The 55,123-nt window shown below is 70.2% G+C and carries 57 protein-coding genes, 1 tRNA gene and 3 pseudogenes (1 of these 61 cut by a window edge); 36 read left to right on the plus strand and 25 right to left on the minus strand.

The features are described 5' to 3' along the window. The 3 genes from ACXKR8_RS02055 to ACXKR8_RS02065 all read right to left on the minus strand — a co-directional run. Positions 1-132 carry the 5' portion of a DNA polymerase Y family protein gene (locus ACXKR8_RS02055; RefSeq protein WP_458271173.1) on the minus strand. 1,323 nt of this gene lie to the left of the window's left edge, so 132 of the gene's 1,455 nt are visible here — the first part of the coding sequence; its start codon is at positions 130-132; its stop codon lies beyond the left edge, outside the window. Positions 133-212: 80 nt separating this feature from the next. Further along, complete coding sequence (locus ACXKR8_RS02060) at positions 213-872, minus strand: hypothetical protein (protein WP_458271174.1); 660 nt, start codon at positions 870-872, stop codon at positions 213-215. Positions 873-1,051: 179 nt separating this feature from the next. Next, positions 1,052-1,330, minus strand: a complete 279-nt coding sequence (locus ACXKR8_RS02065; protein ID WP_458271175.1) for a hypothetical protein — start codon at positions 1,328-1,330, stop codon at positions 1,052-1,054. A 397-nt stretch (positions 1,331-1,727) separates the two neighbouring features. Here ACXKR8_RS02065 and ACXKR8_RS02070 point away from each other — a divergent pair, with 397 nt between their 5' ends. The 3 genes from ACXKR8_RS02070 (at position 1,728) to ACXKR8_RS02080 (ending at position 2,896) form a co-directional block, all read left to right on the plus strand. Further along, positions 1,728-2,078: a hypothetical protein gene (locus tag ACXKR8_RS02070; RefSeq protein WP_462100246.1), complete on the plus strand. Its 351-nt coding sequence runs from the start codon at positions 1,728-1,730 to the stop codon at positions 2,076-2,078. A gap of 6 nt (positions 2,079-2,084) precedes the next feature. Further along, on the plus strand, positions 2,085-2,207 hold the full coding sequence (locus ACXKR8_RS02075) for a hypothetical protein (protein ID WP_462100247.1): 123 nt from the start codon (positions 2,085-2,087) through the stop codon (positions 2,205-2,207). Positions 2,208-2,275: 68 nt separating this feature from the next. Beyond that, positions 2,276-2,896, plus strand: a complete 621-nt coding sequence (locus ACXKR8_RS02080) for a PDDEXK family nuclease (protein WP_458271177.1) — start codon at positions 2,276-2,278, stop codon at positions 2,894-2,896. A 51-nt stretch (positions 2,897-2,947) separates the two neighbouring features. Here the strand turns inward: ACXKR8_RS02080 and ACXKR8_RS02085 are convergent, their stop codons facing one another. Further along, positions 2,948-4,441, minus strand: coding sequence for a hypothetical protein (locus ACXKR8_RS02085; protein WP_458271178.1), 1,494 nt, complete (start codon positions 4,439-4,441; stop codon positions 2,948-2,950). A gap of 134 nt (positions 4,442-4,575) precedes the next feature. Here ACXKR8_RS02085 and ACXKR8_RS02090 point away from each other — a divergent pair, with 134 nt between their 5' ends. The 5 genes from ACXKR8_RS02090 to ACXKR8_RS02110 all read left to right on the plus strand — a co-directional run bounded on the left by ACXKR8_RS02090 (position 4,576) and on the right by ACXKR8_RS02110 (position 12,688). Beyond that, on the plus strand, positions 4,576-5,121 hold the full coding sequence (locus ACXKR8_RS02090; RefSeq protein ID WP_458271179.1) for a hypothetical protein: 546 nt from the start codon (positions 4,576-4,578) through the stop codon (positions 5,119-5,121). Next, the gene (locus tag ACXKR8_RS02095; protein WP_458271180.1) at positions 5,084-9,655 is read left to right on the plus strand and encodes an SDR family NAD(P)-dependent oxidoreductase; all 4,572 of its coding nucleotides are present in this window, start codon (positions 5,084-5,086) and stop codon (positions 9,653-9,655) included. Before ACXKR8_RS02090 ends, ACXKR8_RS02095 begins: the two co-directional genes overlap by 38 nt. Further along, positions 9,639-11,552, plus strand: coding sequence for a non-ribosomal peptide synthetase (locus tag ACXKR8_RS02100; RefSeq protein WP_458271181.1), 1,914 nt, complete (start codon positions 9,639-9,641; stop codon positions 11,550-11,552). Before ACXKR8_RS02095 ends, ACXKR8_RS02100 begins: the two co-directional genes overlap by 17 nt. A 690-nt stretch (positions 11,553-12,242) precedes the next feature. After that, the gene (locus ACXKR8_RS02105; protein ID WP_458271182.1) at positions 12,243-12,443 is read left to right on the plus strand and encodes a chaplin; all 201 of its coding nucleotides are present in this window, start codon (positions 12,243-12,245) and stop codon (positions 12,441-12,443) included. 174 nt (positions 12,444-12,617) lie between these two features. Next, positions 12,618-12,688 (plus strand) — tRNA-Cys (locus ACXKR8_RS02110). Here ACXKR8_RS02110 and ACXKR8_RS02115 read toward each other — a convergent pair. Further along, the gene (locus tag ACXKR8_RS02115; protein ID WP_458271183.1) at positions 12,688-12,891 is read right to left on the minus strand and encodes a transposase; all 204 of its coding nucleotides are present in this window, start codon (positions 12,889-12,891) and stop codon (positions 12,688-12,690) included. The genes ACXKR8_RS02110 and ACXKR8_RS02115 overlap by 1 nt on opposite strands. 297 nt (positions 12,892-13,188) lie before the next feature. Between ACXKR8_RS02115 and ACXKR8_RS02120 the strand changes: the two genes are divergently transcribed. The 3 genes from ACXKR8_RS02120 to ACXKR8_RS02130 all read left to right on the plus strand — a co-directional run bounded on the left by ACXKR8_RS02120 (position 13,189) and on the right by ACXKR8_RS02130 (position 16,028). Then, positions 13,189-13,824 (plus strand): peptidoglycan-binding domain-containing protein, encoded by a 636-nt coding sequence (locus ACXKR8_RS02120; RefSeq protein WP_458271184.1) that lies wholly within the window; start codon positions 13,189-13,191, stop codon positions 13,822-13,824. A 519-nt stretch (positions 13,825-14,343) separates the two neighbouring features. After that, on the plus strand, positions 14,344-15,120 hold the full coding sequence (locus ACXKR8_RS02125) for a peptidoglycan-binding protein (RefSeq protein ID WP_458275280.1): 777 nt from the start codon (positions 14,344-14,346) through the stop codon (positions 15,118-15,120). Beyond that, entirely contained in the window at positions 15,117-16,028 is a 912-nt protein-coding gene (locus tag ACXKR8_RS02130; protein ID WP_458271185.1) for an XRE family transcriptional regulator, read from the plus strand. Before ACXKR8_RS02125 ends, ACXKR8_RS02130 begins: the two co-directional genes overlap by 4 nt. A gap of 59 nt (positions 16,029-16,087) precedes the next feature. On the opposite strand, the gene ACXKR8_RS02135 is transcribed toward ACXKR8_RS02130, so the two are convergent. Beyond that, positions 16,088-16,879: a ricin-type beta-trefoil lectin domain protein gene (locus tag ACXKR8_RS02135; RefSeq protein ID WP_458271186.1), complete on the minus strand. Its 792-nt coding sequence runs from the start codon at positions 16,877-16,879 to the stop codon at positions 16,088-16,090. Positions 16,880-17,473: 594 nt separating this feature from the next. On the opposite strand from ACXKR8_RS02135, the gene ACXKR8_RS02140 reads away from it, so the two are divergent. From ACXKR8_RS02140 to ACXKR8_RS02155, 4 genes and pseudogenes are all read left to right on the plus strand, one after another. Continuing rightward, positions 17,474-21,568 carry a golvesin C-terminal-like domain-containing protein gene (locus ACXKR8_RS02140; RefSeq protein ID WP_458271187.1) on the plus strand — a complete coding sequence of 1,365 codons (4,095 nt, stop codon included), beginning with the start codon at positions 17,474-17,476 and terminating at the stop codon, positions 21,566-21,568. 87 nt (positions 21,569-21,655) lie between these two features. After that, positions 21,656-21,815 (plus strand): annotated as a pseudogene (locus ACXKR8_RS02145) (transposase); the annotation flags it as partial. A gap of 300 nt (positions 21,816-22,115) precedes the next feature. Continuing rightward, positions 22,116-22,349, plus strand: a pseudogene (locus ACXKR8_RS02150) (transposase); the annotation flags it as partial. Between the two features lie 397 nt (positions 22,350-22,746). Further along, complete coding sequence (locus tag ACXKR8_RS02155) at positions 22,747-23,868, plus strand: IS630 family transposase (RefSeq protein ID WP_458271188.1); 1,122 nt, start codon at positions 22,747-22,749, stop codon at positions 23,866-23,868. Positions 23,869-23,939: 71 nt separating this feature from the next. On the opposite strand, the gene ACXKR8_RS02160 is transcribed toward ACXKR8_RS02155, so the two are convergent. The 9 genes from ACXKR8_RS02160 to ACXKR8_RS02200 form a co-directional block, all read right to left on the minus strand. After that, the gene (locus ACXKR8_RS02160) at positions 23,940-24,350 is read right to left on the minus strand and encodes a response regulator (protein ID WP_458271189.1); all 411 of its coding nucleotides are present in this window, start codon (positions 24,348-24,350) and stop codon (positions 23,940-23,942) included. A gap of 16 nt (positions 24,351-24,366) precedes the next feature. Beyond that, positions 24,367-24,885, minus strand: coding sequence for an STAS domain-containing protein (locus ACXKR8_RS02165; RefSeq protein WP_458271190.1), 519 nt, complete (start codon positions 24,883-24,885; stop codon positions 24,367-24,369). After that, the gene (locus ACXKR8_RS02170; RefSeq protein ID WP_458271191.1) at positions 24,882-25,073 is read right to left on the minus strand and encodes a hypothetical protein; all 192 of its coding nucleotides are present in this window, start codon (positions 25,071-25,073) and stop codon (positions 24,882-24,884) included. Before ACXKR8_RS02170 ends, ACXKR8_RS02165 begins: the two co-directional genes overlap by 4 nt. A gap of 40 nt (positions 25,074-25,113) precedes the next feature. Continuing rightward, positions 25,114-26,808 (minus strand): PP2C family protein-serine/threonine phosphatase, encoded by a 1,695-nt coding sequence (locus ACXKR8_RS02175; protein WP_458271192.1) that lies wholly within the window; start codon positions 26,806-26,808, stop codon positions 25,114-25,116. Positions 26,809-27,053: 245 nt separating this feature from the next. After that, positions 27,054-27,386 (minus strand): anti-sigma factor antagonist, encoded by a 333-nt coding sequence (locus ACXKR8_RS02180; RefSeq protein ID WP_458271193.1) that lies wholly within the window; start codon positions 27,384-27,386, stop codon positions 27,054-27,056. A gap of 186 nt (positions 27,387-27,572) precedes the next feature. Continuing rightward, positions 27,573-29,855 (minus strand): SpoIIE family protein phosphatase, encoded by a 2,283-nt coding sequence (locus ACXKR8_RS02185; RefSeq protein WP_458271194.1) that lies wholly within the window; start codon positions 29,853-29,855, stop codon positions 27,573-27,575. Next, positions 29,852-30,265, minus strand: coding sequence for an STAS domain-containing protein (locus ACXKR8_RS02190; protein WP_458271195.1), 414 nt, complete (start codon positions 30,263-30,265; stop codon positions 29,852-29,854). Before ACXKR8_RS02190 ends, ACXKR8_RS02185 begins: the two co-directional genes overlap by 4 nt. Before the next feature lie 298 nt (positions 30,266-30,563). Continuing rightward, positions 30,564-31,391, minus strand: a complete 828-nt coding sequence (locus ACXKR8_RS02195) for a transposase (protein ID WP_462099892.1) — start codon at positions 31,389-31,391, stop codon at positions 30,564-30,566. Positions 31,392-31,593: 202 nt separating this feature from the next. Beyond that, positions 31,594-31,992 carry a transposase gene (locus ACXKR8_RS02200; protein WP_458266979.1) on the minus strand — a complete coding sequence of 133 codons (399 nt, stop codon included), beginning with the start codon at positions 31,990-31,992 and terminating at the stop codon, positions 31,594-31,596. Positions 31,993-32,118: 126 nt separating this feature from the next. On the opposite strand from ACXKR8_RS02200, the gene ACXKR8_RS02205 reads away from it, so the two are divergent. Then, positions 32,119-32,241, plus strand: a complete 123-nt coding sequence (locus ACXKR8_RS02205; protein ID WP_458271196.1) for a hypothetical protein — start codon at positions 32,119-32,121, stop codon at positions 32,239-32,241. 3 nt (positions 32,242-32,244) lie between these two features. Continuing rightward, entirely contained in the window at positions 32,245-32,379 is a 135-nt protein-coding gene (locus tag ACXKR8_RS02210) for a DUF6199 family natural product biosynthesis protein (RefSeq protein ID WP_458271197.1), read from the plus strand. Between the two features lie 63 nt (positions 32,380-32,442). Here ACXKR8_RS02210 and ACXKR8_RS02215 read toward each other — a convergent pair whose 3' ends face one another. After that, a complete protein-coding gene (locus ACXKR8_RS02215; protein WP_458271198.1) occupies positions 32,443-32,856 on the minus strand; it encodes an ATP-binding protein in 414 nt (137 codons plus the stop codon). Positions 32,857-33,109: 253 nt separating this feature from the next. On the opposite strand from ACXKR8_RS02215, the gene ACXKR8_RS02220 reads away from it, so the two are divergent. Beyond that, entirely contained in the window at positions 33,110-33,619 is a 510-nt protein-coding gene (locus tag ACXKR8_RS02220; protein ID WP_462100248.1) for an STAS domain-containing protein, read from the plus strand. Between the two features lie 11 nt (positions 33,620-33,630). Here ACXKR8_RS02220 and ACXKR8_RS02225 read toward each other — a convergent pair. Further along, a pseudogene (locus ACXKR8_RS02225) lies at positions 33,631-33,897 on the minus strand (MerR family transcriptional regulator); the annotation flags it as partial. Positions 33,898-33,906: 9 nt separating this feature from the next. On the opposite strand from ACXKR8_RS02225, the gene ACXKR8_RS02230 reads away from it, so the two are divergent. The 3 genes from ACXKR8_RS02230 to ACXKR8_RS02240 all read left to right on the plus strand — a co-directional run bounded on the left by ACXKR8_RS02230 (position 33,907) and on the right by ACXKR8_RS02240 (position 35,606). Then, positions 33,907-34,236, plus strand: coding sequence for an STAS domain-containing protein (locus tag ACXKR8_RS02230; RefSeq protein WP_458271200.1), 330 nt, complete (start codon positions 33,907-33,909; stop codon positions 34,234-34,236). 221 nt (positions 34,237-34,457) lie between these two features. Next, complete coding sequence (locus ACXKR8_RS02235; protein WP_458271201.1) at positions 34,458-34,883, plus strand: ATP-binding protein; 426 nt, start codon at positions 34,458-34,460, stop codon at positions 34,881-34,883. Positions 34,884-35,099: 216 nt separating this feature from the next. Beyond that, positions 35,100-35,606: a hypothetical protein gene (locus ACXKR8_RS02240; RefSeq protein ID WP_458271202.1), complete on the plus strand. Its 507-nt coding sequence runs from the start codon at positions 35,100-35,102 to the stop codon at positions 35,604-35,606. Between the two features lie 31 nt (positions 35,607-35,637). On the opposite strand, the gene ACXKR8_RS02245 is transcribed toward ACXKR8_RS02240, so the two are convergent. Continuing rightward, entirely contained in the window at positions 35,638-36,804 is a 1,167-nt protein-coding gene (locus tag ACXKR8_RS02245; RefSeq protein WP_458271203.1) for an ATP-binding protein, read from the minus strand. 432 nt (positions 36,805-37,236) lie between these two features. Between ACXKR8_RS02245 and ACXKR8_RS02250 the strand changes: the two genes are divergently transcribed. The 7 genes from ACXKR8_RS02250 (at position 37,237) to ACXKR8_RS02280 (ending at position 42,188) form a co-directional block, all read left to right on the plus strand. Continuing rightward, positions 37,237-37,527: a DUF4190 domain-containing protein gene (locus ACXKR8_RS02250; RefSeq protein ID WP_458271204.1), complete on the plus strand. Its 291-nt coding sequence runs from the start codon at positions 37,237-37,239 to the stop codon at positions 37,525-37,527. Between the two features lie 491 nt (positions 37,528-38,018). Next, positions 38,019-38,924, plus strand: a complete 906-nt coding sequence (locus ACXKR8_RS02255) for an RNA polymerase sigma factor SigF (RefSeq protein ID WP_458271205.1) — start codon at positions 38,019-38,021, stop codon at positions 38,922-38,924. Between the two features lie 115 nt (positions 38,925-39,039). Next, positions 39,040-39,897 (plus strand): STAS domain-containing protein, encoded by an 858-nt coding sequence (locus tag ACXKR8_RS02260; protein WP_458271206.1) that lies wholly within the window; start codon positions 39,040-39,042, stop codon positions 39,895-39,897. After that, positions 39,894-40,274 (plus strand): STAS domain-containing protein, encoded by a 381-nt coding sequence (locus tag ACXKR8_RS02265; protein WP_458271207.1) that lies wholly within the window; start codon positions 39,894-39,896, stop codon positions 40,272-40,274. Before ACXKR8_RS02260 ends, ACXKR8_RS02265 begins: the two co-directional genes overlap by 4 nt. A 5-nt stretch (positions 40,275-40,279) precedes the next feature. Beyond that, the gene (locus ACXKR8_RS02270; protein ID WP_458271208.1) at positions 40,280-40,681 is read left to right on the plus strand and encodes an anti-sigma regulatory factor; all 402 of its coding nucleotides are present in this window, start codon (positions 40,280-40,282) and stop codon (positions 40,679-40,681) included. Further along, the gene (locus ACXKR8_RS02275) at positions 40,669-40,830 is read left to right on the plus strand and encodes a hypothetical protein (RefSeq protein ID WP_458271209.1); all 162 of its coding nucleotides are present in this window, start codon (positions 40,669-40,671) and stop codon (positions 40,828-40,830) included. The genes ACXKR8_RS02270 and ACXKR8_RS02275 overlap by 13 nt, the downstream gene beginning before the upstream one ends. After that, positions 40,827-42,188, plus strand: coding sequence for a PP2C family protein-serine/threonine phosphatase (locus ACXKR8_RS02280; protein WP_458271210.1), 1,362 nt, complete (start codon positions 40,827-40,829; stop codon positions 42,186-42,188). Before ACXKR8_RS02275 ends, ACXKR8_RS02280 begins: the two co-directional genes overlap by 4 nt. 247 nt (positions 42,189-42,435) lie before the next feature. Here the strand turns inward: ACXKR8_RS02280 and ACXKR8_RS02285 are convergent, their stop codons facing one another. Beyond that, complete coding sequence (locus tag ACXKR8_RS02285; protein WP_458271211.1) at positions 42,436-42,606, minus strand: hydrophobic protein; 171 nt, start codon at positions 42,604-42,606, stop codon at positions 42,436-42,438. A gap of 266 nt (positions 42,607-42,872) precedes the next feature. On the opposite strand from ACXKR8_RS02285, the gene ACXKR8_RS02290 reads away from it, so the two are divergent. The 3 genes from ACXKR8_RS02290 (at position 42,873) to ACXKR8_RS02300 (ending at position 47,622) form a co-directional block, all read left to right on the plus strand. After that, positions 42,873-44,507, plus strand: a complete 1,635-nt coding sequence (locus ACXKR8_RS02290) for a phytoene desaturase family protein (protein ID WP_458271212.1) — start codon at positions 42,873-42,875, stop codon at positions 44,505-44,507. Between the two features lie 60 nt (positions 44,508-44,567). Then, on the plus strand, positions 44,568-45,047 hold the full coding sequence (locus ACXKR8_RS02295) for an SRPBCC family protein (protein ID WP_458271213.1): 480 nt from the start codon (positions 44,568-44,570) through the stop codon (positions 45,045-45,047). A gap of 298 nt (positions 45,048-45,345) precedes the next feature. Next, positions 45,346-47,622 (plus strand): catalase, encoded by a 2,277-nt coding sequence (locus ACXKR8_RS02300; RefSeq protein ID WP_458271214.1) that lies wholly within the window; start codon positions 45,346-45,348, stop codon positions 47,620-47,622. 82 nt (positions 47,623-47,704) lie between these two features. On the opposite strand, the gene ACXKR8_RS02305 is transcribed toward ACXKR8_RS02300, so the two are convergent. From ACXKR8_RS02305 to ACXKR8_RS02320, 4 genes are all read right to left on the minus strand, one after another. Then, complete coding sequence (locus tag ACXKR8_RS02305; RefSeq protein WP_458271215.1) at positions 47,705-49,345, minus strand: ATP-binding protein; 1,641 nt, start codon at positions 49,343-49,345, stop codon at positions 47,705-47,707. A 118-nt stretch (positions 49,346-49,463) separates the two neighbouring features. Next, complete coding sequence (locus ACXKR8_RS02310; RefSeq protein ID WP_458271216.1) at positions 49,464-50,228, minus strand: glycosyltransferase family 2 protein; 765 nt, start codon at positions 50,226-50,228, stop codon at positions 49,464-49,466. 160 nt (positions 50,229-50,388) lie between these two features. Then, positions 50,389-50,517, minus strand: coding sequence for a hypothetical protein (locus ACXKR8_RS02315; protein ID WP_458271217.1), 129 nt, complete (start codon positions 50,515-50,517; stop codon positions 50,389-50,391). 438 nt (positions 50,518-50,955) lie between these two features. Next, complete coding sequence (locus ACXKR8_RS02320) at positions 50,956-51,129, minus strand: CsbD family protein (protein WP_458271218.1); 174 nt, start codon at positions 51,127-51,129, stop codon at positions 50,956-50,958. 316 nt (positions 51,130-51,445) lie between these two features. Here ACXKR8_RS02320 and ACXKR8_RS02325 point away from each other — a divergent pair, with 316 nt between their 5' ends. The 4 genes from ACXKR8_RS02325 to ACXKR8_RS02340 all read left to right on the plus strand — a co-directional run bounded on the left by ACXKR8_RS02325 (position 51,446) and on the right by ACXKR8_RS02340 (position 53,453). Continuing rightward, positions 51,446-51,874 (plus strand): Hsp20/alpha crystallin family protein, encoded by a 429-nt coding sequence (locus tag ACXKR8_RS02325; RefSeq protein WP_458271219.1) that lies wholly within the window; start codon positions 51,446-51,448, stop codon positions 51,872-51,874. Positions 51,875-52,048: 174 nt separating this feature from the next. After that, on the plus strand, positions 52,049-52,255 hold the full coding sequence (locus tag ACXKR8_RS02330; RefSeq protein WP_458271220.1) for a DUF5133 domain-containing protein: 207 nt from the start codon (positions 52,049-52,051) through the stop codon (positions 52,253-52,255). Positions 52,256-52,542: 287 nt separating this feature from the next. After that, on the plus strand, positions 52,543-52,899 hold the full coding sequence (locus ACXKR8_RS02335; protein ID WP_458271221.1) for a PRC-barrel domain-containing protein: 357 nt from the start codon (positions 52,543-52,545) through the stop codon (positions 52,897-52,899). A gap of 236 nt (positions 52,900-53,135) precedes the next feature. Then, the gene (locus tag ACXKR8_RS02340; RefSeq protein WP_458271222.1) at positions 53,136-53,453 is read left to right on the plus strand and encodes a YtxH domain-containing protein; all 318 of its coding nucleotides are present in this window, start codon (positions 53,136-53,138) and stop codon (positions 53,451-53,453) included. A 295-nt stretch (positions 53,454-53,748) separates the two neighbouring features. On the opposite strand, the gene ACXKR8_RS02345 is transcribed toward ACXKR8_RS02340, so the two are convergent. Both ACXKR8_RS02345 and ACXKR8_RS02350 read right to left on the minus strand, forming a co-directional pair. Further along, positions 53,749-54,009, minus strand: coding sequence for a Thoeris anti-defense Tad2 family protein (locus tag ACXKR8_RS02345; RefSeq protein ID WP_458271223.1), 261 nt, complete (start codon positions 54,007-54,009; stop codon positions 53,749-53,751). Between the two features lie 58 nt (positions 54,010-54,067). Further along, a complete protein-coding gene (locus tag ACXKR8_RS02350) occupies positions 54,068-54,418 on the minus strand; it encodes an STAS domain-containing protein (protein ID WP_458271224.1) in 351 nt (116 codons plus the stop codon). Positions 54,419-54,653: 235 nt separating this feature from the next. Here ACXKR8_RS02350 and ACXKR8_RS02355 point away from each other — a divergent pair, with 235 nt between their 5' ends. Beyond that, on the plus strand, positions 54,654-55,058 hold the full coding sequence (locus ACXKR8_RS02355) for an ATP-binding protein (protein WP_458271225.1): 405 nt from the start codon (positions 54,654-54,656) through the stop codon (positions 55,056-55,058). Positions 55,059-55,123: the final 65 nt, after the last annotated feature.

Consider the following 55,123-nt stretch of genomic DNA (forward strand, 5'->3'; position numbering starts at 1 on the left):
GATGTCGCGGTCGAGGACCATCAACTCAGTGCTGCGGGCCTGCGCGACGCGCAGCCTCATCCGGCGCCGCACCCCGGCCCGCCGTGCCGCCTGGGAGCAGGCCACGACCGTGTTGCCGGATACCACTGCCACGGCGGCGTCCTGCGGTACGCCGGTGGCGATGACCGGCCAGTCGGGTACCCAGCACACACTCCATCGGCCGCTCATCGAGGTCACCCGGCCACGGTCAGAGGGCTCGCGAGAGGTGAACGCCCCGCTTCGACCGGGGCCGGGGCCGGGGTGCCGTCCGGGCCCGGCAGCCAGGCCGTCGCGGAGCCGCCGTTTGCCGCTGCTCCCCGACCGGTGGCCACGATCTGGACCCGGCGGCGGCGCAGCAGGCCGTGGCCGGCCTGCACTCCCTCCCACGCTCGGGCGGCGACGCGCAGTCGGATCTGCGCGCCGTCCCACGGACCGGCGACCAGGACCACGGCGCCGGTGCGGCGCTGCAGAGCGGCCAGGCGCTGTCCGGTGCGCGGGGCGACGCGACCGGGGGAGGCCAGCAGCACCAGCGGCACGGCCTCCAGCAGGACGCCCAGGACCTGGGGCCAGTCGCGTCCGGGCCGGTCCACCCACAGGCCCCGGGCCAGGTCCAGGCCCGCGTCCACCGCCGCGGCGGCGCCAAGTCGAGGCAGGCCGACCGCGGCCCAGGTCCCCTCGGCGGCGGCGGGACCGGCGAGGGCGAGCAGGACCGGCAGGTCCGCGTCCTCGACGCTGACCGTGGTGCCGTAGCGCAGGGTGCCGCCGGGCAGCAGGGAGCGCAGCACGGGCGTGACCGGAAGACCTCCGGCAACACCCTGCTCCGCCATCCCGCGCTCCACCGAAACCGAACTCACCCCATGAGGATCGAACACATGTGCGGTTTAGTGCAAGCGGGACGTCGCAGGTCAGCGCGATGAGAATGTGACTGTTCACGCTGGTTGGCGGCTGTTCAGCGGAGTTGGCGAGTCCCCTCCCAGAGACCCTGGCCAGCCTCGGCAGGCTTGACTGGCCAGGGTTCGTCTCAGGGGGCGACTCAGACGAGCGCGAACGCGCCGTTCAACATGTCGACATCGTTGACGAGGCCGACAACGGATTGGTCGGCGATGTTGTTGGCGAGAGAGTTGCCGTTACTGCTGCCATGGTTGTTGACCGACCCTACGTTCCCGCTGTTGGCACCCAGGTTCTGGCTGCCAATCTGGATGGCTCCAATGGTGTCTCCGATGGAGTTGGCCGACGCGGGGACGGCGGCGGCGAGGACGGTGACGCCGACGACGGCCACCGCGCTGAGGACTTGATTGAAGATCTTGGTCATACACATCGAACGACTGCTACGCGCGAACGGACACGGGGCATACGGGAAACGGGTCACTGCCGAAGACAGCGCAACCAAGCACTCTCCGTGGCCAAGAAGCGGCATCCCCCGCCATCCATTGCGAACGGAGCCCGCCAACCCATGTGAACAAAACCCCACGTGAGCAGCGCAGCTGTATCGCCTCAGTCGCCATCAACCGTGAACGGTCACAGAGAACCGCGCCGAGCGGCCACGGCGCCGGCTCCCCAAGCTGCTGCGCACCGGGACCGCCACCCGGCCGCCCGAACTCCGTTGTACTGAGTGGAGAACCGTCAGAGTGCTGTGCTTGGCCTCAACACCCTTGGCCGCGCCGGGCGGTGGACGGAAGCCGATCGCCCCGTACCGAGGAGACCTGACCGTGGACCCCGAGACCATGTACGCCATCGACCTCGACAGCCCGGAGGTCGAGCTGGAGACGCAGGCATGGGCGGTGGACGTCGGCAGCCGCGCCCAGGTGGTCTTCACCGTGTCGCACCGGATCGAGACGTTCACCGCCGACGGCGGCCGCGGACCCGATCCCTATCTCCTCGGCCTGGCGGCCTCAGGGTGGGCGAGGTTCGACGACCTCCCCGGCTGGGCGGAGCCCGCAGACCGGTGGTCGGCAGTCCTGGACGTGCCGGCCGATGTGTTCACCGTGACCGGTCCGCACGGCGTCCTGTACGCCGGCACGCTGAACTCCTCCAAGGCATGGCGGCGCCTGGCCCGCTAGCACGGGGTGTTCCTCGCCCTGGCCGGTTCCATCTCGCAGCCCTCGGACGTCGCGGCCGCGGAGGAAGACGGCGAGATGTATGCCCTGCTCTGCCCGGTCACCCTGGATGCGACGACGGGCACAGGTTGATCAAGGAGGCCGGCGCGGGCTCGCCCTGCTGCGCGGGCCTTGTCAGTGCCCGGTCCGAGAATGGCCCGATGGATCTCGCCTACACGACATATCTGGGGCCGCCGTCGCCCTCCTTCCAGATCGTCGGCAAGCCGTGCGACTTATGGCCCCGGGAAGTGGACCTCGTCAGCTGGCTGATCACCCATCTCGACCAGCTCGGCGAATGCCTGGGCATGAAGCGTCTGGACTTCGTCGGCCGCGAGGTTCAGGTCGGTGAGCAATGGCAGGACGTCGACGTCACCGGCCGGGAAGTCTGGGTGGGCGCGCTGCGCATGGATATCGTCGCTCGTGACGAGCACGGCCGCACGGTGGTCATCGAAGCCCAACTCGGCAACAGCGACCACAAGCACCTGGGACAGCTGCTGACGTACGCCCGCGCAGCGGAGGCGGCGGTCGTGGTCTGGGTGGCGGCAGGGCGTGACTTCGACCCGCCGTTTCGGTACGACCACCTCGCGGCGCTGGCGGAACTCAACAACTGCTACGCCGGCCGTCGGGTGTTCCACGCAGTCGCGGCCAGCGTGGAGTCCGATATCCGGTCGCAGTTCATCGTGGAGGACACCCTGCGGCCGCGGCTCAACCTGGTCGACCTGGCCCCGGTGGAGGGCGGGTTCCGCTACGCGACCGACGCCCGGCCCCTTCACGGAGCATGACCCTCTGCCAGTCCCTCCCCGGCGCGCAAGTCGTCCGTACGGCCCGGGCACTCAGGACTGGCCCTCCTGGCCGGCGCCCGCTTCAGTTCCGGCCGACTGAAGGACACGGGAGAACACCTCGGTGCCGTCCAGCGCCTGGTCCGCTGCGTCGCCCGAGACTGAACGGGCCCGGACGGCGCGGAAGAACGTGTTGATCGGCTCGATGATCTCGGCACGCCGAACCGTCTCGGACAGCAGGGCGCTGTCCAGGAGCCCCGGCACGTCCTTGGCGCCGCTGCTGGCCAGGACCAGCCAGCGCAGGAGCGTCTCGGACGCGACCGCGCGCAGATCCTCGATCCGGACGCGTCCTGCGTCGATGTCGTCGCCGTGGACGTACTTGGAACGCTCGGTGTAGGCGTCCTTGACCAGCTTGGCCACCCGCTGGCGGTCCGTGTCGGTCTGCCACAGTGTCGCCGCGCGGTAGGCGACCTTACGGCTCAGGTCCAGGTTGTCCTCATCGGCCAGGAGCGCCTCCATCGCGATGACGTACTGCAGCAGCACCTCCTCGGCTTCGTCACCGGGGAGTTCCTTGGCGACCGTGCCCCCGTAGGTGCGGTGCGCTGCCCGGACCAGGTGCTGGGCGGCCCGGGTCAGCCGGCGCGCCCGCTTCTTTCCGGCTTTGCCGTTCTCGGCGAACACCTGCTGCATCCGGTCGACCACCTCCTTGCAAAAGACGGTGAACTCCCCGACGTCATCTGCGCCGACGCGGTAGTCACCGCAGTCGAACTCCTCCAGATCGTCGTCTTCGAGGTCGTCATCGGGGTGGTAGGTCATCCAGATGCTGGGAGAGCCCTGGTCCAGACGCACCCGCCGGCCCCGTTCAACCTGGTAGTTGGCCTGGATGCGGGTGAGCTCAGGGGACCACAGGAGCAGGGGCAGCAGCGGTTGCCAGTGCTCCGTCTCGGGGCGGGGCCGCACAACCAGCTGCGGGTTGAACGCCGGTGACGGGCCTCGCTCGGAGATCCGGTGCAGGAACGGAGCCCCGGCCAGCGGCTCCGCCGTGAGGTCGCCGGCCTTCAGGTGCGCCCTCAGGCCGGGGAACGGGTGCAGATCACGCAGCTCGGCCAGGGTGAAGGTCTGCAGGGTGTACTCCCCGATGGCCACGCGAGTGCCTTGCGGGAAGGTGGCCTCGATCAGGAGCCAGTCCTCCGCAGCCGGCCGCGGGCCTGCGCAGAATCGGGCGAACCCCTCAGCCACCTCCGCGGGGTCGATCGGCTCACCCTTGGTGAGCGCGCGGGCGAGGGAGCCGAGACCGCTGACATGCAGGAGCACCTGGTCGTCGATCGCCCAGCAGTCGTCAGATGGATCCCCGAGTCGGTAGCACAGGTCGTCCCGGTCGTTGGCCAACGCGACGGCGGTCACTGCGTGGCGTACCGGTGCCCACTCCGCTTGCTCAGCCAGGTGTTCCCATAGGAACCCCTCTCCACGGGGCGGCATGCCCTTGCTCACCAAGTGCTCCAGCCAGTCGCGAACGGCCCGCTGGATCTCTCCTGCATCCTCGCTCATGGCGCAACGCTAGTGCCGCCGAGGCCTTCACTTCCTCAGAATTCTTTCCAGCAACCGCAGTTAGGCTGTCGCCGCCGCATCACAGGCCTTGCCGCACAAGAGAGTGGTCCAGCCCCGATCGCTATCGTGTGCGGGTGAGCATCCCCGCAACTCCCTCGCCTTCAGGGGCCCCGGACCCGTTCAATGCTCTGACCATCGAACCCGACCTCGTCCAGGCGCTCATCGCCCAGGGGAAGCACGGTGAGCGTGCGCTGAACCTGCTGCGGGACGCCGCCAAGATCCTGTCCGAGCCGCAGACGTTCAGTGCACCGTACGAAGTGGCACAGACCTGCTGCCGGGGCGCCGTGGACAGCATCCTGAACATCGCAGGCCAGAACTTCCCGGGACTATTCTCGGCTCGACTCGAGGTAGCCGCCCGGGCCAAGGCGCTGGTCGATGCACCCGATCTTGAGGTCGGGGCACCACTGGAGCTGGGCGCGCTGACCCAGGCCGTCCAAGTCCTGCGGGAGGAGGAGAGCAACCGCGGCGGCTTCCGTGTGCGTCAGGTCGGCGCCCTGGTACGCAAGCACACTCAGCGGGAGATCGGCGCACCCGAGCCTCACCGGCCTCGCCGGGGTCGCCCCGACCGCGTCCGCCGTCCCGATGTTCTCCACGGTCGACAGAGCACGGCTGCGCGGTGACGAGCTCGACGCCGACTACTGGTTCCGCAACCTGCGCGGCCAGGTCCGGTTCGCCGAGACGATCACCGAGATGGTCTCGTACGGCTTCGACGCCTTCGTCGAGATCAGCCCGCACCCCGTCCTCACCGGCTCGCTCCAGGCCGTCCTCCAGGAGGCCGGCAGCAGCGCCCCGGTGAACGCGACCCTCAAACGCGACCAGGGCACCCGCGAGCGGTTCCTCGCCGCGGCCGCCGAGGCGTACGTCCAGGGCCACCCGCTGGACTGGACCCGCCTGCTGCCTGCGGTCCCCTCCCGCGCCGTGGCGGCCGCGGAGCTGCCCACCTACCCGTTCGAGCGCGAGCGGTTCTGGCTGGAGACCGAGGGCGTGGGCCGGGTGTCCCCCGCCGTCACCCCCGTCACCGCAGCCGGCCCGTCGACCGCCCGCCCGAGCTCCGTCGCGGACGGCGGCCACCCGTTCCTCCGCTCCGTCGTGGAGACGCCCGACGGCACGGTGCTGCTCACCGGTCGGCTGTCGGTCCGCAGCCACCCCTGGCTGATGGACCACCGCGTCGAGGACACCGCCCTGCTGCCCGGCACCGCCTTCATGGAGCTGCTGCTGACCGCGGGCCGCGAGGTCGGCTGCGAGCAGCTCGAGGAGATGGTGGTCAGCGACCCGCTGCTGCTGCCGATGGCCGGCACGGCCGTCGACATCCAGGTCGCCGTCGCCCCCGTGGACGCCCACGGCACCCGCGCCGCCAGCGTCCACTCCCGCACCGCTGCCGGAACCGGCTGGCTGCGCAACGCCGAGGGACTGCTCGGCGCCGCCCGCCCCGGTACGGACACGGTGGACCTGGCCGCGGCACCGGGCGCGACGGCGCTGCCCCCCGCCGAAAGCCTCTACCCGAGGCTGCACGGTCTCGGCTACGGCTACGGCGAGGCCTTCCAGGGCGTGCGCTCCGGCGAGCACCTGGGCGCCGACTGGGTCCGGAGCCGGGTCGAGCTGCCCGAGGCGGCCCTGGTGGACCACAGCGGTTTCGCCGCGCACCCCGCGCTGACCGACGCCGCCCTGCACGCCGCCGTGGCCTGCGGGCTGCTCGGCGAGCCGGAGCCCGGGCGGATCGCGGTCCCGTTCGTGTTCAACGGCGTCCGATCGCTCTCCGCGTCCGGCGCCGTCGCCTGCGAGGCGTTGGCCTACCGGGTCGGCCCGGACGCGATCGCGCTGACCCTGGCCGCGGCCGACGGCACCGTCCTGCTCGAAGTCGAGCGGCTGGTCGTTCGCGGCCTGGCCCTGGACGGGGCCGGCGCGGCGCCGGTCGATCTCGACCGCGCCGGTCTCTTCGCCACCAGCTGGCAGGAACCGGCCGGCGAGGCGCCGCAGGACGTGCGGTTGTGCGTGGTCGGCGGTGACGAGGGACCGCTGCCGGCCGCGCTGCGGGACGCCAACCGGGAGGGCATCTCGGTGGCCACCCTCGACGAGGCGATCATGATCGTCTCGTCGATCCCGGGGACCTGGCAGGTGGTCCTGGGCACCCCGGCATCCCGGCACGCCACGGTCGAGCAGGTGCACGCGTCCGCCGAACGGAACCTGGCCGCCCTGCAGACATGGCTCCGGGCCGAGGCCCTCACCGGCAGCGCGGTGCTGACCTTCGTCACGCAGGACTCCGTGGCCGTCCCGGGCGACGAGGCGTTCTCCCTCGCGGACAGCGCGGTGTGGGGCATGGTCCGCTCCGCCCAGACCGAATACCCGTGCCAGTTCCGGGTGGTGGACACCGACACCGTGGTGCCGGGCGCGACCGACGCCCTGCTCCGCGCCCTGCGGCGCACCGAGCCCCAGCTCGCCGTCCGCGGCGGCCGCGTGCTGATGCCCCAACTGACCCCGCACGCACCGGCCCGGGCACCCCTGCCCGAGTTGGGCGACGGCACCGTCGTACTCACCGGCGGCACCGGCACGCTGGGACGCGAGGTGGCCCGCCACCTGGTGACCGCGTGGGGAGTCCGGTCCCTGGCCCTGCTCAGCCGCAGCGGCGAACGGGCCCAGGGCACAGCCGGCTTCCAGAGCGAACTGGCCGGGCTCGGCGCCGACGTGCAGGTGTTCGCGGCCGACGTCGCCGACGCGCACGACGTGCGCCGGGTCCTCGCCCTGATCCGGTCCCGCGGACCGGTCGCCGGCGTCGTGCACGCCGCCGGTCTGCTGGACGACTCGATCGTCGCCAACATGACCCCCGACCAGCTGCACCGTGTGCTGCGCAGCAAGGTCGACTCGGCCTGGCACTTGGACGCGGCGACGCGCGAGGACGACCTGGGCTTCTTCGTGCTGTTCTCCTCCCTCTACGGCGTGCTCGGCGGCCCCGGCCAGGCCAACTACGCCGGTGCCAACAGCTTCCTGGACCAGTTCGCCGCCTGGCGATCCGCGCAGGGCAGGGCCACCCGCTGCATCGCCTGGGGTCTGTGGGCCGAGGCCACGGGCATGACCGGCCACCTCGACGAGGGCGACCTGCTGCGCCTGCGGCGCAACGGTGTCGCACCGTTCCCGACGGCCGACGGCCTGGCGCTGTTCGACGCGGCCGTGTCCGGTACCGCCCCGGCCCTCGTCGGCGCCCGGCTGGCGCTGCCGGACGCGGCCGGACCCGGGGCGGGCGAAGCGCCGTTCCTGCTGACCCGGCTGGCGGGGCCGACCAGGGGCGCGGGCAGCGGCCCGGCCGCCCGCGCCGCCGCTCCGGTGCGGACGGCCGCACCGGTCGCCGCACCCGCAGTCGCCGCCGCACCCGCCGCCTCCTCCGTGGGCGCCTCGGCGGAACAGCCGGGAGCCGCCGTGCTCGCGGTACTGACCTCCGCCGAAGCCTCGGCCGACCAGCGGCTGGTCGCCGCGGTCGGGCTGGTCAAGGAGTGCGTGGCCGGCCTGCTGGGCCTGAAGCCCGACCGGGTGGACCCGCAGCGCTCGTTCTACGAGATGGGCGTGGACTCCCTGACCTCCATGGAGCTGCGGGTCCGGCTCGGCCGGATCCTGGGCATCCGGCTCAGGGCCACCGCGGTCTTCGACCACCCGACCCCGGAAGCGCTGGCCCAGCACCTGGTCGACCTGTTCGGCCCGTCTGGACCGGGCGGCGGCGACCCGAGCCCCGAGCCTGCCCCTGGCAGCCCGGGAAATGACGGTGCGTCCGTAGCGGCTCCCGCCGCGGACGCGCCTTCCGGGACCGGGGCCGGGGCCGTCGCTCCGCAGCGGCCGTCCCGGGCCGACTCCCCGCCGTTCCCGCTCACCAAGCTTCAGGAAGCCTATGTCGCAGGCCGCGCCGGAGACTTCGAGCTAGGCAACGTACCGACGGTGCTGTCCGTCGAGGTCGACCTCACCGGTTTCGACGTACGGGCGGGCGAGCGCGCGTTCCGGCAGCTCGTGGACCGCCACGGGATGCTCCGCGCGGTGTTCGACCAGGCCGGCACCCAACGGGTGCTCGGTGAGGTGCCGGAGTTCCGCATCCCGGTCGAGGACATCCGCCGGCTCGGCGCCGACGAGCGGGCCGCCCGCCTCGCCGAGATCCACCAGGAGGTGACCACCCACACCTTCGACACGGCCCGCTGGCCGCTGGTCCTGGTCCGGGCGACCCACCTGGACGAGGCAGTCACCCGGCTCCACGTGGCTGTGGACGTCCTGGTCTCGGACGGCGCGAGCAGCACACTGCTGTTCAACGAGTGGGCCCGGCTCTACCGCGACCCGCAGGCCGCGCTCCCCGAGACGGGCCCGCCGTTCGCCCTGCACGTGGAACGGGCCGCGCAGTACCAGGCCTCGGCGCAGATCGAGCCCAGCCGCGCCTACTGGCAGCAGCGCGCGGCAGCCCTGCCACCGGCGCCGCGCCTGCCGTACGCGGTACCCCTGTGCGACGTCGGCCGACCCGCCTTCGGCAACCGCTTCATCAGGGTCGAGGCGCCGCAGTGGCAGCGGTTCAAGGAGAACGCGGCGGCGGCCGGCCTGACCGCCTCCGGCGCCGTCCTCACCGCCTACTGCCAGGTGCTCGCCCGCTGGTCCAGGTGCCCGGACTTCACGCTCACCGTCCTGGTCTCCCAGCGCTCGGCGTTCGCCGCGGAGGACATGTCCACGGTCGTCGGCAACTTCTCCTCCACCACGCTGCTTGAAGTGCACATCGACGAAGCGGCCCCGTTCCGCGAGGCCGGCGCGGGCATCCAGCGCCAACTGCTCCAGGACCTGGAGCATGTCGCCTACACCGGCCTCGACGTCCTGCGCGACCTGAGCCGGCTGGACGGGGAGGCCGGCCGGGCCCGGCTGCCCGTCGTGTTCAACAGCACCATCGGCGGCAGCCGACCCGCGCCCGGCGTCCCGCGCACAGTCGGCCCGGTGGGCGCCCTGTGCCTGCTCGGCGACACGGGGGCCCCGGTCTGGAGCGGGGTCCGCACCCCCCAGGTCGTCCTGGACCACCAGGCGTTCGAGGAGGACGGCGCGCTCGTCCTGAACTGGGACGTGGTCGAAGAGGTGTTCCCCGAGGGAGTCGTGGACTCCATGCTCGCCGCCTACGAAGGACTGATCCGTGACCTCTGTGACTGAGTCCGCCTGGACGCTGCCCGCGTGGACCGGGACCGCCGATGCCCTCCCGGCGGAGGCCGTCGACCCCGACCCCGTGGCCGCCCTCCCCGCGGACGCCCTGCTGCACCTGGCCTTCCTCGACCGGGCCGCCGCGACCCCTGAGGCCGTGGCCGTCATCGCCGCCGACCGGACCCTGACCTACGGCGAACTCGCCGACGAGTCCGCCCGACTCGCGGCGCTGCTGGCGGCCAAGGACCTCGGTCCCGAGCCGCTCGTCGCCGTCGCCATGGAGAAGGGCTGGGAGCAGGTCGTCGCCTGCCTCGGCATCCTGCGGGCCGGCGCCGCGTACGTCCCGGTGGACCCGCACTGGCCGGCCCGCCGCCTGACCGAGATCCTCGGCGCCGCCGGCGTCACCGAGGCGCTCACCCAACCCGGCCTCGCCGACACGGTGGCCTGGCCCGAGGGCCTCACGGTCAGCACCGTCGCGCCCCCTGCGGCGGACGCCCCGGCCGGTCCCGCCACCGAGGCGCCGGCGGTCGAGATCGCGCCCGGCGACCTCGCGTACGTCATCTACACGTCCGGCTCCACCGGCATGCCGAAGGGCGTGATGATCGAGCACGGACCCGCCGTCAACACCGTGCGGGACGTGAACCGGGAGCTGGGCTGCACGGCTGCCGACCGGGTGCTGGCCCTCTCGGCGCTGCACTTCGACCTCTCCGTCTACGACCTCTTCGGCCCCCTGTCGGCCGGTGGCGCGGTGGTGCTGCCGGCTCCCGGCGATGCCCGCGAACCCGCTGCCTGGCTGCGGCTCATGGCCGAGGCGGGAGTCACCGTCTGGAACAGTGTGCCGGCCCTGATGGCCATGCTCACCGAGTACACCTCGGCCGCCGGGCCGGCACCGCTGCCACCGCTGCGCGCGGTCCTGATGAGCGGCGACTGGATCCCGGTGGGCCTGCCGAACGAGGTCCGGGAGTTGTTCCCCGGGGCCCTGCAGTGGTCCCTCGGCGGCGCCACCGAGGCCTCCATCTGGTCCGTCTGGCACCCCATCACGCCCGCGGACGCCGACCTCGCCTCGGTCCCCTACGGCCGGTCCATGACCGGCCAGCACGTGTACGTCGGCGACGGACTGATGCGGCCCAGGCCCCGCTGGGTGCCCGGCGAGATCTGCATCGCCGGGGTCGGCCTGGCCCGCGGCTACCTTGGCGACGCCGAACGTACCGCGCGCAGCTTCGTCACCGACCCGGCCACCGGCGCCCGCCACTACCGGACCGGCGACTGGGGACGGCTGCTGCCCAGCGGCGAGATCGAGTTCCTGGGCCGGGAGGACATGCAGGTCAAGGTCGGCGGCCACCGCATCGAACTCGGCGATGTCGAGGCGGCGCTGCTGGCCTGCCCCGGCATACGCGGAGCGGTGGCCGCCGTGCGGGGCGACCGGCACCGCACGCGGCTCACCGCCCAGGTCCTCCTGGAGCCCGCGGCCGGCCACTCGGCCGATGACGTGAAGGCGCTGCTGGCCGAGCGGGTACCGGCGTACATGGTGCCCACCGCCGTCGCGGTCCTGGACGCGTTCCCGCTGACCCCGAACGGCAAGGTCGACCGCAAGGCGCTGGCCGCCGAGGCCGAGGGGCTCGCCGCCGAGCAGGCGGTCGAGCACCTGGTCGAGCACCCGGCCGACGCCGAGGAGGAGTTGCTCCTCAGCATCTGGCGGGGCTTCTTCGCCGACGCGCACCTCTCCGTCACGGACAACTTCTTCGAACTGGGCGGCGACTCGCTGCGCGCGGTACGCCTGGTGTCCGTCCTCCGCCGCGAGACCGGCGTGGAGCTGCCGGTGTCCGCTCTCTTCGGGGCGTCCACCGTGCGGGCCCTGGCACAGCGGCTGCGCGAGGCCCGGGAGGCGGCCCGGGACGGCTCCGACTGAACCGCCCCGGAGCCGGTCAGCACCGAACCGGCTCCGCGGCTGCGTTGGGGACGGTCAGTGTCCGGGACCGGCTGGCAGGTTGGGGCTCAGCGCGGGATCGGCGTTCTGTGCCGGGGACAGGGCCTGTGCCGGGAACCAGGCTCCGGCCGCCGGGTCGACACGCCCCCAGAGCGGGTCGAACAGGTTCTGTCCTGCGGCATCCTACGGCCATCCGGGCTGGGTGTAGGCCGAGTAGTCCCAGGTGTGCACGCCGCCGGCCGCGTCGCACTGGCCGTCGGACTGGCGGCTGTGGGGTTGCACCAGGCCTCGAGCTCCAGCGCGGTGGCGGTCGCCTCGCTCTGGTTGTAGGGCGCCTTCGTGCAGCCCTGCATGGTGTTCTGGCCCAGGCCGTGGTCCGGCTCCAGGTGCTGGAGTCGGAGAAGGTGGTGGGGTAGTAGTGGCTGGGGCAGTAGTCGGGGCGGTTGTAGGCCCAGTTGGACGGGTCGGTGATCATGGCGATGCAGCTGGAGATCCAGGACCCGTAGTCCTGGGACGCGGCGTCGGTCTGGAAGTTGGAGACGTTGGAAGAAGCCCCGCGCCTGCCGCACGCCTGCCTGCCTGCCTGCAGCAACCGGGAGGAGATGTTGCCGACCGCCTGCCAGTGGGAGTTGGTTCCGTCCTGTCCGGCAACGTTGTCCAGATCCCGTCGACGTGCCGGTCGACGTCTGCGGCAACTCCTTGAACCTCGTCGGAGCGCCCAATCCCGCCTTCGGCAACCGCTGCAGCAACCGCAGCCAGGACGGCGGCCACCAGCAGCACGGATCCGGCGGCGGGCACGCCACCGGCTGGCAGCACACCTGGCACCACGGCGACACCATGATGAGCGACAACCCCTGCGACACGCGGGACTGAGAGGCCTCCGGCAGCCGTCCCGGCGCCAGAACACGCCGCGAGCGCGAGCGCGACTGCGCCACGTGGCACGGACTGAGCCGGCCGCAGGCGCTGGCTGAACGGGTGAATGTCCCCGACGCACGGCGAGTCCGGCCCGCCGCAGCACAAGACAATCGTATGGTCAGGCTGTTGCCCGGTGGAGTGGCCGAGTGGTCAGGCAGCGGCCCGCAAGGCCGTACAGATGGGTTCGATTCCTATCTCCACCTCAAAGACAGACAACCAGGACGCATCCCCGCCCCGCCACATAGCGGGTGGGCACATCACGCCACGGTGCACCAGTCCGCGTCCGCCGGCGTATGCCGTTGATCAGCTGCCGCTTGGACCAGACCGGAGGCCGCCCGGCTTCCGGCCCACCGGCAACAGCGACTCCAGCCTGGCCCAGTGCTCGCTCGTCAGATCTCCACACCATAAGTGGATCATGACAGACCTTGATCAACTCATGAGACGGACCCTAGCTCCACCCTCCGGCGGCATCCGCCCGACGAACCAGTACAGGCGTCCTCAGCTGACCCGCGGAACCGCCAACTGCGACACATCGGGCCTGCTCAGGCCACCGACGACCCGCAGTTTCGTCAAAATCCGCCGCCTCGTTGTCCAGGGTCGAGCCGCTCCCGCATCATCGGCGCAGCGACGACCCACCGCCTGGCGCGCTGTGCCTCAGGGGCCCCGTCCGCTGCTCCCGCTCCATCCACCCGAAAGGCCCGTCGTGATAAAGAAGATCGTCGGCATGTGTCTGCTGTCCTCGGCACTCGTCCTCGCAACGGCACCGCTCGCTGCTGCGGCACCTGCCCCCATCAGCTACAACAGCCCCTCGTGCCCCACCAGTCTGACGTCCGGCGAGGACGACGGTTGCGTCACCTTCCTCCAGGAGTCCTTGAACGATCTCGGCTTCGGACTGAGTGTCGACGGCGACTTCGGCGCGCACACCTTGGCTGCGGTCAAATGGGTGCAGACCAAGGCACACCTGGCGAACAGCTCCTTCTCGGTCGACGGACAGGTCGGGCCGCAGACCAAGCCGCAGATCCTCTTGGACGCGGGCTGGTGGGCCCAGGACGGGTGCAACGCGACCATCGACGCGCACCCCAACTCCGGCACGGCTCAGGGCACGATCTACAACGACACGAACGGCTACACCTGCTCGGGCTTCCTGGAGACCTCCAACAACGGCGGAGCCAGCTGGAGCGAGGTCACCGGCATTTCCAGTGTCGCCCCCAACCCTCCCGCAGCCGGGGCGAGTTCAGTCACCACACCGGCGACTTCCGACACAGCCTCCCAACTGGTGCGCGTGTGCGCCTACGCCGGCAGCGCGGCCACCGAGTTCAGCTGCACCAACGGCTTCTGACGGGCCGTCCCGCACGGCCCCCGATCCGGTCCGCTGCTCCGCGTGGCAGGCGACTGCCTGCACACCCTTGCGTTGACCGGTGAGCAAGCCCTGAGCCGCTGCCTCCCCTTGGCACCCGCACCGCAGGGTGATCACGCTACAGCGACGTGACCACCCTGCGGTCCTCATCGCGGTCCGCGCGTGGATCCGGTCAGGGGGTTGGTCGCCGTCGGCATTGCGTGGTCGGACTCGTGGGACTTGTACACCCGACAGGGCGGGGAACGCGCCCCTCGCGCTCGGCGATCCGTGCGTCCCGTGGCCGTCCGATCGACCTCTCCAGGGCCGGATCCCACGGGACGTCACCGCCTGCAAGCAGGGAATACTCCCGACGGCACCGAACCGGCTAGAGCGACGGCCACGAAGCCCCTAGTATCTCCCCTGGAGAGCCAGGGAGAGCCCTCCGACAATGGCAAACGTAGGGGAGAAATGGCACGGTGGCGGGCTCTGCCTGCCGGACTCGATCCGGCGGTGGCTCAATTGGTGATTCAGCTGCGCGAGCTCAAGGACGCCAGCGGGCGCACCCTTCAGGAGCTCGCCGACGACACCGGATACAGCTCGTCGTCGTGGGAGCGCTATCTGGGTGGCCGGTCACTGCCGCCCCGCGCCGCCGTGGAGGCCTACGCGCGGAGCGCGGGCGGAGACACCGTACGACTGCTGGCCATGTTCGACATGGCCGCGGACGCCTGGCAGTCGCAGCGACCGGTCATCCCGGACGCTGAGACATCGGACGAGCCCGCAGGCCCGTCGGCAGCCGGGACGGACGCGACGCCGGGCGAGACCGACACCGGAGCCCCTGACGCCGGAGCCGCGGCAGACCCCGGACCGGACACCACCGTGCGCCGCCGACCCGCCGGATGGCGCCGAGCCGTCACGCTGGGCGGCGCAGTCGCCCTGGGCGCTGTGATCACGCTGCTGGTCGTCCAGCCCAGCGCGGGCGTGGTCGCCTGCGCGCCCAAGCCCACGCCCACGCCCACCGTCCACAAGGCGGTGGCCTACAGCTGTACGTACAGCCGCCGTGCGGGCCTGTGGTACGCGGGCAACAGCAGCACCAACACCCAGCAGATCGTGGTGGACATGTCCGGGCCGACCGTGGCCGAGTTGCAGTGCCTGCTCCAGCGTGCGGGAATCACACCCGGCGGGATCGACGGAAACTTCGGGCCGCTGACCGAGTACGCGGTCATCCAGGCCCAGAAGAAGTGGCAACTGGACGTCGACGGCCAGGTGGGGCCGCACACCTGGGCGGCCCTGCGCCGATGACCTCAGCAGACTTCCTCAACCGAGGGCCGTGTTCACGCTTGGCGGCCGAACTGCGCCTCCTTCGCGAGCGCTCCGGTCTGACCATCGCCGCGCTGGCTGAGGAGTCCGCCTACAGCAGGTCCTCGTGGCAGCGGTACCTCAGCGGTTCCGCGCTCCCACCCTGGCTCGCGGTGCGCGCGCTGTGCCATCTCGCCGACGAGCCTGAGCCGCGCATTCGGGCCCTGTGGGAACTGGCCGAGGGAGCCTGGAGCGGCCGCGGAGCCGTGGCCCCCGCCCCGGCTGCGACTCCCACACCGGCTCCCGCACCGGTGCCCGCACCACAGTTGCCGTCCGTCGCCGTGGGCCTCCCCGCCCCGCCGCCGATGGCGGACGGCATCGTCGTCGTCGAAGAGCCCCGCCGCTTCCGACGCGGAGCGTGGGGCGGGGCCCTCGCGGGCGTGCTGCTCCTGGCCGCCACCCTCGGGGCCGCGGCGGGCCGCGACCATCAGGCCGACGTCCACGCGTCCGTGCGGCCGTCCGGCACGTCCAGCGCATCGGGATTCCACGTCGGCTGCGTCGGCGGCGCCTGCAACGGCCTCGACCCGCAGAACACGCTGTGCGGCGTGGAACCACAGACCCTGCTGCATCAGGTGATCCCTGGTGGGACCGGGCTTGAGGTGCGGTACAACCCCCTGTGCCGGTCGGTGTGGGCACGCATCTGGAACACTCGACTTGGTGACGTCCTCACGCTGTCCGAGCCCGGCGCGCCCACGCAGAAGGTCTCCGTCAAGGACCCGCACGCGCTCGACGCATTCGCCTACACCCCGCTGCTTGCCCTCGCCCCTGGCGGCACGAGTCTCAAGGCGTGCCTGACCACGCCCGTGCCGCCCACCACCACCTGCTTCGATGTGCCGTCCCCGGAGCGGTGACGTCGTACGGCCGTCGGCGGATCGGCCTGAGCGGTGCCGATCCGCCGGACGTGATGTCGTCAGTCGGCCGAGTACGCCCATGCCTGCTGCTGGGTGCCGTTGCAGACCCAGGTCTGGATGACCTGGCCGTTCGTGCTCTCGGTATTGGTGTCAGCGTCCAGGCACTGGTTGTCCCCGGCGTTGACGATCTGGCCCTGCGAGTTCCCGGTCGTCCACTGCTGGTTTTTCCACCCGTTGCAGCCGTAGGCGCCGACTACCTGTCCGTTGTGGCCGGCGGTCCCGCTGTCGGCGTCGAGGCACTCGGCGTCCTGCTGGTTCACGACGATGTACCGGCCGCTGTGCAGGGGCACCGGGTACCAGCGCCAGTTCTGGTTGGACCCACCGGTGCAGGTCCAGCCCCAGGCCTTCTGCGGGCTCTGCCCGGACTGGGCGGAGTCGGCCTCCAGGCAGCTCAGGAATCCGCGGTCCTCCAGGTGCTGGATCGTGGTGACCTTGCCGCCCTGGACGCCCTTGGCGCCGTCGCTGAGGATGGCCGACCGGGTGTTGAACCCGACCTGGCCGTCGGCGGTGTCGCCGGCCTCGGTCTGGAAGACCTTGACCGCGGCCAGGGTCTGCGGACCGAAGTCGCCGTCGGCTGCCAGGTTCATGCCCCAGTCCTGAAGCCACTGTTGGAGGTCGGTGATGCAGCCTCCGCTGTCGCCCTCGACGATGTTGGAAGGGCAGGCCGAGGAGTAGAAGGGGATCGGCGCCGGAGTGCTGGCGTGCGCCTGCGGGGCCACGACGGCCATCAGCGCCAGGACGCCGGTCACCGCGGACAGTTGGGCTCCGAGTTGGGTCAGACGACGGGACATGGTGATGTTTCTCCGTATCTCTCGGTTCGGCCGGGGCCGGTCCGGATGGGATGGTGCGGGAACGCGCGCGTCGCCACGCTGTTCTCCTGTGCGGTCCGAGGCTCCGTCAGTTGATCGCGGTGCAGCACGGGACCAAGACTGTGCGGCGGGATCCACAGTCGCCAGAGCGACGGGGCAACTGCCGGATTATCGGGCAAGTGAGGGCCCTGAACTGCGGGAACTCACCGGTGATTGACGGAAGGGCGGGACTTCTCCCGGCGCCGGGGACGTCTCCTGCCGACGGCCGCCGTGCGACAGCCGGCTGGTGCCGCGGACAAGTCAGCGCGTCCCCTGCCCCTACACGCTCCCGGTGACCCGTCACTCCGTCATCACGGGGCGCCTACCCGCACGTCAGTGGCCCGGTGGCGTCGCCGGTGCGGCATCTGGGCCCAGCCCGTCGACCTGCCGGGACGCACGGCCCAAGCTGTGTCCGGGTCGCGGTCTCCGTACGAACCGGGACCGCGCCGACCCGGACACGGCCCCGGCCGATGTCATGGTCGTCCGGTCCGGTCCGTCCCTTTCCTGTCCCCACTCACATGCTCCCGGATGGGTGTGATGAAGAAAAAACGACTCCAGCGAAGGAGCGGCACAGCGCTGCTGGCCGTTGTCGGCCTGTCAGCGGGCTGCTTCGCCCTCCAGGGTCCAACCCAGGCCCAGGCCGCCCCGGCGCAACCCCGCCCAGCGGCCACCTCGTCGCACGCCTCGACCACGCAGCTCGCCCCGAGCACGCCCAAGCTCACGGCCCCCGGCCAGGTACTGGCCCCCGGATGGAAGTCCTCCAAGGACCGCGCGGTGGAGGTGATCGGCGATGACAACGGTCTCAACGTCATGGTCGCCGACGCCAAGGACGGATACACCTGGCAGACAGCGGCCTCCCTGTCCGAGCCGGGATTCGACAGCTCCCAGTGGATCGGCAACGCCTGCGTGACCGGCTCCGGCCGCTACGCGGCAGTCGTGTACGGGCCGTGGAGCTTCAGCAACAGCTCCGACGCACGGGATCGCGGGGGGTTCGCGGCGATCGTGGACCTGGACAGCGGTGCCGTACGCAAGTTGAACATCCTGACCAGCATGGCGTACTACAGTCCGGGCTGCGGCACCGGGGAGCAGGCGGCGTTCTCCGCCCTCGACGAGGATGCCACCGCCCCGACCTCCACCAGCATCACCCTGGTCAACGCCGCGACCGGCACTGTCCAACAGCACACCACCCTCACCGGTGAGGTCACCTCACCCGTTCCCTACGACGGGGGAGTGGCGGCAGCACTGGGCAACCGGGTGATCCAGGTGAACACCCACGGAGCGTCCTCGGTGCTGTCGGTCGAGAAGAACACTCCCCTGCGCCTGCACCCCGACGCCGACCACGGGCTCGCCTACGAGGTTCCGCAGGGCAAGCAGATCCAGGTCAAGCGCTACACACAGGGCCACTCGGTGGTCGTCACCACCGCAGCGGCCGGAGCCGTGCAACTCCAGGGCAGTGCGGGGCATGTCTACCTCGTCGGCCCCAAGGCCTCGACCGCGATCGCCGGCGCACGATCCGCGGGCGGTTGGCAGGCGGTGAACGGCAACGCCGAGGCGACAGCCTCCACGCTCGGACAGCTGCTGGTCACCGAGGTGTCCAACAAGACTGATCCGCAGTTCACCGGGGGGACTCCGACCGCACAGGCGGGGCGCCTGACAACGTCGGTGGCGCAGAAGGCCCAGCACCGGATCGCGATCCGGGCCACGGTCACCTCCACCGGCAAGGCCGTCTCCTTCACGGTGGACCCCTCCGCACGGGCGCCGCGCCAGGGAAGCACCGCCTCGCCCGCCCTCTCCCTCGCCGCCGCGGCACCGGCCAGTGCCAAGCCATCAGCCACCGTGAAGCCACCGGCCACCGCGAAGGCAGCCAGCCTGAGGGCAGCGGCCACCACCCCCGCCGCCAGCGTCGTCAATGCCGACGACAGCGCGGACCCCGCCAGAGTGACCTGGGATCCGGTGCGTGGTTGCGCGGTGGCGCGCAACGACCCGAAGATTCAGACGTTCCAGGCCAACGCCGCGCAGATCGAGTGGGCCGCGGACCTGGCCGTGCAGGGCCAGCTCACCACCCGGACCCGCGGGGTGAACTGGGAGGGATCGGGCATGCCGATCTCCTGGACCCCGCAGGGAATGTTCCCCCTGCGTCAGCTCGACGGCGGCGGAACGGTCCCCGCCCAGGTGCTGCTGGGCTTGCTGGCCCAGGAGTCGAACACCCTCCAGGCCAGCCCCCACGCGGTGGATTCGGTGACAGGCAACGCCAACCAGGGGGGCTTCTACGGCGGCGTCTCCACCTCCGGTCCCCCCGCTGGCACGACCTGGTCCTCCGTCGACTGCGGATACGGGGTCGGCCAGGTCACCACCGGGATGACGATCGGCTACACCGGCGCCATCGCCGACGCGAGCTCCTCCTACACGGTCGCCGAGCAGCAGCAGGCGATCGCCACGGACTACGCCTCGAATGTCGCCGCTTCCCTGAACCTGCTCATCGACAAGTGGAACCAGCTCTACACCGCCGGCGTCCTGGCCAACGGCGGCGACCCGGAGTACGTCGAGAACTGGTACTTCGCCCTGTGGGCCTACAACACCGGAGTCGAGCCGAGCGCGGCGTTCGGCAACACGACCGGGTGCGCCCCGGGGCCCAACTGTACGGACGGCGCCGGGAACTGGGGCCTGGGCTGGACGAACAACCCCGCCGACCCGACGTTCGCCGCGGATCGCGCGGACTTCACCGCGGGCTCCGACTACGACACCTCCCATCCGCAGTACTGGCCCTACCAGGAGCGGGTCCTCGGCTGGGCGGCCACCCCGGTGCAGCGCTACGACTACGCCACCGGCCAGTGGGTCAAGGCGTACGCCTCCGGTCTGTGGCAGACGCCTTCCCACCAGCCCGCTGAACCGGCCTACGAGTCGCTGTGCACCGCGGCCGACAGCTGTATCCCCAGCGCCGTTCCCGATGAGTCGGGCACGGCGGACTCCGCCGGAAAGTGCGCCCAGGCCAGCGGGCACTGCTGGTGGAACCAGCCGCAGTCGTGGACCAACTGTGCCTTGAACTGCGGCGTCGAGAAGATCACCTACACTGCGGCATCCGCCCGACCCTCGTTCACCGACATCTATCCGCCCGACGGCTGTACCTCCTCGGGCCTGCCGACGAACGCTGTCATCGTCGACACCACCGTCACCGCGGGTACCTGTAGCGGGACGCCCACCTGGCAGAGCCAGGGGACTATGTCCTTCTTCTTCCCGACGTCGGTGAACTCGGCCTGCACCTCCCAGTGCATCAACTACCAAGGGAAGATCGACTTCCATCAGATCGGCACCGGTCTCGGCGGACACGTCTTCTTCACCCACATGATCGACACGCCGACCGACGCCGGGACCTCTTACACCGACGACTCGATGACGGCTACCTGGGCCCCACCGAGCACCGTCTCCGGCTGGACCCGCATCAAGGTCCACATCCCCAGCAGCGGCGCGACCACCCGGATGGCCAACTACCGGATCAACCTCGGCGGCGGCCAGCAGCGCCACCGACTGGTCAACCAGTACCAGAATCAGAACACCTGGCTGGACCTGGGCTCCTTCGACCTGTCCGCCGGCGCGAGCGTCTCACTCAGCAACTACAACACCTACGCCGCCCACGGCGACGGCGGCGACGTGGCCTTCGACGCCGTCGCCTTCGTACCCACCGTCAAGCCCAAGGTCAACTACGTCGCCCTCGGCGACTCCTACGCCGCCGGTGACGGCCTGGTCCCCTACCAGTACGGCTCGAACACGGCGTACGCCGACGGCGCCAGCGACTACTGCAACCGCTCGGCAACCGAGGCCTACCCCGAGGAACTCAACTGGCCCGGCCTGTCCGGCACGATCGCCGGCGTCTCCACCGCCGACGGCGCCGCGAATTTCGCCTTCCTCGCGTGCAGTGGGGCCCAAACAGTGGACCTCACCGCCGGTGCGGTCGATCCCGGCAACACCTGGAACACCGACTGGGGCAGCGCAGCGGCCAACAGCGCGGACTTCGGCGAACTCCCGGAGATCGACGCGGCCGGATACCTCGATCCCGACACCACCCTGGTGACGATCAGCGTGGGCGGCAACGACGCCAGATTCTCTGACGTCCTCAGCGGATGCATAGAGACCCTGGACCCCTGCATCGACCCGGCCTACTACCTCACCCGCGGGAACGGCAGGGTCGACCCGCAACCCCTGATCACCTACGAGCCCGAAGTCATCACCGCCGAACAGAGCCATCTGCGGGCCGTGTACCAGGCTATCCACCAACAGGCGCCCAACGCCCGCGTCCTGGTCCTGGGCTATCCCCACCTGTTCCCCCAGGACACGACGATCCCCAACTGCGCCCTGCTTACCGACTCAAGCGCGGAGGCAGCCGCAGGCTGGATGAACACCATGTCCGACGACCTGAACGCCTCCATCAGCGACGCGATCAAGAGCACCGTCGCGGCGGACCCCGGCATGGACATCTCCTTCGTCGACGTGCGCCCCACGTTCAACGGCCATGAGGTATGCAGCGACGACCCCTGGCTCAACGGAGTCGTGATCAGCGGCGCCGGTGCCAGCTTCCACCCGATGGCCCCGGGTGATACCGAGGAGGCAGCCCAGCTCAACGCCCTCCTCAACTAGGAGCTGTTCGGGGTTCGGATCTCTTGTCGCGCGGGTTGCTGGTAGAACTCGGGTGTGGCGCGTTTTGACGTGACGGATGCCGAGTGGATGTTGATCGAGCCTCTTCTGCCGGTGGCGGCTACGGGGCCGTTGCCTCGGCGGGTGCGTGATCAGTTCAACGGGGTGGTCTGGCGTTTTCGTACCGGGTCAGGTTGGCGTGACGTCCCGGAGCGGTACGGGCCCTGGTCCACGGTGTACTCCCGGTTCAACAGCTAGGCCAGGGCCGGGGTGTTCCAGGGGCTGATGGACGCGTTGATCGCGGAGGCGGCCGGGCGGGGGCTGGTCGGGCTGGAGCTGGTGAGCGTGGACTCCACGGTCGTGCGCGCGCACCAGGACTCCGCCGGGCTGGCCGTCGCCGGGGAGACCCTGGATGCCCTCGAACAGGCACTGACCGAGGAAAGGGGGCTCCGCTTCCGAAGCAACCGCCGGTGTGGCGGGTGGTGCACCACCCGCCACAGCGGACACGACCGCCGCGGAACGGGCGCGGGCAGAGCGTGCCGCAACGCGGCGTCGCCGCAAAGCCCGGGCGAAGGCTGCCGGACTCGGCCGGTCCCGGGGCGGCCTGAGCAGCAAGGTCCATGCCGCAGTCGACTCCGCCGGGTTACCCCTGTCCTTCGTCCTGACTCCCGGTCAGGCGGCGGACTGCCCGCAGTTTCGGAATGTGTTGGAGAAGGTCAGGGTCCCGGGGCCGGTCGGACGGCCCGGCCTTCTGTCAGTGGGTCCGCATGCGGGTTGTCGTTGAGGGCATTCGTCCGAAGAGGCGAGATGGGACGGGCGCGGTCGGCCCACGAGGCGGAGGAGGTGTTCAGATGAGTGCTGAACACAGAGCTGAAATGAACCGGGAGTGGGGGGTAGGGGGCATCAAGAATCGAAGGGCCAGGGCCGTGGGAGGTATGGCCCTCGCTCTGGCCATGGTCATCACGGGGGTAGTCATACTGGCTTCGGGGGGACGACACAGCCACAACGGATTTCCAATGATCATCGGGGGCGGTGCCGTGATGGTGTTCCTGGGCATCCTGGGCTTCGTATTCAGGAAAAGTCTCAAGCGCTAGTGCGTTGACCGGGTGACTTCGCCGGGTCGGTGGGGTGTGGGACGGTGGACTGTTGAGTCTGATCCGTTTCGGCTTCGCGGAGGCGTGGTGGCAGAGCCAGTCAGGGTCCGTCGGTTATCCGACCAGGAGGGCCAGAAGCTGCAGCAGATCGTGCGGCGCGGCACCATGAACACGGTGCGCTACCGCCGCGCGATGATGCTGCTGGCCTCGGCCGGAGGCAACCGGGTCCCGATCATCGCCCAGCTCGTGGCGGCCGACGAGGACACGGTGCGCGACGTGATCCACAGGTTCAACGAGATCGGCCTGGCCGCACTGGACCCTCAGTGGGCGGGAGGCCGTCCCCGCCAGCTCAGCCCTGACGACGAGGACTTCGTCGTCCAGACGGCCACCACCCGACCGACCCGACTGGGTCAGCCCTTCACCCGCTGGTCCCTGCGCAAATTAGCCGCCTACCTTCCCACTGTCGCGGGCCGGACCATCGGCCTGGGACGCGAGGGGCTGCGTTGCCTGTTGGCCCGACGCGGCGTCACCTTCCAGCGCACCAGTACCTGGAAGGAGTCCACCGACCCCCACTACGACACCAAGCTCGACCGCATCGAGTACCTGCTGGAGCACGCACCTGGGCGCGTCTTCGCGTTCGACGAGTTCGGGCCGCTCGGCATCCGCCCCACCGCCGGAGCCGGCTGGGCGCCGGCTGGCCATCCCGACCGCCTGCCGGCCACCTACCACCGCACCCACGGCGTGACCTACTTCCACGGCTGCTACTCGGTGGGCGACGACACCCTGTGGGGTGTCAACCACCGCCACAAGAGCGCCGTGAACTCCCTGGCCGCGCTGAGATCGATTCGCGCCGCGCGCCCCGACGGCGGACCCATCCACGTGATCATGGACAACCTGTCCGCGCACAAGGGCGCCAAGATCCGGGCCTGGGCGAAGAAGAACCAGGTCGAGCTGTGCTTCACCCCGACCAACGCCTCCTGGGCCGACCCGATCGAGGCCCACTTCGGCCCACTGCGCCAGTTCACCCTGGCCAACTCCCACCACCCGAACCACACGGTCCAGACCCGCGCCCTGCACGCCTACCTGCGCTGGCGCAACACCCACGCCCGCCACCCCGACGTCCTCGCCGCCCAACGCCGCGAACGCGCCCGCATCCGCAGCGAGAAAGGCATCCGCTGGGGCGGACGCCCACTCCTCACCACCGCATAACCCGCAACCCGGCGAAGTCACCCGGTCAACGCACTAGCCGGCGACTCCCGCCAAACGGAGGGAACGCCCTCTCATCCTGTCCAGAAGTCGTCGATGCGGGTGACGACCGTGATGAAGTCGTCCAGGTTCAGGGGCTTGGTGACGTAGGCGTTGGCGTGCCTCTGGTAGGAGTCGACCACGTCCAGCGATGCCCCTGAGGTGGTCAGCACGACGACGGGGATGGACTGGAAGGTCGGGTCGGACTTGAGGGTCTCCAGGAGTTCACGCCCTCCCATCCGTGGCATGTTCCAGTCCAGGACGATCAGGTCAGGCCATACCCCTGCGGGCTCACGCAGGTGCTCCAGGACGGCGACGCCGTCGGTGACATGGGTGATGGTCCGGGCGAGCCCGTGGTCTTGCAGGGCGTCTCGGATCAACAATGCGTCGGCGGCGTCGTCCTCCACCAGCAGGACGGCAGCGGTCGGCGTTGAATGGTGGGCCATCGCGGGCTCCAAGTGGTCACGGGATCTTGACGGGTACGGTGGCAGCCCCCGGCGTGCCATCTCTGACAGGCGCTTGCAGCTGAGTGCGGCTACCGGCTGAGTGCAAGTTGTGTCGTCCTGCCCGGGCGGTGCGGACTGCGGCCCGGTGGCGGACGGTTCCGGTGGCGGTGGCGACTTGATCGCCATGGTCCTGGCAGGGGCCGGTGAGGGCGTCAGCGAGGTAGGCGTCCATGCCGGTGAGTTGTATGACGTGGCGCTGGTGCTCGTTGAAGCCGACCAGGTGAAGTCGCACGCCGTCGGTGACCGTGCAGCGCTTGATCCAGATAACGGTGGACAGGCCGGAGGAGTCGCAGGCATCTACGCCGGCGAAGTCGAGTGTCAGACATTGCGGCGTGGGGACGATGTTCAGGGCCTCGTCGGCGGCCTGGCGCAGGTCTGCGACGGTCTCGTAGTCGCACGGGCCGCTGAGGACCAGGACGACGCGTCCGGGTCCGCTCTGCGTGGTGGTGATCGTCAGCGGCTCGTTGGTGTTCATGTGTTGTCCTTGGTCGTGCGGTTGTGCGGGGATGTGGTGGCGGTGGTCACCGCGCATCGACCGGCGTCGATGATGGCCAGTGTGCGCGGGAAGTCGTGCAGTTGGGCGGCGATGACGTCCAACGCGGTCAGCAGGGATCGGGGTCGGACGTTGCGGGCAGGATGTCTGCGGTCCAGGTCAGTCGTCACCGGCCCTCCCCTGCGCCGAGGCACCGCCTGGTGCGGTGCGTCATCCGGTGTACCTGCCCCGGCCGCGGCCGTCCACCATGGTCAGGTGCGATCCGCGGCGTGGTGCGCCGATCGCCATCAGGGCGATGTCATCGTGCTCGCCGCCGCCCAGCCACTGCGCGGTGGCCAGTTCGATCCGTTCGACCACCGCCTCCACGGGCATTCCGGCGCACTCGGCCAGGGCGTCCTTCAGGCGCTGGTCGGCGAACATCTCCCGGCCGCCGGGACCGCCGCGGGCCTCGGTGACGCCGTCGGAGTACAGCAGGCACATCTCCCCCGGTTCCAGCACCGTGGTCCAGGTGGTGGAGGTGATGTCGGGCACCGCGCCGATGAGGGTCCCCCGGGTGGCGGCCTGCTCCACGGAGCCGTCCGCGCGCAGCAGCAGCGGGGCGGGATGGCCGGCGGAGGTCAGGTGCAGGTCGAGGCGGCCGTTGCTCACGGGAGTGACGCCGGCCAGGACCAGGGTGACGAAGCGGGCGTCCTGGTCGTCCAGGAGAGTGGCGTTCAGGAGCTCCAGCAGGTGTCCGTGGCGCAGTTCCAGGCGGCGTAGTGCGGCCAGGGTGTTGCGGATCTTCCCGGTCAGGATCGCGGCACCCGGGCCCTTGCCGCACACGTCGCCGAGCATCAGCAGCGTCTCGCCCGCACTCTCGTCCTGGCCCGCGGTGGGCAGGGGCGGGTGGACGTCGTAGAAGTCGCCGCCGATCAGGTCCGCGGCACGGGCGGGGCGGTAGGAGCTGGCAAGGTCGATGCCCTCCAGGCGATCGGTGGGCGGGGGGATCAGGGCGCGTTGCAGGACTGTGGTGGTCTCGGTGCGCTCGGCGTACAGGACGGCGGCGGAGATCGCGGCGCCCGCGCGGGCGGCGAAGATCCGCGCGAAGACCTCCTCCTCGTCGTTGAAGCCGGCCTGGTCCGCGCGGCGCAGCAGGATCAGCGCCCCGGCGGAGACCCCGTTGCCGGGCAGCGGGGTGACGACCAGGGAGCCGAGTTCGCCGAAGCCTTCGGGTAGTAGCCACGGGGGTGCGAGGTCGGGCTGGACCCACAGGGAGGGCACGGGCGGGAACCCGGCCAGCGCGTCACTCAGTCCCGGGACCTGGTCGACCTCCACGCTCAGGGAGGTCTCCTCGATCCGGCCCCCACGGACCATGCGGGTCACCGAGACCCGTCGTCCCCGGGTAGGGGTGACCACCACGGCGGCGTCGGCGAGTTGCTCGGCGGCCAGTTCCGCGGTCGCCCGCAGGCAGCGGCGCTGGTTGAGCGAGGCCAGCAGGCGTGCCGAGGCCCGCACCAGGAACTGGGTGCGGGCCCGCTCCTCGCCAAGGCGCTTGAGGGCGGCGCGCTCCTCGGTGACGTCGGTCAGCAGCCAGCCGGTGCACTCCCCCGGCAGCGGCTGGGCGGTGGCCCGGAACACCCGCTCACCCACGGAGCCGTCCAGCGCCTCCACACCCTGCTCCTGCGCGTGCACGAGCCAGGAGGCGACCGTTTCGACGGTGAACGCGTCGGTGGCTCCCAAGGCCGGGAACAGGGCTTCGGCTGCCTTGTTGTGCAGGCGCACCCGCGCCGGGTCGCCTGCCAGCACGAGCACCGGTGCTACCGCGTCGACCAGGGCGCGCAGCAACGGCGCTCCGATGGCGGGCCGCGGCGTTGGGGCTGCGGGCGCGGGAGCGGAGGGGCCGGGTGCGGGCGGGAAGGACGTCATGGAGGACCACGGGCCCAGTCACCGGTGGTGCCGGGCTGACTCATTTCTTTGTCTCGACAGCGGACAACAGGCGTTGTCGCCTGAGCCACCGTCTCGCGGTGCGACAGATATGGCAAGCCCGTGCCCCGTCGCCGGAAAGGCACCGACTCCGTCAAGGGAGGCACCTGCCCCGGACAGCGCCTCACATTCCCGACAGTCCGACAGCCGGGGTCTGTTGGCAAAGCCACTGCGGGGTAGCAGCTGGATCAGCTCGCGTGGGGCGGAGTCGCCTCGGCGGTGAAGTGGTCCTTGAGACCCACCGCGTCTAGGACGCGGATGATGTGGCCCGGAACTGCCACCAGGATGAGGGCCGCTCCGGTGCCGGCGGCCAGGTTGCGGGCCGCCAGGAGGGCGCGGATGCCGCTGGAGTCGAAGAACTCGACCGCTTCCAGATCCAGGACTAGTCGTTGGCCAGGAAGCAGTGCGAGGCTGGGCAAGAGGTCGTGGAACTCTTGGGCGGTCTCGAAGTCCAGCGCCCCGGCGATCTCGACGAGCGGGCCGCTGTCGCTCGTGCGGGCCTGGAGCGTCAACGGCATCATCGCCGGCCTCCGGCGCCCGGCGCCGCGGACGCCGCGGCCTTGGTAGCGGATTCCTCACAGGCGCGGGCGGTCGTACCCCGCACAACCGCCTCGCCTCTGCCCTTCGCACGCGCGTTCATAGCTCGTATCTTGCCACGCGGTCTTTCCCCGCGGCGCGTGCGCAGCCGTTCAAGCTGGCCGATGGCCTCACGGGAGTTGGTGATTCTCGCCATCCTGTGGGGCATCAGGCTTGGTGGTGGATTGCCGGGGTGATCCGCGATGGGTGGCGGTCAGGACCAGGGCCGCCTGGTCGTCGTTGATCTCCTTGCCATCGGTGAAGATCCGTAGGGCCTCGGTGAGGGTGTGGATGACCTGGGATGCCGTGGCCTGCTGCGGTGCCTTGGTCAGGGCCTGGGCGAGGCGTTCCTCGCCGAACTGCTCTGCGGCCTCGTTGCGGGCTTCGGTGAGGCCGTCGGTGTAGAGCAGCAGGCTCTCTCCGGGGTGCAGGTGCAGGTGTTGGGTGGTCAGGTGCGGGTCGGGCGTGATGCCCAGCAGGGAGCCGTCGCTGTGGACGAAGGCGGCAGCGCCCTGGGCGTCGATGTGCAGGGGCAGGGTGTGGCCGGCGCGGACCAGGCTGATGTCCAGACCGTCGGTGGTGGGGACGAGATAGCCGTAGACGAGGGTGACGAAGCCGGTGCCGTGGCTGATGGGCCGGTCCAGGAGTGCTTTGTTGACGGCGCGGACCACGGCGTCGGGGCCAGGCAGCAGGGGGGCGACGGCGCGGGCGGTGTGGCGGACCAGGGCGGTGGTGGTGGCGGCCAGGGCGCCGCGTCCGCAGACGTCGCCGAGCATGAACGCCCAGGTACCCTCATGCAGGGGGAAGACGTCGTAGAAGTCGCCGCCGATGTCGAGTCCCTCGCCTGCGGGGTGGTAGTAGGTGGCCAGTTGCGCGCCCGGCACGTCGGGTACGCGGGGCAGGAGCAGCCCGGCCTGCAGGTCGCGGCCCAAGGTGACGCGTTCGGTGTACTGACGGGCGTTCAGCGCTGCCGAGGCGGCGCGGCGTGCGAGCTCCTCGGCCAGGGCGACGGTGTGCCCGTCGAAGGACTGCTCGCCGGTGGTCAGCAGGGTCATGGCGCCGAACGCTGTGCCGCGGTCCATCAGGGGCACGCACAGGTACCCGGTGACCTTCAGGTCCGACCAGGGACCAGGGCCGGTCGGGGTACGGCGGGCGATCTCACTGGTACCGGAGGCGATGACCCGGGCGACAGCGTCGTCAGCGGCATCGTAGACCGGGATATGCGAGGCGAGGAGGCGTTCCTCCTCAGCCGTGGGCGCGGCGGTGGCGATGCGGTGCACGCGCCCGGATTCGACGACATCGACCGTGATCAGCGGGGCCAGGGTCGGTGTGGCGGCGGTGGCCAGGCGCTGCAGTGTCTGGGCGTGATCGAGGTCGGCGGACAGCGTGGTGCTGGCTTCCAGAAGGAAGGCCAGGTCGGCGCGGGCAGCCTTTTCCCTGGTCTCGGCGGCCAGGCGGGCCTGGTCGGCCTGGTGGCGCTCGATCGCCAGGGCAGCGGTGCCGGCGAACACCCGTGACAGGGCCAGGTCAGCGTCCTGCGGGGCGCGGGGTGTGCGGTGGTACATCGCGAAGGTGCCCAGCAGCGATCCGTCCCTGGCCAGGATCGGGGTCGACCAGCAGGCCGCGACGCCTGCCTTCGTGGCCAGGTCGCGGAAGTCGTCCCAGAAGGGGTCGGTGGCAATGTCGGTGACGATGACCGGCTGGCGCCGGTGAGCGGCGGTGCCGCAGGAACCGACGCCTTCGCCGGTGGCGATGCCGTCGATGGCCTGGTTGTAGAAGTCGGGCAGGCTGGGGGCCGCCCCGTGGCGCAGGTGGCGTCCGTCTGGGTCGGCCAGCAGGACCGAGACCAGGACCTCCTCCGGCGCCAGGTTCTCGATCGTGCGGGCCATGCCGTGGAGCACCTGCTCCAGCGGGGCTTGGCGGGCGATCTGCTCCAGCAGCGCACGGTGCTCGGCGGTCAGCCGCTGCGCGTGCTTGATCTGGGTGGTCTCCACCCCGATGATCCGCACCCCCATCACGTTGCCGCCCGCGTCCAGGCGCGGCTCGTAGGTGAAGTCGAAGAAGGCTTCCCGTGCACCGGGTCCGGTGCCCAGCATGATGCGGGCGTCGTGTCCGGTGTGGCGCTCACCGTGGCGGTAGACCCGGTTCAGCAAGGCCAAGAAGCCCTGCTCGGCAAGCTCCGGCATCAACTGCCCGATCGGAACCCCGGTCCGCGCACGGTCCCCGCCCCCGATCGCCGCGAAGAACGCCGGGTTCGCCGCCTCGAGCATGTGCGCGGGACCGGCGAGGGAGGCGAACACGGCGCTGGACTGGCCGAACAGGGCCCGCAGGTCCTGCTCCGCCCCGCTGTCGGCTGCCGGACGAGGGACTGGGTCGCCGGTCGGCACTGACGGCTGTTCTGGAACACGGGTCATCGCCCTGCTACCTCTCGATTGTCCACAGGCACCGAGGACCTGGCGTCCTGGACGTGCGGTTCGTGCGCGCTGTCGGCCTCCAGCGCTTCGCGCGCCGTGTCGTGCACGGCCATCACCTGGTTCAACCCCGTCAACGCGAAGAGCCGCGCCACGGAAGCGGGCACCGCCGCCAGGCGCAGCGCCCCGCCGCGCGCGGACAGTTGCTGGTAGATCCCGATCAAGCAGCCGATGCCGGAGGAGTCGCAGAAGGTCATAGCGGTGCAGTCGACCACCATCAGCGGAGGCGGCTGCGGCCCGGCGAGTGCGGTCTCGGCTGCTTCCCGCAACTGGACGGCGCTGTGGAAGTCCAGTTCACCCCGTAGAGCGAGCACATATGCGAGCCCGGCCGGCCTGGTTTCTACCGAGAACAACCTTCACTGCCTCCACCTCGACCACCGGGGAGCATCCGATGACGGGCAGCCTCCATCGGCCACGCGCAGGCTGGTTCCGGCGGCTCCATGCGGCCGCCATGCTCTCCATCAGTCCCGCTTACCCCCTGACAGCCGCTTCACCGGTCGGTGACCCTCTCCATTCCGCAGGTGAAGGAAACCCAGCCGTCCTCTCTGCAGTCCGTTGGTCCCAGCGCGCCTGGGCCAGCCGGATCCACCGGCCTCGTGCCGGGTCCGATGCGTCCCGGAACGTGTCAAGTCAAATGAGACGTTCGTACGGTTATGCGCTCTGTTGTGCTGATTCGGGTTCTCTGCGTTTGGCGGGGTCGTTGATCCACGCCTGATCGGGGATCTTGGGCGGGCGGGGGCGGCGGGCGAAGCGTTCGGGGTGGCGGGCGTATGCCTCGTTGAGCGTGACGGCGCGCTGGTCCTGGACTTGGCCGGCGGTGCCGAAGTGCACGGACGCAGGCGTGTGCAGCCCGATGCCCGAATGGCGATGCTCATGGTTGTAATAGGCAATGAATGAGTCGAACCACTCGCGTGCGTGGTTCAGGGAGTCGAACCGCGCCGGGTAGTCGGCCATGTACTTCGTGGTTTTGAACTGGCTTTCGCTGTACGGGTTGTCATTCGAGACCTTGGGGCGCGAGTGCGAGCGCGTCACGCCCAGATCGATGAGCAACTGCGAGACTTTCTTGCTGGTCATCGAGGTGCCGCGGTCCGCGTGCAGGTGCTCGGGGGCGATGCCGTTGCGTTCGACGGTCTCGCTGATCAACTCCTCGGCGCGCTCGGCCGATTCGGCCATCTCCACGGTGTAGCCGACGACGTAGCGGCTGAAGATGTCGATGATGACGTAGGCGTGGTACCAGATGCCCTTGTCTGGTCCGGCCAGTTTGGTGATGTCCCAACTGAAGACCTGCGAGGGGGCGGTGGCCACGAGTTCGGGGATGGACTTGGCGGCGTGGGTGGCCTGGCGGCGGCGCTCGCCGGTCTGGCCCTGGGCCTCCAGGATCCGGTACATCGTGCGCACTGAGCAGTAGTAGCGGCCCTCGTCCAGTTCGCGCGCCCAGATCTGGGCAGGTGCCAGTTCGGCATAGGCCGGGCTGTTCATCAGTGCCAGGATCCGCGCGCGCTCCGCCGGAGCCAGAGCTGAGGGCGGCGAGGGGCGCGGAGGCGCTCGCGCGGCGGGGGCGGGTTGAGCCGACGGTAGTGCGTGGCCCGTGAGCGACCGGTCAGCCGGCAGGCCGCAGTGGTGTTCAACTCCCGCTCCAGCGACTGGAAGAGCTCGTCGGCGACCTGCTCGGCCTCGGCTTTCAGCCCGCACTCTTGGAGAGCAGTTCCAAGAGTGCGGAAGCTTTTCCCAGCAGCTCCAGGGCGGCGTCCTTCTGCGCCAGCTCCCGTTCCACGACGGCCAGCCTCTTGCGCAGCCGCTCGGCCTCGGCTGCTTCGGCGGGCCTCTTGGGGCGTGCGGGCGAGGTCCGCCGGTCGGCGAGCGTGGCCATCGCTCCGGCGTCTCGCGCGGCCCGCCACTCGATGATGTGCGAGTGGTACAACCGCTCGCGGCGCAGGACCGCGCCCTTCTCCCCGCTGGGGGCGGCATCGTACTCAGCGACGATCCGCAGCTTGTATTCCGCCGTGAACGTGCGCCGCTTCGGCCGCGGGGCCGGGTCGGGCTCGGGGGCTGTGCGTGAGGTGGTGGTATTGGAAGCCATGCCGGGAATCTCCTGTCTCGCCCATCCAGACTAACCCGGACGAACCGGACGTCTCAGTCGAGACTGTCAGAGAGGGTCCTGGGCACCAGTAGCCATACTCCTGTGCACGCAGGGCAGCCGCAGGAAATGACACCCCTTGAGTTGGCCTCCGCCTCGCACAGCGGCGGCAGCAATGTGATCTTCATCATTGCCGCCGTCTTCGTCGGTGCAATGTCCCTGTTGCACGCCATCAAGCCGGAGACCGCCTAGAAGATGCGGCGATGGCAGTTCAGGAACCAGGCGGCGAACGAGCCGTCGTCGGCGGGATACGCCGCTATCCGCGTCGGTGGTATCGCCGGAGTCGCCATAGCGGTCGTCTTCGTCCTGCTCGGGACGCACGTCCTGTGACAGCGTCCCCGGTCGGTCCCGCCTTGGGCAGGCGCGGGCCAGGTCGGCCGAGTCAGGGCAGCGTCAGCCGAGGAGGGTCAAGAGCGCCGTCACGGTCTTGCCCCCGTCTCCCTGTCGTTGGATCTCCACTCGGTCGGCCAGGCCCTGGAGCAGGTGCCAGCCGAACCCTCCGCCGCCGGCGGTCAGGTCCGCTGCCCGCGGCACCGGAAGGTCGGCGCTGGTGTCGCTGACGGAGACCTGGAGCAGTTCCCCGTTCTGGGTCAGTTCAAGGACGCAGGGGCCCGGAGCGTGGCGGACCGCGTTGGAGAGCAGTTCGGCGACCACGATCAGTGCCTCCTGCGTCGCGGTGGCCGAAGGTGGACGTGCCCCGGCCTCCAGGAAGGCCCGGGCGTGTCCACGGGCCAGGCCCAGGGTGCCCCTGCGGCCGGACAGCTGCCAGCGCGCACAGCGCGCAGGCAGGCCCGGTTGCTCGCCCACTCCTCGCACCGCACCTCCGCTACCAGGAGTGTCGCCAACGGCCGATCCGCCAGTTGCCGGCCAAGACTACGGGAGCCCTGCTGCCATGCGACTCTCGGTGGGACCGCAGTCGTAGCGCTGCTGTCCCAGTGCCCGCGGCAGGGACGGGGCCGCTGGAAGCGGATCCGCGTCCGTCGCCTGACGCGTAGGCTCAATCGGAACCCCCAACTGCGGCCGGTCTGCTGTGGCCGCTGCACTAGAGGAGAGGCGCTGCATGGACCTTCCCGTGCTTCCCGGCGCCCGCCCCTCCCCCGCTGCCTGCTCTCACAGCCACGCCCCTTACGGCGGCGCCCCGCAGGAGCGCTTCGGCGAGGCCTGTGTCAGCTACTTCGACCAGGGCGAGGTATTCGTGGTGATCCTGCGGGGCGAACTGGACTGGCGTGCCGAGGACTTCGTGCGTGATCTGATAGACCACGCCCGAAGCAGCGCACGCCCCCTGGTGGTGGACCTCTCGGCCGTCACCCACCTGCACATCGACGTCCTGGCGCAGTTCCTCGCCGCGCGGACCCGCCCCGGCATCAGCCTGCTCACCCCGCTGCCGCCGGCCTTCCTGAGGATCGCGGGCACCACCGGGACCACCGACGCCTTCACCCTGCACGCGAACCTGGTGCACGCCGTGGCGTCGTGCACGTCGCCGCATCCCCCACGCCCTGAGAACTGTCAGCCCCGCAGCCTCAATGATCACCGGGCGGCTAGGGTTCGCACCCGCCGTGCTCCAAGCTGACAGGCGAAAGGTCAGGCGCTCTGGTCGGATCGCCTGTCCGGGGTGCGGAGCTGCTCGTTCAGGCGCAGGGCTTCTTCGAGCTGGTCTTCGAGGATGACGATGCGGCAGGCGGCCTCGATGGGGGTGCCCTGGTCGGCCATCTCGCGGGCGCGGGAGGCGATGTGCAGCTGGTAGCGGGAGTAGCGGCGGTGTCCGCCCTCCGAGCGCAGCGGGGTGATCAGGCCTTGTTCGCCGACCGCGCGCAGGAATCCGGGGGTGGCGCCGATCATCTCGGCTGCCCAACGACGATGAACCCACTGACCCTCTCCCAGAGCACCACCGCCACCGGACCCGTTCTGCACGTGGCCGGCGAACTCGACTACGCCCAGGCGCCCGCCCTGCGCGAACACGTCGACAGCGTCGTCCTGACCCCCGGCCAGAACCTGGTCATCGACCTGTCCGGCCTGGACTTCTGCGACTCCACCGGCATCACCGTGCTCCTGGCCGCCCGCCAGCGCGCCCAAGCCGCCGGCGCCGACGTGATCCTGGCCGCCGTCCCCGCCGACACGATGCGCGTCCTGACAGTCATCGGCCTGCACCACGTCTTCACCATCCACCCCACCGGCGATACCGCCTGACGTCCACACCGACACCACGGCACAGGCTCCCACCGGGCTGGCAGAACCGGCGCCGACGGCCGTACCCGTGGCCACGTCAGAGCCGAGCGAGCGCACCACCAAGCAGGCATATGCCAATATGGCCGCTTGGTGAGTATTGGGCTCCGTGTGGCTGATTTCCACGCCCGGGTTCGGGAAGGCGGAGGTTACAAACTTCCCCCTCATGAGAGGAGCTGCGGCACATGAGCCCGTCTCAGGAACCTATTTCTCCGCAGCACGCCAGCTTCGCCCTGGACGGGCTGCACGGCTCCGTCGGCGCAGCCCGGGACTCCGCCAGAGCGTTCTTCGCCGGCGCGAACGCGACGCTGCCCGAACCTGTGCTGGGAGACGCGCTCCTGGTAGTCAGCGAACTGGTCACCAACGCCGTGCGCCATGCCCCGGGCCCGTGCATGCTCACCCTGACACAGGACCAGAAGCAGGTGACCATCGCGGTCAGCGACAGCTTCGCCTCCCTGCCGGTCCCCCGCAGCGCCGACCTGACCAGCGGCACCGGGGGCTTCGGCTGGAACCTCCTGAGGGACCTGGCCCGGCACGTGCGCATCACGGCCCGCCGGGACGGCAAGACCATCACTGCCGTCCTCCCGCGCCTCCTGCTCGCAGGAATCTGACCCCACCGCACTGCCCGTCGGTGGACAGCAGCCGCCCGAGTGCAGGGTAGCGACAACAGGGACAACGCAGTGGGCCACCGTACGCGATGACCGTGAACGCCGGATCAGAGTGTTCTCGGAACAAGGGCGCCCTGAAACATCAGCGAGTTTGTGGGGCAAGGGAGTTGGCACTGTCGTGCAGGGATGCAGGGGTGGGGCGGGGGTACGAACACGTGCATGGATGACAAGGAACTGATCGGTGACGTTACGTGGGATTTCTGCCTGACCGGGGCCGACCAGCTCGTGCGGTGGCACCAGGAGCACCGGCAGGGGGCTGGGGTGTGGTGGTCCCAGCAGCCGTCGCTGGTGGTGGTGTTCTTGGCCTCGGCGATCCACAGTCGTGCCTCGTTGTCCGCGCTGACGGGCTCCCAGGTGGCTTCGGTGTCGCTCGGTGACGCGTACGGGGCGGGGGTCCTGGGCACGGTGCGCTCGTTCGCTCTGGCGGCGATCGAGGGAGCGCCGGCCGGCCCGGGGCTGGGTGAGCAGGAGCGCCGTACGCTCCTGGACAGCTTCGGCACCCCGGCCTTCGCCTCGCTCCAGCAGGCGGTTCAGGAGGTGCTGCAGCATCACCTTCAGGCTGACCCGACTGATGACCCCAGTCTTGGGGACCGCAGTGCGGCGATGACTTCCGTGATCCGTACTGTGCCGCAGCCGCTGCCGGTCCGGGGCGACCGCCCTTGGTGAGGCCGCCAAGGGTCCCTGGTTGGGCGTCGTCTCACCAGGGGCTTTTGGCTATGACGATGCCCGCGTCGTCGCGGTGGGCTCCGGCGTGGCGCAGGAGCTGGCCCGCGATCGCGCCCGGGTTGTGCGAGAGGAAGCCGGGCAGGGCGTCGGTGGTCCAGCGTTCGCTCAGGCCGTCGGAGTGCATGACCAGGGCGCCGCTGGCCGGGAGCGGGTAGGTGAAGGTGCGCAGGCCCCGCATCTGGTGTCCGACGATGCCCGGGACCGAGGGCAGGCTCGTCTTGGTGGCGGTGTCGATCAGCGCGGCGGCGATGTTCCCGACGCCGCAGAACAGCACACGGTCCTGGTCGGGTTCGATCCGCGCCACCGCGACCGCGGCGCCGCGTGAGCCCTTCAGCGCACGGTGGACCTCCCCGATCACCTCCTCGGGCAGTTGGCCGCGCCCGGCCTGGAAGGCCTGCACCGCGGCCTGTCCCGCCAAGGCGGCCATGGGCCCGTGACCCAGACCGTCGCAGAGCATCACCAGGAGACCGGGGTCCCCAACACTGGGGGACGGCGCGTGGGCAGCGGTCCGGGTCGCGGTCAGCAGCGACCAGTGCGACTGCCCGACAGCAGATCCCGCCCCTGGACCCGAAGCTTCCGGCGGCACCTGCCGGGTGCCGTCGTCGCGCCGCGCCGCCCAGGCGTCCCCGCATACCCGTTCTCCACTGATGGGGCGGGTCACGCCCGCCACCGCCAGCTCACCGGCCAGCAGTCGCCCACCGGCCGCGTCGGCCCGGAACTCCTGGTCGTCGCGCGGCCAGAAGCGGCCTGTGACCACCGTTCCCTGCCCGGGCAGGGTGTAGATGTCGAAGGTGTCCGCGAGCCGGGTGATCGCCCCCAGCCCGATCCCCAGCGTCCCCACGCTGGAGATGCCGTCCCGCATCACCGCCGGAAGGTCCGTTATCCCCGGGCCGGCGTCCAGCGCCAGGAACTCCACCGCGGCGTACCGGTCCGTACGCAGAACCCGCAGCAGCAATGAACCGTCGACCGCGTGCTTGGCCAGATTGGTGGCGACCTCAGAGACGGCCAGGGCGACCTCGCCCGCCCGGTGCTCGCTCAGTCCGATGCGCCTGGCCAGGGCCGCAGCGGCACCCCTGGCGCCGGTGAGCTCGTCGCGGTACCAGGCCACGTCCTCGCAGTCCAGCAGTAGCCCGTTCACCCCGCTCCCCCGCGCCCGGCCCGGGCCGCGGTGCGGCCGTCGTGGGTGGGCAGAAGTGCCCGCGCGGGGCGGGCCGTGCAGTGACTCATCGCGTCCCCCTGGTACCAGCTGAATCGGAAGAGGCGAACCTCTGGAGCCTACGTGTGCTAACCCGCTACCTGGGGCAAGCCTCTCATCAGCGCGAGGCCCAACCCACCACGGCGACGGCCGACCCGAAGGACGACGCGCACGGCGCGGACAGGCACCCGCTACCCCCTCGATCGCATCCCATGGCAGAAACACGCAAAACATCTCAACGCGTCCCCCTGGCTGCAGCAGTGTCCGCGTCGTCGGCGAAGATTTCTTTGTCATCGTCAGAGAGCCTGGAATGTAGGCGAGTTGTTGGGGCACATGCCATTCACGGGCAAGCGAACTCATCTTCAAGGAGTAGTAATGGCGACGGGATACGGTGACGCGGCTGCGACTCGCAGCGGCAATGGCATAGCGATTGCGGGCCTGGTCTGCGGGATCGTCGGGATCTTCCTCTTCAACATCATTCTCGGTCCGCTGGCGCTGATCTTCGGGGGCGTCGGCCTGCGGAACGCCAAGCGCAGCGGAGCGGGCCGCTCGGGCATGGCGATCTCCGCGATCGTGCTCGGCGTGGTGGACATCGTCCTGTTCGTGGTCCTGCTGGCGCTGGCCAGCAGCCACGGCGGCAGCTTCCAGTGGCATGTCGGCGGCTGACGTCCACCGAACGGCACGACGATCAGGATCGCAACGTGTGGGGCCACCCCGGCGGGTGGCCCCACACGTTGCGTCTTCGGCAATAGGGGCCCACCACAGGCGGAGTTGTCGGTGAGCTCGCGCGCCAATACCGCGTAGTGCCTTGAACATGGCGAATCCCACCCCGGAAGGAAAGTCGCCGAAGGCGAATGGGTAGAAACGCGGCCGAGGTGTCAGTCGGCGCACGCACCGTCCACTTCCACGTCCGTAGCGCGACCGTGGATTCCCGTGGGCATCGGTCCGCAGGAGGGCACCAGGCGCTCCGTTCTCGGCGCGGAGTCATGCCAGGAGTCCAGGTGAAAGGGCAGGTCAGGGTCATGGCGAGGGGCGTAATATTTTCCTAGGCTTGGAGGTGCTGAACCTCTCGGCATGGGGTATGCGCCGTCGCATGGACGCGCGTGCGCGTCCATGTACTCGCTTGTTGCCGTGTCTCATCCGGAAGGGGACCCCCGATGCTGTCCAGCCTCCAGCCCACCTCGCAAGCGACCCGCACCGCGCCGAACACCCCTGCGGTCACCGAGCCTGCACACCCGCGCCGCGTGGCGGAGCTGTTCCCCGAGCTGGACCTGTCGGACCCGCGCAACTCCACCGGCCCTGACGCACGGGCCATGTCGAAGGTGCTGTTCGCCCGGCTGACGGAGCTGGAGGAGGGGACGCACGAGTACCAGTACGTGCGCAACACCCTGATCGAGCTGAACCTGACCCTGGTGAAGTTCGCGGCCCGTCGGTTCAAGACCCGCAGCGAGCCGATGGAGGACATCATCCAGGTCGGCACGATCGGTCTGATCAAGGCCATCGACCGGTTCGACCTCGACCAGCAGGTGGAGTTCCCCACCTTCGCCATGCCCACCATCGTCGGCGAGATCAAGCGGTTCTTCCGCGACACCAGCTGGGCCGTCCACGTCCCCCGGCGGCTGCAGGAACTGCGCCTGGCCCTGGCCAAGGCCGTCGACGAGCTCACCTTCAGCATCGGCCGCCCGCCGACCCACGCCGAGCTCGCCGCGCACTTGGAGATCAGCGAGGACGAGGTCCGCGAGGGCCTGGTGGCGGCCAACGGCTACTCCGTCAGCTCCATCGACGCCGGCGCCCCGGGCGAGGAAGGCGACGAAGGGACGTCCTTCACCGCACGCCTGGGCGAGGTCGACCCCGGGGTGGAGATGGTCGAGAACCTGGAATCCCTCAAGCCCCTCATGGCGCAGCTGGGTGAGCGGGACAAGGCCATCATCTCCATGCGCTTCGGCGCGGAGATGACCCAGTCCGAGATCGGCGCCGTCCTGGGTGTCTCCCAGATGCAGGTCTCCCGTCTGCTGTCCCGTGCCCTGGGCAGGTTGCGCGACCAGCTCCTGGTGCAGGACTGACTTACCCCGGCCCCTGCCGTTGAGGGTCCTCTTGCTGGGGTCGTGCCCGCCGGTCGGTGGCTATGGCTTAGGGTTTCGGGGACGTCTGGCTCTGAGTGTGAAGGATGTGCGTGCTGTGGCCGGTGTGACCACTACCGACCGACTGGTGAAGTTGCTGTCGGCCAAGGGGGAGGACCTGGCGTCCGGCTGGGTGGCCGAGGTGTCGTCCTCGCTGGGCGGCCGGGTCAGCCGACTGGAGGTCGAGCGTGAGCTGCGCGAGCTCTACACCTCGCTGGTCGCGGCCCTGGGACGGGGCAGCCTGGACGCGCACGGGGAGGCGTTCGCCGAGGTCCGTGCGCTGCTGACGGAACTGTCGCGCAGCCGAGCGCGCCAGGGCTTCACGCCCAGTGAGACCGCGGTGAGTGTGTTCGCGCTCAAGAAGGTCCTCGAACCGGCCCTGGCCGGTGGCGACGCCGAGGACATGAGGGCCTACCTGGAGCTGGCGCGACTGCTGGACGCATGGGGCCTGTTCACCGTCGAGGCCTACACCCGCACCCGCGAGGAGCTGATCAGCGCGCAGGCCGAGCAGCTGCTGGAGCTGTCCACCCCGGTGGTCAAGCTGTGGGACGGGGTGATCGGCGTCCCGCTGGTCGGAACGCTGGATTCGGCGCGGACGATGGTGGTGATGGAGAAGATGCTGCAGGCGCTGATCGACACCGGCTCCGAGCAGGCCATCATCGACATCACCGGGGTGCCCGCGGTGGACACCCAGGTCGCCCAGCACCTGCTGAAGACCGTGGTCGCGGCCCGACTGATGGGTGCCGAGTGCACCATCTCCGGCATCCGTCCGCAGATCGCGCAGACCATCGTGGCGCTGGGCATCGACTTCGGCGACATCGCGACCAAGGCCACCCTGGCTGACGCCCTGCGCCACGCCCTGGGACGCTCGGGCACCACCTTGGTGAACGCCCCTGCCGCGGGGCGGGTCCGATGAGCGAGCGGGTGCCGGTCCTGCAGATCGGGCAGGTCCTGCTGGTCTCGATCCAGAGCGACCTCGACGACCAGACCGTGCTGAACCTGCAGGACGACTTGGCGGCGCGGGTGGTGGACACCGGTGCGCACGGTGTGGTCATCGACATCACCGCGGTGGAGATCGTGGACTCCTTCGTGGGCCGGATGCTGGCCACCATCGCCTCGATCTCCCGGCTGCTGGACGCGAAGACCGTGGTGGTGGGCATGCGGCCGGCCGTCGCCATCACCCTGGTCGAACTGGGTCTGTCCCTGGGCGGCGTGCGCACCGCTCTGACCTTGGAGAAGGGTCTGCAGATCCTCAACCGTGAGATCACCTCGACGCCGCCCGCCGGCTCGTGACCGGCATGGTCGCGACCGGGGTGGTGGTCATCGACGCGAACGACGGCGTGGTCCAGGCACGGCAGCGGGTGCGCGCCTTGGCGCAGGAGTGCCGGCTCTCGCTGGTCGACCAGACGAAACTGATCACCGCCGCCAGTGAGCTGGCTCACAACACCCTGGTCTACGGCGGCGGCGGGACCATGACCGCCACCGTCGTCGACCTGAACGGCCGACGCGGAGTACGGGCGGTCTTCGCCGACCAGGGCCCCGGCATCCCGGACATCGACCTGGCGCTGACCGACGGCTGGACCTCGGGAACCGGCATGGGCCTGGGCCTGTCCGGGTCCCGCCGCCTGGTCGACGACTTCATCCTGGACTCCGTCCCCGGCCAGGGAACCACCGTCACCATCACCAAATGGACCAGATGACCCCCAACGTCGGCTCGCAGACGACGAGCAACGGCCAGGCCTGTTTCCACAGCCGTCAGAACGCAGCTCGCGACGGCATCACCGCTCCGGGCCGAGACATCCGCCTCGGCGGCGCATCCGGCATCTTCGACGTCCGGAGACTGCGGTGACTGCGGACTCCGCCGAGACTCCGTCCCGCAACGAGAGCGGGAGTGAGCCGGTTCTGTGGACGGACGTCCGCTCGGAGCAGGACGTCTTCGCCTTGCGTCGCCAGGCCAAGACCGTGGCCGCAGCCGTCGGGATGGATTCGCGCGACCAGGTGCGCCTGGCCACAGCGCTCAGCGAACTGGGCCGCGACCTGCTGCGACCGGCTCCGATGACCGCCACCTTCACCCTGGTCCACGACACAGCCCCCACCCTGCGCGTGGACTTGCTCTGGAGCGACGCGCGGATCCCGGGACCGGGCTCCCTCGACGCCGTCACCCGCCTGCTCCCCACGACGCGCTACCGGCCTGCCACCGACCCGGCACAGACCGGCGGTCGCCTCGAGATCACCTGCCCGCTGCCCACCTGGCCGACCGGCGGCGCAGAGGCGATCCGAACCGCCCTGCGCGCCCAGTCACCCGGTGCCAGCCGAATCGAGGACCTGCAAGCCCAGACCCAGGACCTGCTCGCGGCCCTGGAGGAGTCCCGCACCCAACGCGTCGAACTCGAAGCCCTCAACCAGGAGCTGCAGGAGACCAACGAAGGCGTCATCGCCATGTACACCGAGCTCACCGCCGAACTGGAGGAGACCAACCGCGGTGTCGTGGCCCTTTACAGCGAGGAGCACCAGCTCGCCCTCACCCTGCAGCGCACCTTCCTGCCCGCAAGCTTGCCCACCACCCCGGGTGTGGAGCTGGCCGTCCGGTACCTGGCCTCCACTTCCCAGACCGAGATCGGCGGCGACTTCTACGAAGCCCTCCACACCCCCGGTGGTCTGCTGCTGGCGGTGGGCGACGTGGTCGGCCACTCCCTGCAGGCCGCCGTCGTCATGGGCGAACTGCGCCACGCGCTGCGCGCCTACGCCGCTCAAGGCCACCCCCCGCACGTCCTGCTGGAAAGCCTGGACCGCCTCCTGGTCCTTCACCAACCGGGCTGGACCGCGACCGTGTGCATCGTGCTGGTCGAACCCGGCAACGACCGGATCCACATCGCCAACGCCGGACACCTGCCACCCCTGCTCGTCACCCGGGACGGCGAGGCCACCTACCTGCACGACCACGGCCCCCTTCTGGGCGTGGGCCTGCCGCAACGGCCCGCCACCGCGCACCGCATCACCGGCGGCAGCCGACTGCTGTTGGTCACCGACGGCCTCATCGAAACCCGCACCAGCGATCTCCAAGAACGCCTCGAGGCCCTGAGCCGGGCCACCGCCGCCGGCCCCAGCGCACCCGAAGCACTCTGCGACACGCTACTGAAGACCTTCGGTACCCCCCAGGAAGACGACATCGTGGTCTTCGCCGCCCGCCTGAACCCGCAGCCATAGCAGAGGGCCGCGCACCGAGCCGAACGCCTGCGCCGGACCAGCAGACGGCACGCCGCTCCGACTCCGCCGATCGCGCGCACGTGGGATCGGCACGCGGCGGCAGGAGGGCACGGCATGGGTCCATGCGTACGCCGGCGCGCGCCGACCACGCGTCTTCGCCTACCCCCGTCCGGGCAGAACTCCCCGAACATGGCGATGCGCCGCCCACCTTCACGGTGGGCGGCGCACAGACGTGGCTGTCAGATGGTCACCAGCGGTACCAGCGACCCCTGCTGCCGCCGGACCCGGCACCGCGGAACACGAAGCCCAGCGCCCAGATGACCAGGACCACGATGGCGATCCACCACAGAATGTGAACCGCGAATCCCGCACCGCCCAGAATCAGGGCCAGCAGTAGAACAAGAAGCAAAGCACCCATAGTTGTCATCCTCCTTGAAACCACGACTGCCCTCGCCAGAACCCGTCAAACAACGGCGTTGAGCAGCGGGGATACGTCGAGCACGGTCTGCGGTGTGCCCGCATCCTGTACGAGGGGCCGCATCCGGACGAGGAGTTCAGCAGTAGCCCATACGTACGCGCCGGGTGCTCCTTTTGAGGCGTTGCTCCATTAATGTGCGTCTCGGGGGTAGGCGGCCGTACACAGCCCCTCCCGCCTACGGCGGGGCACCACGAGGCGAGGTTTTCATGGCGGATGCGATCGTCGTCGGCTCGGGCCCCAACGGCCTGGTGGCCGCCAACGTCCTGGCCGACGCGGGCTGGCAGGTCCAGGTCCTGGAAGCCCAGCCCGAACCCGGCGGCGCGGTGCGCAGCGACCGCGGCGTGGACCCGGCGTTCGTCAGCGACCTGTTCTCCGCGTTCTACCCCCTGGCGGTCGCCTCGCCGGTGATCCGCGACCTGGAGCTGGAGCGCTTCGGGCTGCGGTGGAGCCACGCGCCGACGGTGATGGCCCACCCGCTGCTGGACGGACGCTGCGCCACCCTGCACCGCAGCGCAGAGGCCACCATGGCGGACCTGGAGAGCACCTTCGGGGCCATGGACGCCCAGGCGTGGGGACGACTGTCGGGGCTCTGGGACCATCTGGATCCGCATCTGCTCCAGTCCCTGTTCACCCCCTTCCCGCCGGTCAGGGCCGGTGCGGCACTGGCGGCGAAACTGCGCGCGGCCGGGGGCCTACGCGCCGCGCGCTTCCTGACCCTTCCGGTGCGCCGGCTGGCCCAGGAGGAGTTCACCCAGCCCGGTGCCGGGCTGTTGCTGGCCGGGTGCGCGCTGCACGCGGACCTGCTGCCGGAGTCGGCGGGCAGTTCCGCGTTCGGGTGGCTGATGGCCATGCTCGGACAGCAGGTCGGCTGGCCCGTCCCGGTCGGCGGGGCCAGCCAGCTCACCGCCGCATTGGTGAGCCGACTGGAGTCGCTGGGCGGGAGCGTGCAGTGCGACACCCGGGTCCAGGAGGTCATCGTCCGCGGTGGCAAGGCGCTGGGCGTGCGTACCGCCGACGGCCAGAGCTACCGCGCCACCCGGGCGATCCTGGCCGACGTGCCTGCCACCAGTCTCTACGGCGGCCTCGTGGCCTGGGACGACCTGCCGTCGCAGGTGCGCGCCGACATGCACCGCTTCCAGTGGGACTTCTCCACCTTCAAGGTCGACTGGGCCCTGAACCGGACCATCCCGTGGACCGCGCCCGCCGCGTCCACGGCCGGGACGGTGCATCTGGGCGCGGACATGGACGAGCTGAGCGACTACGCCCTGCAGGTCACCACCGGCCGCCTACCCGCACGGCCGTTCACCCTGCTGGGCCAGATGACCACCACCGACCCCAGCCGCTCCCCCGCCGGCACCGAGTCTGCCTGGGCCTACACCCACGTACCCCAGCACATCACCGGCGACCTCGGCGAGGCGGGCATCACCGGGCGCTGGGACAAACGTGAGGCCGAGATCATGGGCGATCGCGTCGAGGAGCAGGTCGAACGCTTCGCCCCCGGCTTCCGCGACACCATCGGCAGCCGGCGCATCCTGACCCCTCCGCTGCTCCAGTCCCTGAACGAGAACCTCGTGGGTGGAGCGCTGAACGGCGGCACCACCGCCGTCCACCAGCAGCTCGTCTTCCGCCCCGTCCCCGGCACCGGACGCCCCGAGACCCCGATCCCCCGCCTGTATTTGGCATCGGCCTCCGCCCACCCCGGCGGCGGAGTCCACGGCGCCCCCGGCGCCAACGCCGCCCGCGCCGCCCTCCGCGCCCACTCCCGCACCGTCGGCCGCCTCCTGTCCCCCGGCCTGGCCGCCGCCCAACGCCTCCTGTCCGGACCCACCCCAGGAACCTGAGGCACGACCGGCAACCGCCGACCTGACCACCCGCACCCGCATATGTGACGAGGAGTTCCCGTGGCGAAGCGCCAGCAGTTGATCAAGTGCCCGCCCGAGCAGGTCTGGAAGATCCTGGCCGACGGCACCAGCTACGCCCAGTGGGTGGTGGGCACCCAGGACATCCTGCACGTCGACCCCGCCTGGCCGGCGGTCGGCGCCCGCCTGCGGTTCCGGGTCGGTCTGGGCCCGGTGAACTTCGAGGACTCGTGCGTCGTGCGGATCTGCGAACCCGGACGCCGCCTGGAACTGGAGGCCAAGGCCGACCCGTTCGGCACCGCGCGCATCGCCATCGAGCTCATCCCGTGGGCCGAGCACACCCTGGTGATTCTCGACGAGCACCCGCTGCTAGGGCCGGGAGCCCGCCTGCAGGGTCCGCCCAGCGAACTCCTGCTGCACCTGCGCAACCGCCGCATGCTCGGCAACCTCGCCCGCACCGCCCTTGAGCAGCACGAGCGGGCTGGAGTGCCGCGCGGCGTCCAGGCCCCCAGCCGCCTGTGACCGGGGGCTAGCTGCGCAGCAGCGGGCTCCGGGGGAAAGAAGCGGCAGGAGATGGGGCGCCGGGGGTCCTGGTGAACGCTGCTGACCAGCATCCGCACCTCGTTGCTCCCGCGCATCCGCATACGCGTCTTATGCCGTCATGGCCATCCTCCCGACTCATACCTGAGTGACCGGATATGACCTACTGATCCCGCAGACAGGCCCGAACCGCCCCAAGCGCGGGTGTGGATGGTTTCAGATAGTTTGGGTCGGTTAGACGCCAGGCCACTACGTGTCCCGTCCGATGCCCGGAGGAACAGTGCCCAAGTCCAAGAACAGCAAGACCGCCCCCGCCTCCGGCAAGCAGGCGAAGAGCGCTCCCGGCCTTCCGGGCGCACCGGTGCTGGGCGCGGTGCCGCTCGCAGAGCCGACCGAGCCGACGCGTCCGCTGCCGCCCAAGCCGGACCAGCAGGGCCCCGCCCCAGTGTCCGCGACCGGGCAGCCGGTCCAGGTCGAGCCCGCCGAACGGGCCCAGGGTGGGGACTACCTGACCACAGCCCAGGGCCTGCGGCTCCCGGACACTGACCACTCCCTCAAGGCCGGCCCGCGGGGACCGGTGCTGCTGCAGGACCACCACCTGCGCGAGAAGATCACCCACTTCGACCACGAGCGGATCCCCGAGCGCGCCGTCCACGCCCGGGGCGCGGCCGCTCACGGGGTGTTCATCGGCTACGGCAACGCCGACTCGGTGACCAAGGCCGGTTTCCTGGCCGAGGGCGTGGAGACGCCGGTGTTCGTCCGCTTCTCCACCGTGCTCGGCTCACGCGGCTCGGCCGACACCGTGCGCGACACCCGCGGCTTCGCGACCAAGTTCTCCACCGAACAGGGCACGTTCGACCTGGTCGGCAACAACATCCCGGTGTTCTTCATCCAGGACGCGATCAAGTTCCCCGACATCATCCACGCCGGCAAGCCGCACCCGGACCGGGAGATCCCGCAGGCCGCCAGCGCCCACGACAGCTTCTGGGACTTCGTGTCCCTGCACACCGAGGCCACCCACCACACCCTGTGGAACATGTCCGACCGCGGCCTGCCCCGCTCGTACCGGATGATGGAGGGCTTCGGCATCCACACCTTCCGCCTGGTCAACGCCCAGGGCGAGTCCAGCCTGGTGAAGTTCCACTGGAAGCCCAAGGCCGGCGTCCACTCCCTGCTCTGGGAGGAGGCGCAGCTCATCGCCGGCACCGACCCGGACTTCCACCGGCGGGACCTGGCGGACGCCATCGAGGCCGGGGCGTTCCCGCAGTGGGAGCTGGGCATCCAGGTCTTCCCTGACACCGAGGCGCAGAGTTTCGAGGGAATCGACCTGCTGGATCCCACGAAGCTGGTGCCCGAGGAACTGGCCCCGGTGCAGCCGATCGGGCTGATGACGCTGAACGCCAACCCGAGCAACTACTTCGCCGAGACCGAGCAGGTCGCCTTCCACCCCGGCCACCTGGTCCCTGGCATCGACGTCACCGACGACCCGCTGCTCAGCGGTCGGCTGTTTTCCTACCTGGACACCCAGATCAGCCGGCTGGGCGGCCCCAACTTCGCCCAGCTGCCCATCAACCGGCCGCACGCTCCGGTCAACGACGACCTGCGGGACGGCATGCACCAGACCGCTGTCCACACCGGTGTCGCCCCCTACAAGCCCAACACCCTGGGTGGGGGCTGCCCGTTCATCGCGGGCGAGGACGTGGGCGGGTACGTGGAGTTCCCGGTCCCGATCGCCCAGGACGCGACCAAGGTGCGCCAGGCGCCCGCCTCCTTCGAGGACCACTTCAGCCAGGCCCGGCTGTTCTGGCTCAGCCTGACCCCGCTGGAACGCGAGCACGTCATCGCCGCCTACACCTTCGAGCTGAGCAAGTGCTTCCAGGACATGATCAAGGAGCGCGCCCTGGGGGTGCTGGCGAACATCGACCCGGAGCTGTGCGAGCAGGTCGCCGCCGGGCTCGGGCTGCCCGCTCCGGCCGCCGAGCAAGGGGCGGCCCAGGTCGATCCCAGCCCCGCACTGTCGCAGGTGCAGCCGGACAAGGTCTGGCCGACCGCGGGCCGAGTCATCGGCATCGTCGCCGACGGCACCACCGACCTCGCCAAGCTCAGCACCCTGCGCCAGGCCGTCCTGGACGCGGAGATGGTTCCCCTGGTCATCGCCCCCACCGGCCGCTCCCTCGGCGAGGGCCCCGATGCCGTCGCCGTCCAGCGCACCTACGCCAACGCCCGCTCGGTCGAGTTCGACGCCCTGATCCTGACCTCCACCCCGGCCCCCGGCGCGGACGCCTACGGCGCCCGGGACGCCAAGGCCGGCAATACGCCCACCGTGGTCGCCGAGGTGGACCCGCGGATCGTGCTGATGGTCGGCGAGGCCTACCGCCACGCCAAGGCCCTGGGCGGCTGGACCGAACCCCAGCACACGCTGGAGGCCGCGGGCTACCTCTACGGCGCGCCCGGCGTGGTCATCGGCGAGGAGCCGCAGACCATCCTGGAGGAGATCACCGCGCTGCTGGGTCAGCACCGCGTCTGGGACCGCTTCCCCGCCGCCGTCACCGGCTGACCAGGACCGAGACACTCGTGCGGGGTGCGGCGACCCAGGGGTCGCCGCACCCCCGCACTGTGCTGTGTTCGGGGCGATGTGGCTAGGGCACTGTTTGTGGATCGACGGGTTCACCTGTGGACGACGCCGGTGACAGTCGCATGGGGGCAACGGGGTCCAGGGTGGGGGCGGTGGCAGTGACGGGCAGGGTGAAGGCGATGCGGGTGCCCGGGGTGTGCTGGGGGTCGATGGAGATGGTTCCGCCGTGGAACTCGATGATCTTCTTGACCATGGCCAGGCCGATGCCGTTGCCGGCGTAGGCGTCGCGGGTGTGCAGGCGCTGGAAGATCACGAAGACCCGGTCGGCGTACTCGGGGCTGATGCCGATGCCGTTGTCGGTTATCGCGAAGAGCCACACCTCCCCGTCCCGTTGTGCTTCCAGGTGGATGCGGGGCGGGCGGTCCGGGGCGCGGAACTTGATCGCGTTGGTGAGCAGGTTCTGCAGCAGCATGCCCATCTGGGTGCGGTCGGCGGTGATGATGGGCAGCGGGTCGTGGGTGATGACCGCGTCGGCCTCCTGGGCTGCGATGCCGACGCTGTCGACCGTGACGGCGAACACCTCTTCCAGGTCGATCGGGGCGTACTCCTGGTGAACGCGCCCGACGCGGGAGAACGCGAGGAGGTCGTTGATCAGGGTCTGCATGCGGTTGGCACCATCGACCGCGAAGGAGATGTACTGGTCGGCGCGTTCGTCCAGCTTGTCGACGTAGCGGCGCTGCAGGAGCTGGCAGAAGCTGGCTACCTTGCGCAGCGGCTCCTGCAGGTCGTGCGAGGCCACGTACGCGAACTGCTCCAGCTCCGCATTGGATCGCTGGAGGTCCGCTGCCTGCTCGTCCAGGCGCTGGCGGGCTTGGTCGGTGAACTCCAGTTCGTCGACCAAGCGCCTGCGCATGCCCTCCACGTCGGTGGCCAGCAGGCGCAGGTCCGCGGGTCCTGCGGTGGCGGAGACCGGGTGGGTGAACGTTCCGGCACCGACCTGACGCACATCCTCGGACAGTCGCTCCAGCGGGAGCGTCACCCCTCGGCGCAGCCCGGTGAAGATCAGGGCGGACAGGAGCAGGATGACGGCGGCGATCGCGGTGAAGATCCAGTTGCGGAGCCTCTGCGCGCTCTGCAGCGCGTTGTACTTCGTGTTTCGCTCATCCATGAGATGGGCCTGCTGGGTGGCGGCGGCGGCCCGGATCGCGTCGAACTGCTGCTTGCCGAGGTCCGCGCGGGTGGTGGCCAGGGCGATGGGGGCGCCGGGGGTCCAGGCGGCGATTGGCTGGGCGATGTCGTGCTGCCAGACGGCGGCCTTGGTCAGGACCGCCTCCAGGTCTGCCTGGGCGACCGGGTCTTCGGCGAGCAGGGTGTGGAGCTTGTCGACAGCGGTCTTCTCGTCCGCCAGCCCGGAGTGGTAGGGCTCCAGGAACTGGGACTGCCCCGACAGGCCGTAGCCGCGGATGCCGGTCTCCTGGTTGATCAGCGGCATCTCCAGGCGCACCGAGTTCGTCAGCGCCGGCGACCCGGTGTTCACCATCGCGTCGGTCACCGTGGTGGCACGCGCGAGTACCCACGCCCCGAGCAGTCCCAGGGCCAGCAGGACGATCAGGGCCGCGCTGACGCCCAGCGTCAGCCATCGCCGGGTGGTCCACCGCGATCCCAGCGGAATCCGGGGCGCTCGCGGGGTGGGCCGCTCGGACACGCACGTTCCTCTTCGTCAGCCGACACGGGTCGTTTCACCGCCCGGGCAGCGGCGCGTCGGCGCCCACCCTATCGCCCGAGGGACGACACGAGTTGTCACCTGCGGGGACCCAGGCGACCTAGTCCTGGGGTTGGGTGGTGCGGGTCTCCAGGTCGAGCAGGAAGTGGCCAAAGCCACCGGGGGCGCGCGGGTCGCGCCGCGCCGAGGTTGTCACCGGGGCATCGGCGGAGGCGTGGACCCGATAGTGGGCCAGTTCCAGTGCCGTGACCAGGGCATGGTCCTCGCCCACCGCCACAGCCGGGAAGCCGCCGACGGCCTGGTAGGCGTCGGCACGCACACCCAGGTTCGCGCCGTGGACATGGGGGTGGCTGCGTCCAGACCGGCGTGGGACGTCAGGAGAACCCAGTGCGGCCTGCGCTCGGCGGTCGTAGTGGTGCAGGAAGCGGACAGCGGTGGTGGCGGTGTGCTCGCTCCAGTCCCGGACCTGGACGAGCCCGGCCACGGCGTGCGCACCGGCCGTGGCATGGGCGAGCTGGTCCGCAAGCCAGCTCTCAGGGACCTGGGTGTCGGCGTCGGTGTGGGCCAGCCACACCTGCTCGGCCGCCAGGGCAGGTTGGTCGGCGCGGACCAGGTCCAGGGCGTAGGCCGTCCCCAGGGCCCGGGCGGCCCCGGCACTTCGGCACTCGACTTCCAAGACCTGGGCGCCGTGGCGACGGCCTGCCGGGACGGTCCGGTCCCGGCAGCTGTCGGCCGCCACAACCACCGTGACCGGTAGCGCGAGCACAACAGGATGCTGGGCGGCGCGGCCGATCGAGTCCAGGCAGTCGCCGATCAGGCGCTGCTCGTCGCGGGCGGGGACGATGACGGCGATCGCCGAGATCACGTCAGGCCCTCCGCGGCGGCCACCGACAGGCGGGCCGGATCGGTGAGGTCCAGAGTGGGCAACGCAGCCGGGGTGGACCAGGCTGCCCACGGGTCCTCCGGCATGCCGGGGTCCTGGATGGCGTTGCCTGGCGCTTGCGCTGCCCGCCCGTTTTCGGCGGTCACCGGCTGCCCTCGGCGACCAGGGTGGCACCGAGGCCGGCCAGGTCGCGTTCGCCATGGTGCTGGCGCAGGTAGACGGTCAGGTCGGTGACGTTCCGGGCGCACGCCGAGGAAGTCCGGTTCGGCAAGGATCGCCAGGGCATCGGTGTGGCCCTCGGCGAGTCTGGCCAGCGCCGGATCGCGTTCGGCGATCGCCGTCAGTGCGTGCCACCGGCCACGGGTGTCCCCCGAGCCCGGCAGCGGGAGATCAAGTTCACCCGCGTCGACCAGGCGCGAGAACTCACCGGCGACAGCGAGCCGGTGCCCCTGCGGATCCAACCCGGTGGTGTGTTCTCTGGCGAGAGCGTCAAGGTTCGCGGTGTCGGCGGACGACTGGTTCAGTGCGGGAGTCATGATGGCGACCTCATGGATCACAGGTGTCCCCCGGGCCGGGCGGTGCGACACCGGGGGTGGGGCCGATCGGGTGCGTAGCCGCAGAGGCAGTCCGCTGCTGGAGACGTGCCGGTGGCCCCTCGGTCTTGCGAGGGGCCACCGGGTGGGTACGGCCAGAGCGATCAGGCGGGCAGTCAGTCCTTGAAGGCGTCCTTGGCCTTCTCGACGGCCTGCTTGGCGTCGCCCTTGGCCTGGTCGGCCTTGCCCTCGGCGGTCAGGCGCTCGTTGCCCACCGCCTTGCCGGCCGTCTCCTTGACCTTGCCCTTGGCCTTGTCGGCGGTGTTGCCGGCCTTGTCCTCGGTGCTCATGCGCTGCTCCTCCCGCTCGTCGGTCAACTCGTCGGGAAATCGCGTACCCAGCAGATTCCGGAACACACAGCCCACTCGCAGGAAAATCGTCGACCTGTCGGCTGAGCGCACGAAGCCGATGGAGGCGCATCCCCTTGTCCGGGCCGTGGTGAGGCGACGTCATGGCTGACGGGGCGCATCCGGGAGAACTCACCTCGCACGTGTCCTGACCTGCAAGGAAAGGAAGGTTGAGTGGAAGCTTGTCAACTATCGGGTCGGGTGCTATAAATCTGCCGTTGCCATGCGCATCCCTCTACCGGACAAGGAGTGATCCACGATGCTCATGCGTACCGACCCCTTCCGCGAGCTGGACCGGCTGACCCAGCAGGTGCTGGGCACCACCGCCCGCCCGGCCGCGATGCCGATGGACGCCTACCGCGACGCGGAGACCTTCGTCGTCGAGCTCGACCTGCCCGGGGTGGACCCGGAGTCGATCGACCTCGGGGTGGAGCGCAACGTCCTGACCGTCCACGCCGAGCGCCGCCCCACCAGCGGCGAGGACGTCGAACTGCTGCTCTCCGAGCGCCCCAGGGGCGCGTTCAGCCGCCAGCTGTTCCTGGGCGAGACGCTGGACACCGAGCGGATCGACGCCGCGTACGACGCAGGCGTCCTGACGCTGCGGATCCCCGTCGCCGAGCAGGCCAAGCCCCGCAAGATCGCCATCAGCGGCGGCGGCGCCCCGCGCCAGATCAACGCCGGGCAGTGACCCGTCAGCCGGTGCACCACAACGGGTAATCCGGCCGCTGCGTGGTACCCGGGGGTGTGCGGCACTCGGCATCGGGCAGGTGCCGCACAGCCCCCTCGCTTCGCCCTTCCCCGAACCCTCAGCGTCGCGGGAACCCGGCACGCGGTTCCCGCCGCCTCGCCCCTGGAGCAGGCCATGCCGTTGATCAACCTTCCGCTGCTCGAGCGCCTCGTCGCCGAACTGGACGCGTTGCAGGACCAGCCGGACGCAACCCGTCGGCGCGAAGACCTGCACTACACGCTGTGCCTGTCCACCGGAGTACGCGAACCGGACCAGGCCCTGGTCCGTGCACGCTGCCTGCTGACCTCCCGCCGCGAGCGCTCCTTGGCACCCGCCGCCTGACCCAGCCCATCGCGCTGCTTCAGTCACCGTCCGCTCGCATGGGACCGGTAACTGACGTCCAGCTCGCCCTGCAGCGCCAGCACGGCACGCTTTCGCCGCTGCTGGGTCGGGGCTGCCTGCACCGGCCGCCCCCCCCGGGCCCAGAAGTGGTGAGGCGGCGAGAGACCGATTCTCGACGAAGAGGGTGGCATGAGGCGGCCGTAGGGGGACAGGAGGCTCACCAGGTCAGCAATCCTGCTGTTCCGGTTGATACCAGGTGTTTTCACCTACCGGCGAAGGGTGTTTCCATGGCGAACGACGTGTGGGGCTACCAGACGAACTCCGGCTACCAGACCGGAACCGACCTGAGCGGCTACAAGGTCGAGGCGACCGACGGCCACATCGGCAAGGTCGACAAGCACTCCGAGGACGTCGACGCCGGGTACATCGTCGTCGACACCGGACCGTGGATCTTCGGCAAGCACGTCCTGCTCCCCGCCGGCACCATCACCTCCGTCGACGCCGACAACCAGACCGTCCACATCGGCCGCACCAAGGACGAGATCAAGAACTCGCCGGAGTTCGACAAGGACAAGCACACCGGCGACGCCGATTACCACCAGCAGGTCGGTACCTACTACGGCGACGGCACGCCGCAGATCTGACCCACCCCCACAGCATCGCCGCGGCCCGCGCAGCACTGCTGTGCGGGCCGCGCCCGTTCTTCCACCAGGCCTAACGCACTGCCGGCGTCAGCCGGAGGGCGGCGGCGCTTCACCGGGCTCACACCGGGTAGGCGGGTGCCCAACCGGCGGCGGGCGCAGTGGGCGGGCGTCGACTCCGGGGTCTGTATCGGCAGACCGGCACTGATCCCAGCAGAACACGTCACAGCGGAGGCGACATGCGTAAGCCCACCTTCCTCACCGGGCTCGCCCTGGGCTACGTACTCGGCACGCGAGCCGGACGCGAACGCTACGAACAGATCCGCAAGGCCTCGCACATGATCACTCAGACCCCGGCGGTGCAGTCAGCCGCACGCACCGCCACCCACGCAGCCGGATCAGCGGCCCACACCGCGGCCCACACCCTGGTCGAGAAGATCGGCCACCGGCTTCGCCCCACCACCCACGAGCGCCTGTCCCACGTGCGCGACCGCACTGCCGTCTATCGCACGGGCGACGCGGTTGCCTGGAGTGATACTGCCGGCAATGAGGGGTAAGTGTCCGGCTCGTGGTGGAAGCGAGTGGATCGGGTGGTTCTGCGGGGATTATTGCCCTGGTGGTCGGGGTGGTGGTCGTGGTGGGGCTTCGTCGCCTTCGTGCTCGGGTCACGGCGCAAGGAGAAGGAGCAGGTACCGGTCGCCCCGGACCTGGCCCCACGGCCGGGACCTGCGGGCGCCGGGCCTGCCGAGCAGACTCCCGGTGCCGGCTCGGGATCGTGGTCGACCCCGCCCTCCACTCCCGGCCAGGCCCCTCAGGGCGACCAGTCCCGCACCAGGACTGACGAGTCCTCGGTTACTGCAGAGGTGCGGGCGGGTCGTCGAGGTCGTACCAGTCCTTGGCCAAGAGCCTGGCGTGGCTAGGTTGGACGCCGGTCTGGACCGTGCCGTCGGCGGTGACGAACCGCAGGTGCGCGATCAGGGTGCGCTGTTCCTGGTCGGGGGTGGTGCAGGTGCTGTCGGGTTCGAGGTAGACGTACTTGCCCTGCTGGACCCAGCCGCGGCGGGCCAGGCGCCTGCCCTGCTTGAGCAGGTCCAGTGCTTCGGAGAACTCCATGACTGCCGTGTACCCGCCAACTGAGTGGGAAGTCCCCACCGCCAGCCTCCTGCTGCCCTCAGGCGGGCAGGCTGTCCAGAGCCAGGGTGATGGTGGGGTACGTCGTGATGACCGCATCGACTCCGGTCATCTCCAGGACTCCTTGGACCCGAGGCGTGGTGGCGACCAGGGCGAGGGAGCCGTGCTCCTGACGGGCGCGGGCCAGGGTGCGGACGAGGGTGTTGATGCCGGAGGAGTCGCAGAAGGCGAGCGCCGCCACGTCTAGGACCAGGTGGCGGGCGCCGTCCTGGAGCAGGTCGGTCAGGGCCTGTTCCAATGCGGGGCTGGTGTCGTAGTCCATGGCGCCGCTGACCTGGACCACAGCCCGCGCGCCGTCGCGCTGAACGGTGAAGGACAGTTCTGGACTCATGAAGGGAGCGCTCCCACAGGTGAGGTCGGGCCGATCACCCACCGGCCGTCATCGATGGGTGTACTGCCCCAAGGATCGCGGATGACCCGACCGCAGGGCCAGTGCGCTGACCGGCCAGTAAGTACGGGATCGAGCCACCGTAGTCGCCCTGGTGTTCGAGAATCGAGGTGGGCAGTCGGGGAAGGCGCACCATCCGGCACCCATACGACACGAACCGAGCAACGGGGAACCAGCAATGGACCACCACCCCCCACCCTCCCAAGCCACTTTCGACCTGGCCGGCACCTCGGGCAGCACCACTGCCGCACGTCACCACACCGAGGGCTTCCTGGCCCAGTTGCACCCGCCCCTGGTACCGGTCACCGCTCAGGACGCGGTTCTGGTGGTCAGCGAACTGGTGGCCAACGCGGTGCGCCACGCACCGGGCCCTTGCGCCCTGGACCTGCTGCACCAGGGGCACCACCTGGTGATTGCGGTGACCGACACCAGTTCTGTGGTGCCCGTCGCACGGGAGCCCGATCTGGTGAACGGGACCGGCGGATTCGGGATGCACCTGCTGGACCGCCTGGCCGCCGACACCACGGTACGCACTCACCGCGACGGCAAAACTGTCACCGTCACCTTGAACATCCCGATCTGACCTCAAGGTCCGCTCGGGAAAGAGCAGGAATTCCCAGCCGTCGCCCGGTCAGGTGGCCAGGACAG

The organism is Streptacidiphilus sp. PAMC 29251, from assembly GCF_054208735.2.

Excerpts from the sequence above, each read along its gene's own strand:
- ACXKR8_RS02140 (WP_458271187.1), top strand. The coding sequence starts at position 17,474 with ATGAAGAAAAAACGACTCCAGCGAAGGAGCGGCACAGCGCTGCTGGCC.
- ACXKR8_RS02350 (WP_458271224.1), bottom strand. The coding sequence starts at position 54,418 with ATGAGTCCAGAACTGTCCTTCACCGTTCAGCGCGACGGCGCGCGGGCT.
- ACXKR8_RS02180 (WP_458271193.1), bottom strand. The coding sequence starts at position 27,386 with ATGATGCCGTTGACGCTCCAGGCCCGCACGAGCGACAGCGGCCCGCTC.
- ACXKR8_RS02335 (WP_458271221.1), top strand. The coding sequence starts at position 52,543 with ATGGCGAACGACGTGTGGGGCTACCAGACGAACTCCGGCTACCAGACC.
- ACXKR8_RS02095 (WP_458271180.1), top strand. The coding sequence starts at position 5,084 with ATGTTCTCCACGGTCGACAGAGCACGGCTGCGCGGTGACGAGCTCGAC.
- ACXKR8_RS02200 (WP_458266979.1), bottom strand. The coding sequence starts at position 31,992 with ATGGCTTCCAATACCACCACCTCACGCACAGCCCCCGAGCCCGACCCG.
- ACXKR8_RS02265 (WP_458271207.1), top strand. The coding sequence starts at position 39,894 with ATGAGCGAGCGGGTGCCGGTCCTGCAGATCGGGCAGGTCCTGCTGGTC.
- ACXKR8_RS02135 (WP_458271186.1), bottom strand. The coding sequence starts at position 16,879 with ATGTCCCGTCGTCTGACCCAACTCGGAGCCCAACTGTCCGCGGTGACC.
- ACXKR8_RS02255 (WP_458271205.1), top strand. The coding sequence starts at position 38,019 with ATGCTGTCCAGCCTCCAGCCCACCTCGCAAGCGACCCGCACCGCGCCG.
- ACXKR8_RS02235 (WP_458271201.1), top strand. The coding sequence starts at position 34,458 with ATGAGCCCGTCTCAGGAACCTATTTCTCCGCAGCACGCCAGCTTCGCC.
- ACXKR8_RS02320 (WP_458271218.1), bottom strand. The coding sequence starts at position 51,129 with ATGAGCACCGAGGACAAGGCCGGCAACACCGCCGACAAGGCCAAGGGC.
- ACXKR8_RS02130 (WP_458271185.1), top strand. The coding sequence starts at position 15,117 with ATGACCTCAGCAGACTTCCTCAACCGAGGGCCGTGTTCACGCTTGGCG.
- ACXKR8_RS02210 (WP_458271197.1), top strand. The coding sequence starts at position 32,245 with ATGCGGCGATGGCAGTTCAGGAACCAGGCGGCGAACGAGCCGTCGTCG.
- ACXKR8_RS02160 (WP_458271189.1), bottom strand. The coding sequence starts at position 24,350 with ATGGCCCACCATTCAACGCCGACCGCTGCCGTCCTGCTGGTGGAGGAC.
- ACXKR8_RS02330 (WP_458271220.1), top strand. The coding sequence starts at position 52,049 with ATGCCGTTGATCAACCTTCCGCTGCTCGAGCGCCTCGTCGCCGAACTG.
- ACXKR8_RS02185 (WP_458271194.1), bottom strand. The coding sequence starts at position 29,855 with ATGACCCGTGTTCCAGAACAGCCGTCAGTGCCGACCGGCGACCCAGTC.
- ACXKR8_RS02355 (WP_458271225.1), top strand. The coding sequence starts at position 54,654 with ATGGACCACCACCCCCCACCCTCCCAAGCCACTTTCGACCTGGCCGGC.
- ACXKR8_RS02115 (WP_458271183.1), bottom strand. The coding sequence starts at position 12,891 with ATGGTGTGGAGATCTGACGAGCGAGCACTGGGCCAGGCTGGAGTCGCT.
- ACXKR8_RS02340 (WP_458271222.1), top strand. The coding sequence starts at position 53,136 with ATGCGTAAGCCCACCTTCCTCACCGGGCTCGCCCTGGGCTACGTACTC.
- ACXKR8_RS02085 (WP_458271178.1), bottom strand. The coding sequence starts at position 4,441 with ATGAGCGAGGATGCAGGAGAGATCCAGCGGGCCGTTCGCGACTGGCTG.
- ACXKR8_RS02220 (WP_462100248.1), top strand. The coding sequence starts at position 33,110 with ATGGACCTTCCCGTGCTTCCCGGCGCCCGCCCCTCCCCCGCTGCCTGC.
- ACXKR8_RS02205 (WP_458271196.1), top strand. The coding sequence starts at position 32,119 with ATGACACCCCTTGAGTTGGCCTCCGCCTCGCACAGCGGCGGCAGCAAT.
- ACXKR8_RS02165 (WP_458271190.1), bottom strand. The coding sequence starts at position 24,885 with ATGAACACCAACGAGCCGCTGACGATCACCACCACGCAGAGCGGACCC.
- ACXKR8_RS02230 (WP_458271200.1), top strand. The coding sequence starts at position 33,907 with ATGAACCCACTGACCCTCTCCCAGAGCACCACCGCCACCGGACCCGTT.
- ACXKR8_RS02270 (WP_458271208.1), top strand. The coding sequence starts at position 40,280 with ATGGTCGCGACCGGGGTGGTGGTCATCGACGCGAACGACGGCGTGGTC.
- ACXKR8_RS02250 (WP_458271204.1), top strand. The coding sequence starts at position 37,237 with ATGGCGACGGGATACGGTGACGCGGCTGCGACTCGCAGCGGCAATGGC.
- ACXKR8_RS02080 (WP_458271177.1), top strand. The coding sequence starts at position 2,276 with ATGGATCTCGCCTACACGACATATCTGGGGCCGCCGTCGCCCTCCTTC.
- ACXKR8_RS02285 (WP_458271211.1), bottom strand. The coding sequence starts at position 42,606 with ATGGGTGCTTTGCTTCTTGTTCTACTGCTGGCCCTGATTCTGGGCGGT.
- ACXKR8_RS02345 (WP_458271223.1), bottom strand. The coding sequence starts at position 54,009 with ATGGAGTTCTCCGAAGCACTGGACCTGCTCAAGCAGGGCAGGCGCCTG.
- ACXKR8_RS02275 (WP_458271209.1), top strand. The coding sequence starts at position 40,669 with ATGGACCAGATGACCCCCAACGTCGGCTCGCAGACGACGAGCAACGGC.
- ACXKR8_RS02195 (WP_462099892.1), bottom strand. The coding sequence starts at position 31,391 with ATGAACAGCCCGGCCTATGCCGAACTGGCACCTGCCCAGATCTGGGCG.
- ACXKR8_RS02175 (WP_458271192.1), bottom strand. The coding sequence starts at position 26,808 with ATGACGTCCTTCCCGCCCGCACCCGGCCCCTCCGCTCCCGCGCCCGCA.
- ACXKR8_RS02325 (WP_458271219.1), top strand. The coding sequence starts at position 51,446 with ATGCTCATGCGTACCGACCCCTTCCGCGAGCTGGACCGGCTGACCCAG.
- ACXKR8_RS02240 (WP_458271202.1), top strand. The coding sequence starts at position 35,100 with ATGGATGACAAGGAACTGATCGGTGACGTTACGTGGGATTTCTGCCTG.
- ACXKR8_RS02290 (WP_458271212.1), top strand. The coding sequence starts at position 42,873 with ATGGCGGATGCGATCGTCGTCGGCTCGGGCCCCAACGGCCTGGTGGCC.
- ACXKR8_RS02065 (WP_458271175.1), bottom strand. The coding sequence starts at position 1,330 with ATGACCAAGATCTTCAATCAAGTCCTCAGCGCGGTGGCCGTCGTCGGC.